Source organism: Bordetella tumulicola (assembly GCF_054779135.1).
On sequence record NZ_BAAGYU010000011.1, the window covers coordinates 57,672 to 113,153 of the forward strand.

56 protein-coding genes (2 of these 56 running past the window's edge) are annotated in these 55,482 nt (G+C 59.8%); 33 read left to right on the plus strand and 23 right to left on the minus strand.

The annotated features are described in order from the left end of the window. Together ychF and ACYVDM_RS22445 are read left to right on the plus strand one after the other, a co-directional pair. Positions 1-128 carry the 3' portion of a redox-regulated ATPase YchF gene (gene ychF, locus ACYVDM_RS22440; RefSeq protein ID WP_415789761.1) on the plus strand. The gene continues 964 nt to the left of window position 1, outside the view, so only the last 128 of its 1,092 coding nucleotides appear in the window; the start codon falls outside the window, past its left edge; the stop codon is at positions 126-128. A 631-nt stretch (positions 129-759) separates the two neighbouring features. Then, positions 760-1,752: an Abi family protein gene (locus ACYVDM_RS22445; protein WP_415789763.1), complete on the plus strand. Its 993-nt coding sequence runs from the start codon at positions 760-762 to the stop codon at positions 1,750-1,752. Between the two features lie 151 nt (positions 1,753-1,903). Here ACYVDM_RS22445 and ACYVDM_RS22450 read toward each other — a convergent pair whose 3' ends face one another. Further along, complete coding sequence (locus ACYVDM_RS22450) at positions 1,904-2,587, minus strand: GntR family transcriptional regulator (RefSeq protein WP_415789765.1); 684 nt, start codon at positions 2,585-2,587, stop codon at positions 1,904-1,906. Then, positions 2,569-4,224: an HAL/PAL/TAL family ammonia-lyase gene (locus tag ACYVDM_RS22455; RefSeq protein WP_415789767.1), complete on the minus strand. Its 1,656-nt coding sequence runs from the start codon at positions 4,222-4,224 to the stop codon at positions 2,569-2,571. Before ACYVDM_RS22455 ends, ACYVDM_RS22450 begins: the two co-directional genes overlap by 19 nt. 217 nt (positions 4,225-4,441) lie before the next feature. Here ACYVDM_RS22455 and ACYVDM_RS22460 point away from each other — a divergent pair, with 217 nt between their 5' ends. From ACYVDM_RS22460 to ACYVDM_RS22495, 8 genes are all read left to right on the plus strand, one after another. Beyond that, positions 4,442-5,191 (plus strand): FadR/GntR family transcriptional regulator, encoded by a 750-nt coding sequence (locus ACYVDM_RS22460; RefSeq protein WP_415789769.1) that lies wholly within the window; start codon positions 4,442-4,444, stop codon positions 5,189-5,191. A 63-nt stretch (positions 5,192-5,254) separates the two neighbouring features. Further along, positions 5,255-6,160 carry a 5-dehydro-4-deoxyglucarate dehydratase gene (kdgD, locus tag ACYVDM_RS22465; protein WP_415789771.1) on the plus strand — a complete coding sequence of 302 codons (906 nt, stop codon included), beginning with the start codon at positions 5,255-5,257 and terminating at the stop codon, positions 6,158-6,160. 106 nt (positions 6,161-6,266) lie between these two features. Beyond that, positions 6,267-7,778, plus strand: a complete 1,512-nt coding sequence (locus ACYVDM_RS22470) for an ABC transporter substrate-binding protein (protein ID WP_415789773.1) — start codon at positions 6,267-6,269, stop codon at positions 7,776-7,778. Between the two features lie 81 nt (positions 7,779-7,859). Further along, a complete protein-coding gene (locus tag ACYVDM_RS22475) occupies positions 7,860-8,774 on the plus strand; it encodes an ABC transporter permease (RefSeq protein WP_460475475.1) in 915 nt (304 codons plus the stop codon). A gap of 2 nt (positions 8,775-8,776) precedes the next feature. Beyond that, positions 8,777-9,706: an ABC transporter permease gene (locus ACYVDM_RS22480; protein WP_415789778.1), complete on the plus strand. Its 930-nt coding sequence runs from the start codon at positions 8,777-8,779 to the stop codon at positions 9,704-9,706. After that, positions 9,703-11,385, plus strand: a complete 1,683-nt coding sequence (locus ACYVDM_RS22485; RefSeq protein ID WP_415789780.1) for an ABC transporter ATP-binding protein — start codon at positions 9,703-9,705, stop codon at positions 11,383-11,385. Before ACYVDM_RS22480 ends, ACYVDM_RS22485 begins: the two co-directional genes overlap by 4 nt. After that, entirely contained in the window at positions 11,382-12,461 is a 1,080-nt protein-coding gene (locus ACYVDM_RS22490; RefSeq protein ID WP_415789782.1) for an Ldh family oxidoreductase, read from the plus strand. The genes ACYVDM_RS22485 and ACYVDM_RS22490 overlap by 4 nt, the downstream gene beginning before the upstream one ends. A gap of 43 nt (positions 12,462-12,504) precedes the next feature. Next, entirely contained in the window at positions 12,505-13,491 is a 987-nt protein-coding gene (locus tag ACYVDM_RS22495) for a 2-hydroxyacid dehydrogenase (RefSeq protein ID WP_415789784.1), read from the plus strand. 65 nt (positions 13,492-13,556) lie between these two features. On the opposite strand, the gene ACYVDM_RS22500 is transcribed toward ACYVDM_RS22495, so the two are convergent. Next, on the minus strand, positions 13,557-13,925 hold the full coding sequence (locus tag ACYVDM_RS22500; RefSeq protein WP_415789786.1) for a hypothetical protein: 369 nt from the start codon (positions 13,923-13,925) through the stop codon (positions 13,557-13,559). Positions 13,926-14,391: 466 nt separating this feature from the next. Here ACYVDM_RS22500 and loiP point away from each other — a divergent pair, with 466 nt between their 5' ends. From loiP to ACYVDM_RS22540, 8 genes are all read left to right on the plus strand, one after another. Further along, positions 14,392-15,132 carry a metalloprotease LoiP gene (gene loiP, locus ACYVDM_RS22505; RefSeq protein ID WP_415790318.1) on the plus strand — a complete coding sequence of 247 codons (741 nt, stop codon included), beginning with the start codon at positions 14,392-14,394 and terminating at the stop codon, positions 15,130-15,132. Between the two features lie 291 nt (positions 15,133-15,423). Then, positions 15,424-16,101: an RraA family protein gene (locus ACYVDM_RS22510; RefSeq protein ID WP_415789788.1), complete on the plus strand. Its 678-nt coding sequence runs from the start codon at positions 15,424-15,426 to the stop codon at positions 16,099-16,101. Then, a complete protein-coding gene (locus ACYVDM_RS22515; RefSeq protein WP_415789790.1) occupies positions 16,101-17,303 on the plus strand; it encodes an aminotransferase class I/II-fold pyridoxal phosphate-dependent enzyme in 1,203 nt (400 codons plus the stop codon). The genes ACYVDM_RS22510 and ACYVDM_RS22515 overlap by 1 nt, the downstream gene beginning before the upstream one ends. A 90-nt stretch (positions 17,304-17,393) precedes the next feature. Next, positions 17,394-18,212, plus strand: a complete 819-nt coding sequence (locus ACYVDM_RS22520; protein ID WP_415789792.1) for an ABC transporter substrate-binding protein — start codon at positions 17,394-17,396, stop codon at positions 18,210-18,212. A 129-nt stretch (positions 18,213-18,341) separates the two neighbouring features. Next, positions 18,342-19,031, plus strand: a complete 690-nt coding sequence (locus ACYVDM_RS22525; protein ID WP_415789793.1) for an amino acid ABC transporter permease — start codon at positions 18,342-18,344, stop codon at positions 19,029-19,031. Then, a complete protein-coding gene (locus ACYVDM_RS22530; protein WP_415789794.1) occupies positions 19,024-19,713 on the plus strand; it encodes an amino acid ABC transporter permease in 690 nt (229 codons plus the stop codon). The genes ACYVDM_RS22525 and ACYVDM_RS22530 overlap by 8 nt, the downstream gene beginning before the upstream one ends. Before the next feature lie 18 nt (positions 19,714-19,731). Next, positions 19,732-20,466, plus strand: coding sequence for an amino acid ABC transporter ATP-binding protein (locus ACYVDM_RS22535; protein WP_415789798.1), 735 nt, complete (start codon positions 19,732-19,734; stop codon positions 20,464-20,466). Between the two features lie 59 nt (positions 20,467-20,525). Next, positions 20,526-21,455 carry a LysR family transcriptional regulator gene (locus tag ACYVDM_RS22540; RefSeq protein ID WP_415790320.1) on the plus strand — a complete coding sequence of 310 codons (930 nt, stop codon included), beginning with the start codon at positions 20,526-20,528 and terminating at the stop codon, positions 21,453-21,455. Between the two features lie 37 nt (positions 21,456-21,492). Here ACYVDM_RS22540 and ACYVDM_RS22545 read toward each other — a convergent pair whose 3' ends face one another. Next, a complete protein-coding gene (locus ACYVDM_RS22545) occupies positions 21,493-22,557 on the minus strand; it encodes a LacI family DNA-binding transcriptional regulator (protein WP_415789800.1) in 1,065 nt (354 codons plus the stop codon). A gap of 253 nt (positions 22,558-22,810) precedes the next feature. Between ACYVDM_RS22545 and ACYVDM_RS22550 the strand changes: the two genes are divergently transcribed. From ACYVDM_RS22550 to ACYVDM_RS22570, 5 genes are read left to right on the plus strand one after another with little or no spacing between them, the layout of a single operon-like run. Then, entirely contained in the window at positions 22,811-23,842 is a 1,032-nt protein-coding gene (locus ACYVDM_RS22550) for a TRAP transporter substrate-binding protein (RefSeq protein WP_415789802.1), read from the plus strand. Continuing rightward, positions 23,842-25,773: a TRAP transporter large permease gene (locus tag ACYVDM_RS22555; protein ID WP_415789804.1), complete on the plus strand. Its 1,932-nt coding sequence runs from the start codon at positions 23,842-23,844 to the stop codon at positions 25,771-25,773. The genes ACYVDM_RS22550 and ACYVDM_RS22555 overlap by 1 nt, the downstream gene beginning before the upstream one ends. A 42-nt stretch (positions 25,774-25,815) precedes the next feature. Next, positions 25,816-26,355, plus strand: coding sequence for a VOC family protein (locus tag ACYVDM_RS22560; protein ID WP_415789806.1), 540 nt, complete (start codon positions 25,816-25,818; stop codon positions 26,353-26,355). Next, the gene (locus tag ACYVDM_RS22565; protein ID WP_415789808.1) at positions 26,352-27,626 is read left to right on the plus strand and encodes a ribulose-bisphosphate carboxylase large subunit family protein; all 1,275 of its coding nucleotides are present in this window, start codon (positions 26,352-26,354) and stop codon (positions 27,624-27,626) included. The genes ACYVDM_RS22560 and ACYVDM_RS22565 overlap by 4 nt, the downstream gene beginning before the upstream one ends. Continuing rightward, positions 27,623-28,930 (plus strand): four-carbon acid sugar kinase family protein, encoded by a 1,308-nt coding sequence (locus ACYVDM_RS22570; protein ID WP_415789810.1) that lies wholly within the window; start codon positions 27,623-27,625, stop codon positions 28,928-28,930. The genes ACYVDM_RS22565 and ACYVDM_RS22570 overlap by 4 nt, the downstream gene beginning before the upstream one ends. Before the next feature lie 198 nt (positions 28,931-29,128). On the opposite strand, the gene hpaI is transcribed toward ACYVDM_RS22570, so the two are convergent. The 3 genes from hpaI to ACYVDM_RS22585 are packed head-to-tail and all read right to left on the minus strand — an operon-like array spanning position 29,129 to position 31,780. Beyond that, entirely contained in the window at positions 29,129-29,890 is a 762-nt protein-coding gene (gene hpaI, locus ACYVDM_RS22575; RefSeq protein WP_415789812.1) for a 4-hydroxy-2-oxoheptanedioate aldolase, read from the minus strand. A gap of 2 nt (positions 29,891-29,892) precedes the next feature. After that, positions 29,893-30,873: a Bug family tripartite tricarboxylate transporter substrate binding protein gene (locus tag ACYVDM_RS22580; protein WP_415789814.1), complete on the minus strand. Its 981-nt coding sequence runs from the start codon at positions 30,871-30,873 to the stop codon at positions 29,893-29,895. 19 nt (positions 30,874-30,892) lie between these two features. Next, positions 30,893-31,780, minus strand: a complete 888-nt coding sequence (locus ACYVDM_RS22585; protein WP_415789816.1) for a TauD/TfdA dioxygenase family protein — start codon at positions 31,778-31,780, stop codon at positions 30,893-30,895. Between the two features lie 95 nt (positions 31,781-31,875). Here ACYVDM_RS22585 and ACYVDM_RS22590 point away from each other — a divergent pair, with 95 nt between their 5' ends. Then, positions 31,876-32,655, plus strand: a complete 780-nt coding sequence (locus tag ACYVDM_RS22590) for an IclR family transcriptional regulator domain-containing protein (protein ID WP_415789818.1) — start codon at positions 31,876-31,878, stop codon at positions 32,653-32,655. A 54-nt stretch (positions 32,656-32,709) separates the two neighbouring features. Here ACYVDM_RS22590 and ACYVDM_RS22595 read toward each other — a convergent pair whose 3' ends face one another. From ACYVDM_RS22595 to ACYVDM_RS22610, 4 genes are all read right to left on the minus strand, one after another. Next, complete coding sequence (locus ACYVDM_RS22595; protein ID WP_460475476.1) at positions 32,710-33,552, minus strand: siderophore-interacting protein; 843 nt, start codon at positions 33,550-33,552, stop codon at positions 32,710-32,712. 21 nt (positions 33,553-33,573) lie between these two features. Then, complete coding sequence (locus ACYVDM_RS22600) at positions 33,574-34,122, minus strand: PadR family transcriptional regulator (protein WP_415790322.1); 549 nt, start codon at positions 34,120-34,122, stop codon at positions 33,574-33,576. Positions 34,123-34,280: 158 nt separating this feature from the next. Then, positions 34,281-34,733: a MarR family winged helix-turn-helix transcriptional regulator gene (locus tag ACYVDM_RS22605; protein WP_415789820.1), complete on the minus strand. Its 453-nt coding sequence runs from the start codon at positions 34,731-34,733 to the stop codon at positions 34,281-34,283. Between the two features lie 82 nt (positions 34,734-34,815). After that, entirely contained in the window at positions 34,816-35,874 is a 1,059-nt protein-coding gene (locus tag ACYVDM_RS22610; RefSeq protein WP_415789822.1) for an adenosine deaminase, read from the minus strand. A gap of 162 nt (positions 35,875-36,036) precedes the next feature. Here ACYVDM_RS22610 and ACYVDM_RS22615 point away from each other — a divergent pair, with 162 nt between their 5' ends. Beyond that, on the plus strand, positions 36,037-38,547 hold the full coding sequence (locus tag ACYVDM_RS22615; RefSeq protein ID WP_415789824.1) for an AsmA family protein: 2,511 nt from the start codon (positions 36,037-36,039) through the stop codon (positions 38,545-38,547). Beyond that, positions 38,544-38,930 carry an MOSC N-terminal beta barrel domain-containing protein gene (locus tag ACYVDM_RS22620; RefSeq protein ID WP_415789826.1) on the plus strand — a complete coding sequence of 129 codons (387 nt, stop codon included), beginning with the start codon at positions 38,544-38,546 and terminating at the stop codon, positions 38,928-38,930. The genes ACYVDM_RS22615 and ACYVDM_RS22620 overlap by 4 nt, the downstream gene beginning before the upstream one ends. 127 nt (positions 38,931-39,057) lie before the next feature. Here the strand turns inward: ACYVDM_RS22620 and ACYVDM_RS22625 are convergent, their stop codons facing one another. The 4 genes from ACYVDM_RS22625 to rsmD all read right to left on the minus strand — a co-directional run bounded on the left by ACYVDM_RS22625 (position 39,058) and on the right by rsmD (position 41,764). Further along, positions 39,058-40,242, minus strand: a complete 1,185-nt coding sequence (locus ACYVDM_RS22625) for a benzoate/H(+) symporter BenE family transporter (RefSeq protein WP_415790324.1) — start codon at positions 40,240-40,242, stop codon at positions 39,058-39,060. A 17-nt stretch (positions 40,243-40,259) separates the two neighbouring features. Then, positions 40,260-40,514, minus strand: a complete 255-nt coding sequence (locus ACYVDM_RS22630) for a YfhL family 4Fe-4S dicluster ferredoxin (RefSeq protein ID WP_415789828.1) — start codon at positions 40,512-40,514, stop codon at positions 40,260-40,262. An 86-nt stretch (positions 40,515-40,600) separates the two neighbouring features. Continuing rightward, positions 40,601-41,125, minus strand: coding sequence for a pantetheine-phosphate adenylyltransferase (gene coaD / locus ACYVDM_RS22635; RefSeq protein ID WP_415789830.1), 525 nt, complete (start codon positions 41,123-41,125; stop codon positions 40,601-40,603). Positions 41,126-41,182: 57 nt separating this feature from the next. After that, positions 41,183-41,764: a 16S rRNA (guanine(966)-N(2))-methyltransferase RsmD gene (rsmD, locus tag ACYVDM_RS22640; RefSeq protein ID WP_415789832.1), complete on the minus strand. Its 582-nt coding sequence runs from the start codon at positions 41,762-41,764 to the stop codon at positions 41,183-41,185. A gap of 420 nt (positions 41,765-42,184) precedes the next feature. On the opposite strand from rsmD, the gene ftsY reads away from it, so the two are divergent. Further along, positions 42,185-43,309, plus strand: coding sequence for a signal recognition particle-docking protein FtsY (gene ftsY / locus ACYVDM_RS22645; protein ID WP_460475489.1), 1,125 nt, complete (start codon positions 42,185-42,187; stop codon positions 43,307-43,309). 27 nt (positions 43,310-43,336) lie between these two features. Here ftsY and ACYVDM_RS22650 read toward each other — a convergent pair whose 3' ends face one another. The 7 genes from ACYVDM_RS22650 to ACYVDM_RS22680 form a co-directional block, all read right to left on the minus strand. Next, complete coding sequence (locus tag ACYVDM_RS22650; RefSeq protein WP_415789834.1) at positions 43,337-44,989, minus strand: CYTH and CHAD domain-containing protein; 1,653 nt, start codon at positions 44,987-44,989, stop codon at positions 43,337-43,339. 118 nt (positions 44,990-45,107) lie between these two features. Next, positions 45,108-45,932, minus strand: a complete 825-nt coding sequence (phnE, locus tag ACYVDM_RS22655; RefSeq protein ID WP_415789836.1) for a phosphonate ABC transporter, permease protein PhnE — start codon at positions 45,930-45,932, stop codon at positions 45,108-45,110. Next, positions 45,929-46,801 (minus strand): phosphonate ABC transporter, permease protein PhnE, encoded by an 873-nt coding sequence (phnE, locus tag ACYVDM_RS22660; RefSeq protein WP_415789838.1) that lies wholly within the window; start codon positions 46,799-46,801, stop codon positions 45,929-45,931. Before phnE (ACYVDM_RS22660) ends, phnE (ACYVDM_RS22655) begins: the two co-directional genes overlap by 4 nt. Further along, entirely contained in the window at positions 46,789-47,559 is a 771-nt protein-coding gene (gene phnC / locus ACYVDM_RS22665; protein ID WP_415789840.1) for a phosphonate ABC transporter ATP-binding protein, read from the minus strand. The genes phnE (ACYVDM_RS22660) and phnC overlap by 13 nt, the downstream gene beginning before the upstream one ends. A gap of 3 nt (positions 47,560-47,562) precedes the next feature. Beyond that, positions 47,563-48,573, minus strand: a complete 1,011-nt coding sequence (gene phnD / locus ACYVDM_RS22670; protein WP_415789843.1) for a phosphate/phosphite/phosphonate ABC transporter substrate-binding protein — start codon at positions 48,571-48,573, stop codon at positions 47,563-47,565. 153 nt (positions 48,574-48,726) lie between these two features. Continuing rightward, positions 48,727-49,542: an IclR family transcriptional regulator gene (locus ACYVDM_RS22675; RefSeq protein WP_415789845.1), complete on the minus strand. Its 816-nt coding sequence runs from the start codon at positions 49,540-49,542 to the stop codon at positions 48,727-48,729. Beyond that, positions 49,539-50,354 (minus strand): HAD-IIB family hydrolase, encoded by an 816-nt coding sequence (locus ACYVDM_RS22680; protein WP_415789848.1) that lies wholly within the window; start codon positions 50,352-50,354, stop codon positions 49,539-49,541. The genes ACYVDM_RS22675 and ACYVDM_RS22680 overlap by 4 nt, the downstream gene beginning before the upstream one ends. A gap of 155 nt (positions 50,355-50,509) precedes the next feature. On the opposite strand from ACYVDM_RS22680, the gene ribBA reads away from it, so the two are divergent. From ribBA to ACYVDM_RS22710, 6 genes are read left to right on the plus strand one after another with little or no spacing between them, the layout of a single operon-like run. Beyond that, entirely contained in the window at positions 50,510-51,691 is a 1,182-nt protein-coding gene (ribBA, locus tag ACYVDM_RS22685; protein WP_415789851.1) for a bifunctional 3,4-dihydroxy-2-butanone-4-phosphate synthase/GTP cyclohydrolase II, read from the plus strand. 3 nt (positions 51,692-51,694) lie between these two features. Further along, positions 51,695-52,210 carry a 6,7-dimethyl-8-ribityllumazine synthase gene (gene ribH, locus ACYVDM_RS22690; protein ID WP_415789854.1) on the plus strand — a complete coding sequence of 172 codons (516 nt, stop codon included), beginning with the start codon at positions 51,695-51,697 and terminating at the stop codon, positions 52,208-52,210. Positions 52,211-52,214: 4 nt separating this feature from the next. Then, complete coding sequence (gene nusB, locus ACYVDM_RS22695) at positions 52,215-52,703, plus strand: transcription antitermination factor NusB (RefSeq protein ID WP_415790326.1); 489 nt, start codon at positions 52,215-52,217, stop codon at positions 52,701-52,703. Between the two features lie 32 nt (positions 52,704-52,735). After that, positions 52,736-53,713, plus strand: a complete 978-nt coding sequence (gene thiL, locus ACYVDM_RS22700; protein ID WP_415789856.1) for a thiamine-phosphate kinase — start codon at positions 52,736-52,738, stop codon at positions 53,711-53,713. Between the two features lie 51 nt (positions 53,714-53,764). Then, on the plus strand, positions 53,765-54,268 hold the full coding sequence (locus ACYVDM_RS22705) for a phosphatidylglycerophosphatase A family protein (protein WP_415790328.1): 504 nt from the start codon (positions 53,765-53,767) through the stop codon (positions 54,266-54,268). Next, complete coding sequence (locus ACYVDM_RS22710) at positions 54,268-54,837, plus strand: CinA family protein (protein WP_415789858.1); 570 nt, start codon at positions 54,268-54,270, stop codon at positions 54,835-54,837. The genes ACYVDM_RS22705 and ACYVDM_RS22710 overlap by 1 nt, the downstream gene beginning before the upstream one ends. A 47-nt stretch (positions 54,838-54,884) precedes the next feature. Here ACYVDM_RS22710 and pyrF read toward each other — a convergent pair whose 3' ends face one another. Further along, positions 54,885-55,482, minus strand: partial view of an orotidine-5'-phosphate decarboxylase gene (gene pyrF, locus ACYVDM_RS22715; protein WP_415789860.1) — the 3' portion only. It continues 221 nt past the right edge of the window; 598 of the gene's 819 nt are visible here — the last part of the coding sequence; the start codon falls outside the window, past its right edge — the gene reads right to left on this strand; the stop codon is at positions 54,885-54,887.

Consider the following 55,482-nt stretch of genomic DNA (forward strand, 5'->3'; position numbering starts at 1 on the left):
TCTCATTCGACGACTTCATTACCTACAAGGGTGAAGCCGGCGCCAAAGAAGCCGGCAAGATGCGCGCGGAAGGCAAGGAATATGTCGTGCAGGATGGCGATGTGTTGAATTTCTTGTTTAACGTTTAAACGTGTGATCAACGTCTGACAGTTTTTTCTTATTTCGAAAGTCTCCGATGCCAAGCCAAAGTCGGTCAAACCTGCTGGTCGAGATTGGAAATTTCCAGACAGCGAGGAGCTTGTTCCTGCATATTTGCAAGTAATAGAAGTCTAGAAATGGGGCAGTCCAATAATTAGATGGGGTAATTTATGCTTCCAATACCCCTTTTCTGGGCCGGACTCCCGTTAGGTAGATTGTCACACTGGATTAGCACTTGGCCGCCCCCCTGGTGCTGATCCCTCAGGCGATGCTTGACTTCCTGCGCATTCACCCCCTTCCGGCTAGCAACGGCCGCATGTCGCGCGTGCTGACCCTGCTGCTGCCCGAACTATCGCTACCTGAACGATGGATCGACACTGTGTCTCGCTTGCCGCATGACACTAGGATTAGTCTGATAGCGGAGCTATACAGATTACATGATGGTGATTGCGTGAAATCCGGATATTGAGACGTTTGCCGCGCTAATCGAATCAGCGAGCCTGGGCGATCATGCAGGATGATGACCCATATATGCCCGTGCCAGCGGGGGATATGCCATTGCCAGGTTTCGCGAAACAACGCTAAAGTGGCCGCCCATTCGTGCGTTAAAAGATGATCTAAGTGAGCGACCCCAAGCCTTGGAAAAGCTATGCCGACCAACTGGACCAATTGATAGCAAGGGGACTGGCTGTCAGTGACCGGGATCGCGCTCTCGATTACCTGGAACGTATTGGCTACTACCGGCTGAGTGGTTACTGGTTTGCATTTCGTGAGCGCAGCGAACCGTTATGTCTGTTAGATGAGGGTGGCAAAAAGCCGAAAAAAGTGCGAGAAGAACGGATCGCGCTGGACACCTTCCGTGCTGGGGCGACGTTCCAAAATGCGGTGGACTTGTACGTGTTCGACAAGCAGTTGCGGATGCTGGTAATGGACGCACTGGAACGCATCGAGGTCGCTTTGCGGGTAGATGTGTCCTATACGTTGGGGAGGCTTGATCAGTTCGCGTACCTCAAGGCCGAACTGCTCCACGACGAGTTCAGCACCAAGCTGAATAAAGACACCGGTGTTACTCGGCACCACGACTGGTTGAGCAAGCATGCTCAGCTGATCGGCCGCTCTAAGGAGGAGTTTGTACGCCATAACCGCAGCAAATACGGACTCCCGCTTGCCATCTGGGTAGCCTGTGAGGTGTGGGACTTTGGCACGCTCTCAACTTTGTTCAATGGCATGCGAGAGAGTGAGCAGGACGTGATTGCCAACGGGTACGGCGTGAGCAACGGTCGCGTGTTCGCAACATGGTTGCGCAGTCTAAATTATCTGCGCAACGTCTGTGCGCATCATGGCCGCCTGTGGAATCGCAATATAGTCTCGCAACCCAAGTTACCCTCGGTGGCTGAATTGAAGTGGGTCGCTCTATTTGAGGGCGATACGCACGCGCAGGCGCGCTGCTTCTTGCTATTGACGATCATCCGACACTTGCTGAGTGTGGTCAACCATCGTTCGAGTTGGCCCGAACGAATGAAGATGCAACTGCAGGCCTTTCCCGATCTGAACGACCTTGGCCTGAACCTGGTAGGTATGGGCGCGCCAAGCGGCTGGGAGGCTGCTTGGTGATAGCAGGCATGAAAAAACCCCTCAGCAATTTCTCTGCCGAAGCAGGGTTATCGAGAGGGGCCGTGTTGAAAAGAATGGTAGGTGTTGCAGCGTAATTTGTCAATATAAAGCCGCCTTCCTATGGCTACGAGGGTTGTCCGGAAACCGTGCGCTACGCTGACAACGCCCCCGACGCAGCCAATAAAACATCTCCCGCTTCAACGATATGTTTTTCCAACAGTGAGCAAGCACGGGCTATATCGCGGGCTTTCACCGCAGCGATGATTTCCCTATGCTCGTCTTGTGAAGTCGGATTCCAATCAATAATCGTCGCGGTGGCATACATATAGCGAAGCCTTGCCTCATGGAGCGTCTCAATGCCATGAAGCACGCGAGGCATCTCGCAAGGGCGATATAAGCACAAATGAAAGCGTCGGTTTGCGTCCTCCCATGTGCTCATGTCTTTGGAAGAATCTGCTTGCTTTGAGAGTTTCTCTGCGAGAGCGATATCTTCGTTACTCAGATTGGGGATGGCGTACCGTAGCGCAAGGACTTCGAGCGCCGCTCGCATACGCGTGATTTCCACGAGCGATGCCTGATCCAGAGGCGAGACGTAGACCCCTTTTCTGACGCGGGAAACCAGAAGCCCTCGCGATTCCAATTGCCGAAAGGCCTCCCGCACGGGAACATGGCTCGCGTTAAAGTCGCTTGCGACTTCGTCTTGCCGTACACGATCGCCAGGTTTGAGCGCCCCGCGAATAATCCGCTCCGCCAAGGAGGCTGCGATACGCGTCGGGAGCGAGTCTAACGCCTTGCTGTTTACGTTGGCTTTCTCGGTCATTCCGGTGTCGTCCATATGTCACCGCAAACGGCCTCTACGGCATCTATCAGCTTTCCCTCGACGACCAGACGCTTTATCGTTTCGATGTCGTCATGGACCCAACGATCATTACCCAGCATGGCTGGGATCTCCGACCTGACCCGCTCAATAGCGGCGCGTGTTCCACGCGCAATGGGCCAGTTCAAGAGCGCCTCATGAGCGAGGTCAAGGGCTTGTGCCGCGATGAGAATCTCCGCACTGATGACAGCCTGCGCATTTTCTACGATGGTTCGTGTGCGCCGCGCAGCGAAGCAAGAGTTACTGATATGGTCTTCTTGGTTTCCCTTGGCAGGCAAACTGATAACGCTGGCAGGGCTGCAAAGTCCCATGTTTTCCAGAACCAGGCCTGTACCCATGCTTTGGACTACGGCAAAACCGGTGTTTATTCCCGGCTCGGACGCGATCAAGTTTCGGGGCAGCCCAAAATTACCGGCGGGATCGATGAGCATGTTATTGCGACGATCAGATATCGCGCTCAGGTCGGTCACCGCCAATGCCAGTAAATCCATCGCTTGAGCCACGTACTGACCGTGGAAATGGCCGCACGAGACAATGTCATACCCTTCGTTGGTCGCGAATATCAAAGGGTTGTCTGTCGCGCTGTTCATCTCGGTCGATAGAATCCCATCGATATAGTCGAGAGCGTCGAGAACCGGCCCATAGACTTGGGGCGCACAACGAAATGAATAAACATCCTGTATGCGTGGTTGTGCCGTGGTCGATGGCGCATCGCCTCTGCTGACTTTGCCCGAGGACTCCGAAAGCACTGCCGCACGCGCTTCATCCGTGCATCGAGACGTGCCATTGAGCAGTCGCCTGATGGCCAGTGCAACCCTGCGTTGTCCGGGGTGGGGGCGAGCCATCATCACGCGATCTTCAAAGCACGAGCGTTCCGCCCTGATAGCCTCCAAAGAAAGTGTCAGCGAGATCGTCGCATTCGACAATAAGCGCCTCGCGTCAAACGCCGCGATGACGGCGTAGGCGAGCGACGCCGTGGAGCCATTAATCAAGGCTGTAGCGTCTTTTGCCTCTACGTCGAATGTCGCAGGCAACCCGACTTGTTCGAATGCAGATCTAGCGCTAACGACAGCGCCCTGGAATTCGACCTTTGACTGTTCGAGCCCCAGTAGTGCTCCGCTCATGATGGCCAGCGGTGCTAAGTCACCGCTGGCGCCAACGCTGCCCTTTGCTGCAATGAGAGGGGTGATCCCCTCGTTGAGCATGGCAATGAGTCGGTCAACGACTTCAATACGAATACCGGAATGGTTACGCGCAAAGGTATTGACTCTAATGGCCATCATTGCCCGTACGACTTCATTCGGCATCACTTCCCCTGTGCTTGCCGAATGAGAGTGAATGAGATTTCGTTGGAACCTCGCAATGTCTTGTGCACTGATGCGTTGGTTCTTTAGCGCACCGACCCCGGTGTTGAACGCGTACATAAGCGGCGCGTCATCCACAAGCCAGTGATCGGTAATAAACGCGCGAGTCGCTACGAGGTTATCTCGTGCCGTTTCTCCTAGTTTGACGGAGGCGTGGTGCCGCGCGATATCGACGATCTGCCGTATGGTCAGGTCTTCACCAGTCAAGGTAATGGGGTTGCCGCCGGTCATGATTTCTTCCTGGGACGATAGTTTTATCTATTATCTATAAAAATAATGAGTCGAACAAGGATTTGAGGGACAAGGTCAATATCAAGCCGTCTTCCCCCTTTTTTTGTGGCAAAAAGCGGAACAACCGCAGCAGGCGCACCCTTTCGCTTTTGGTCATATGACTGATAAGTCAAAATGATATGATGTGTCACTACGCGCCGTGCCGCAGGAGAACACCATGAAAGCACCTCCCCCCGCCCAGGCAAGAAAGAAGACACTTTCATCGCAGGTGGCGGACGAACTTCGGTCCCGGATCGAGGGTGGGATGTATGCCGCGGGCGACAAGCTGCCTACTGAACAAGTGCTGGTAGAGAAGTTCGGATTCAGCCGCACCGTCATTCGCGAAGCGGTGGCCACCCTGCGCGCCGACGGCCTCCTGGAATCCCGTCAGGGGGCGGGCGTGTTCGTGCTGGGGCCGCAGCAATCGGACGAGACCTTGACGTTGTTCTCGCACGCCACCGACAAGATATCGGACATTATCGAAGAGCTTGAGCTGCGTATCGGCATCGAGGTCGAGGCCGCGGGACTGGCGGCCGCCCGCAGCTCGCCTGCCCAGGAAGCCGCTATCCAGGCCGAGCTCGATCAGTTCGCCCAACTCATCGCCGACGGCCAGTCTACCGACGATTCAGACTTCCGGTTCCATATGGCGATCGCGGCGGCTACCAACAACGGCCGTTTCAAGACGTTTTTGGAACACATCGGCCGGCGCATCATCCCGCGGGTGAAGTTCCGCACGGTGATGGGCGGGTACGATCCGCTGCCCAACCGCGACCACACTATTTTGGACGAGCACGTCGAGATCGCCGAGGCCATTTTCGCCAGCGATGTAGACCGCGCGCGTGATGCGATGCGGCGCCACCTGTTGACCGGTATCCAGCGCTACCGCTCGTTGACCCGGCGGCGCCCGACCGCGGCACAAAGTGATTGACGTGCTTTCAGAAGTCATAATATGATTTGCTGGAAATACATCCTATGACACTGAGAGGCACGCATGTCCCCCCAAGAACTCAAGACTCGTATCGCATCCGGGCTATTGTCGTTTCCGGTCACGCATTTCAACGCTGACTTCAGCTTGAATCTGCCCAGCTACCAGAAGCATGTTTCCTGGTTGTCGGGCTACGAGGCGGCGGCGTTGTTTGCCGCTGGTGGCACCGGCGAGCTTTTCTCGCTGACGCCGCAGGAAATCGGCGATGTGACGCGCGCCGCCAAGGAAGCGGCGGGCAGCATGCCCATTATTTCTGGCTGCGGCTACGGTACCGAACTGGCCAAGGACATTGCGCGCCGCGCCGAAGAGGCGGGCGCCGACGGCCTGCTGTTGCTGCCCCACTATCTGATGGAAGTGCCGCAGGAAGGCATCTACCAGCACATCAAGGCCGTATGCGATTCGACCGGCCTGGGCGTCATCATCTATAACCGCGCGAACTCGGTGGCCACAGCCGACACCGTGGCGCGCCTGGCTGATGCCTGCCCCAATCTGGTCGGCTTCAAGGACGGCACCGGCAAAACCGAGCTGGTGCGTCACATTACCGCCAAGCTGGGCGACCGGCTGAGCTATATCGGCGGTATGCCCACCCACGAACTGTTTGCCCAGGGCTTCAAGGGTCTGGGCCTGAGCACTTATTCGTCGGCCGTTTTCAATTTCGTGCCCGAGCTGGCGCTGCGCTTCTACAAGGCGCTGAACGCCAATGACGAGGCCACCATGGCGCAGATATTGGACAGCTTCTTCTTTCCGTTCGCCGACATTCGCGATCGCGAGAAGGGCTACGCCGTGTCCATCATCAAGGCGGGCGTGGAACTGATTGGCCATACGCCGGGCCCGGTGCGCGCGCCGCTGACCGACTTGAAGCCACAAGAGAAAGACATGCTGAAGGCACTTATCGCCCGTGCCGGCAGCTGATCTGCAGTAGCCACTGGTACGAGCCGCGCACGGGCGCGGCCCGTACCAGGTAACCGTCCGAGAAAAACAAAGCAGGACTGTTGCATAACCCCCAACGGAGGAAGACATGAATCCAGTAGGCATCGTTTCACTTGTCTCGGCGGCCATTCTGGCCGGCGCGGCAAGCCCAGTGCTGGCGCAAGGCGCCAGCCACGACATCCGCATCGTATTGCCCGAACAGCCCGCCAACCTGGAGCCCTGCGGCAGCATCATGACCAACGTCGGTCAGGTGCTGAACCAGAACATCACCGAGTCGCTGACGGTCATCGACGCCAAGACCGGCAAGGCCATGCCCAAACTGTTCACAGAATGGAAGCAGGTCGATCCCACGACATGGCACTTCAAGGTGCGCGAGGGTGTCAAGTTCCATGATGGCTCCGACCTGAATGCCAAGGCAGTGGCGTTTTCCATCGAACGGATGACTGGCGGCAAGCTGACCTGCAACAACATGGCCAAGTTCGGCAACGCCAAGCTGACGGTCAAGCCGCTGGACGACTACACGGTTGAAATCAAGTCTGACCGGCCCCAACCCATCTTGCCTACGCTGTTGAGCGTGGTGATGGCGGTTTCGCCCAAGACGCCGGTCGACAAGGCGGTAAACGACCCGGTGGGTACCGGCCCGTACAAGCTCACGACCTTTTCGCCGCAGACAGTGGTGCTGGATCCGTTCGACGGCTACTGGGGCAAGAAGCCCGTGGTGACCAAGGCCACTTATGTCTGGCGCCAGGAATCGTCGATACGCGCTGCGATGGTAGAAACCGGCGAAGCCGATCTGACACCGTCCATTGCCATCCAGGATGCGACGAATCCCAAGACTGATTTCGCCTACCTGAACTCGGAAACGACTGCCATCCGCATCGACATGGATCAGCCTCCGTTAAACGATGTGCGCATCCGCAAGGCGCTGAACCTGGCGATCGATTGGGAGGGCCTTGCCCAACTATTCGGCGACGACATCCAGCGCGCCTCGCAGATGGTGGTGCCCGGCATCATCGGGCACGACGACGGGCTGGAACCCTGGAAATACGATGAGGCCGAAGCCAAAAAGTTGATCGCAGCTGCCAAGGCCGATGGCGTCAAGGTCGACGCCGAGATCAAGCTGATCGGCCGCAATGGCATCTACCCTAATGGCGCCGAGGCCATGGAAGCCATGATGACCATGTGGCAGGCAGCGGGCCTGAACGTCAAGCTGGTGATGCTGGACGTGGCGGACTGGACGCGCTATTTGCAGAAGCCTTTCCCGGCCGAACGCGGGGCCACCCTGGTGCAGATGATGCATGACAACAACAAGGGTGATGCGGCATTCTCCATCCCGATTTTCTATCGTTCCAGCGGCCAGTATTCGTCGATAACCGACCCGGCCGTGGACAAGGAAATCGATGCTGCGATGGCCGCCACCGGCACGGCGCGTGAAGATGGATTCAAGAAAATCTTCCGCCAGATGCGCACCGAAATCGTGCCGGATATTCCGATGTTCCACATGCTCGGCTACACCCGCGTGGGCGACCGCCTCAACTGGAAGCCGGATATCACCACGAACAGCGAAATCCCACTCGCGAACATTCAGTTCAAGAACTGATGCTTCCTTCCGGAAACGCTACCTGCATGGTTGCGGCGGCGTTTCCGGTTGCTGTCTTTCAAGCAAGCCAAGGACCCGACTATGCTGCATTATCTTGGACGACGGGCGTCCTATAGCGTTATCTCAATGCTGGGTCTGCTGACCCTGGTGTTCTTCCTGACCCGCCTGACCGGCGATCCCTCGGCGCTGTACCTGCCGCTGGATTCCACTCCCGAGGCGCGTGCCGCCTTCGCTCACTTGAACGGGCTGGACCAGCCCATTTACATCCAGTTCTGGAATTACCTGGCCGACCTGCTGCGGCTGGATTTTGGCGAATCGATGCGGCAGCACCGTTCGGCACTGGATGTGGCGCTGGAAGCCTTTCCGCAGACCTTGAAACTGGCCTCCGTGGCCATGCTGTTGTCGCTGACCCTGGCCATTGTGGTGGGGTCGATGGCCGCGGCCCGACCGCGTGGCCTGTTCGATCGCATTGCCACCGTGGTGTCGCTGGCGGGCGCCAGCGCGCCCGATTTCTGGGTGGCCATCGTGGGGATCCTGGTGTTCGCGGTAGGTATGGGGATATTGCCGACGTCGGGCACCGGCGGCTGGGAATTCTGGGTGATGCCGATTTTTGTGCTGATGCTGCGCCCCTTCGGCCTGCTGGTGCAGGTGGTGCGCGGCACCATGCTGTCGTCGCTGGCCTCGCCCTATATCAAGACGGCGCGTGCCAAGGGTCTGGCCCGCCACTCTGTGGTGTTCGGCCACGCTCTGCGCAATTCGCTGCTGCCGGTCATTACCGTGGCGGGTGATCTGGCCACGGGCCTGATCAACGGCGCGGTGATCGTCGAGTCGGTGTTCGGCTGGCCCGGCATCGGCAAACTGATGATTGATTCGATCATCCAGCGCGACTTCGCTGTCGTGCAGTCCACGATCCTGGTCACCGCGACCGCGATCTTCATTCTGAATATTCTGATCGACCTGCTGTATGCGGTGCTCGATCCTCGCGTTCGGTATTGATCATGTCCGCTATTTCATCCGTTGTTCCATCGACGTCCGTGCCCAAGCCGCCGCAGGCCCGGGTGCTGTTCAATTATCTCAAGCGCGACAAGTTGGCATTGGTCGCCGCCGTGTTCCTGGCTATGCTGGTGCTGGCCGCGCTGCTGGGCCCCTGGCTGATGAGCGACGCCGCCACCAAGCTGGGACTGCGCCATCGCAACATGGCGCCGTTCAATATCGATGCCGGTTGGCTGTATATGCTGGGCGCCGATACGCTGGGTCGACCCATTCTGCCCCGCTTGGTGGTGGGGGCCAGCAATACGCTGGGCATTGCTGCCGCCGCTGTGTTCACGTCGATGCTGGTGGGCGGCCTGCTGGGACTGGTGGCCGGTTATAGCGAAAGCTGGTACAGCCATGTCATCCAGCGCGGCGCCGACATCATCATGAGCTTTCCGTCGCTGCTGCTGGCGCTGATCGTGCTGTATACGCTGGGGCCCAGCATCACCAATCTGGTGATCGTGCTGGCCATTACGCGCATGCCTGTCTATTTGCGCACGGCGCGTGCCGAAGTGCTTGAGCTGCGCGAGCGCATGTTTGTCAGCGCGGCGCGTGCCATGGGGGCGAATTCGGCGCGCATCATACTGCGGCACATTGCGCCGCTGGTGTTGCCCACGCTGATCACCATCTCGGCCATCGATTTCGCCACAGTGATCCTGGCCGAGTCGGCCCTGAGCTTCCTGGGCCTGGGTATTCAGCCTCCCGAGTTCACCTGGGGGGCGATGGTCGCCAATGGGCGTGGCTATCTGTCCAGCGCCTGGTGGATCGCTTTCTGGCCGGGGCTGGCCATCATGCTGACCACGCTGTCGCTCAATATCCTGTCGAGCTGGGCTCGGACCGTGGCCGACCCGCAGCAACGCTGGCGGCTGCAGACACTGAAGAAGGCCGCGCGATGAATACCGAAACAATCAAACAGCCTATCTTGCGTATCGACGGGCTGACGGTGGACTTCCTGTCGGACGATGAACCAGTGCGCGCGGTGGACAACGTGTCTTTCCACGTGCATCCGGGCGAGACCTTGGTGATACTGGGCGAAAGCGGCTCGGGCAAGAGCGTCAGCACCAGTACGGTGATGGGGCTGGTGGACTGCCCACCGGGCGATATCGTCCAAGGTAGCATCCTGTTTCAGGGGCAAGACCTGGCTCACCTTAGCGAAGACGCGCGCCGGCACATCAACGGCTGCAAGATCGCCATGATCTTTCAGGACCCGCTGGCTTACCTGAACCCTGTGTATACGGTGGGCAGGCAGATCGCTGAGGTCTTTCAAAGTCATGGCGCCGCTAGCGGTAAAGCCGCGCGCGAGCAGACTATCGAACTGCTGCGCCGTGTCGGGATCCGCGAACCGGAATTGCGTGTCGATTTCTACCCGCACCAATTCTCGGGTGGCCAGCGTCAGCGCGTGATGATTGCCATGGCCATTGCGCTCAAGCCCGACGTGCTGATCGCCGACGAGCCCACTACCGCGTTGGATGTCAGCGTGCAGGCACAGATCCTGGATCTGCTGCGTGACCTGCAGCGCGAGCACCACATGGCGCTGATCATGATCACGCACGATCTGGAAGTGGCGGCCTCGATGGCCGACCGGGTCATCGTGATGAAGGCGGGCAAGATCGTCGAGGCTGGCGTCGCGCGCGAGGTATTCACTAACCCGCAGCACGACTACACGCGCACGTTGACGGCGGCGCTGCCGCACGGCGACGAGGCCGACGTATCGAACCGTCGTTCGGGCATTGTGGCTCAGGAAGTCGTGCTGCGCGTAGAGCACCTGGTCAAGGAATACCAGCTGTCGTCCGGCGCATTCGCGGGCAAGCGAGTACTGCGCGCGGTGGACGATGTCAGTTTCGAGGTATGCCGAGGCGAAACGGTGGGTATCGTGGGCGAATCGGGCTCGGGTAAGTCCAGTGTCGCCCGTATGCTGCTCAGGCTGTTCGAAGCGACCTCGGGTGCCGCCTATTACAACGGCGTGGATATCTTCCGGATGGACGAGCGGCAGATGCGTAAGTTCCGTCGCAAGGTACAGATGGTGTTCCAGGACCCGTTCGGCTCGATGAACCCGCGCATGACCGTGCACGACATTATTTCGGAGCCCTGGGCCATCCATGGCGACATTCTGGCCAAGTCCCGTTGGCACGGCCGGGTGGCCGAGTTGCTGGAATTGGTGGGCATGAAGCCCGATCACGCGCCGCGCTATCCGCACCAGTTTTCCGGCGGCCAGCGCCAGCGCATTGCCATCGCCCGTGCGCTGGCCAGCGAACCTGAATTGATCGTGTGCGACGAGGCGGTGTCGGCGCTGGACGTGTCGATCCAGGCGCAGGTGATCGACCTGCTGGCCGATTTGCGCACGCGGTTGGGCCTGTCTTATGTGTTCATCACGCATGACCTGCCCATCGTGCGCCAGTTCGCCGACCGGATCATGGTGATGCAGCAAGGCAAGATCGTCGAGCAAGGGCCGACCTCGGCTATTTTTACGCAACCCGGCCACGAATACACCCGCAGTCTGCTGGCGGCCACTCCGCAGCCCAAATGGCTGCGCGCGGATGTCAGCGCACAGGCCGGTGGTATTGCGCTGGTATGACACTCCCTACCAATTCCCCCATGCCCCAGACACGTTACGCCTATGAGGCGTTGATTGAATTCACCCGACGTTGCCTGCTGGCCATTGAGGTCGATGCGGCTATCGCGGCCGTCGTGGCGCGGCGTGTGGTCGACGCCGACCTGTACGGCCACGACACGCACGGGTTGGCGCTGTTACCGCGTTACCTGAAAGAGATTGTCGAGGGTGCCACACGGCGCCACGGCGAGATCGAGCGCGTGTCGGAAAAGGGCGGCTGCCTGCTGTGGGATGCCGGCATGTTGCCGGGTCACTGGGTGCTGGACCAAGCCATTCAGACGGCGCTGCAACGCGTGCCCGAGCAAGGTATGGTCAGCATTGCGGTGCGCCATAGCCAGCATATCGGCGCCCTGCAGGTCTACCTGCCCGACCTGACCGATGCCGGCTACTTGTGCCTCTTGTGGGCCACCGATACCAAGGTGCGTTCCGTGGCGCCGTTCGGCGGGCTGGACCCCGTGGTAACCAGTGAGCCCATTGCTGCCGGCATTCCTACGCGGGGGACGCCCATTCTGATCGATACCACCACCTCGTTGACCAGCAACAGCTTCGTCAAGCAGGTACAGGCGCGCGGCGAGCGGTTGCCGTGGCTGGCACTGCTGGGTGCGGACGGGCAGGTGACCGATGATCCTGGTGCCTTGGCAACCGATCCACCCGGCACCATCTTGCCGCTGGGCGGGTTGGATCATGGGTACAAGGGCTATGCCATCGCGATGCTGGTGGGCGCCATGTCGTTGGGTCTGCCGGGGCTGGGGCGCCTGTCTGGCGAGAAGGCCCAAGGGTTCTTGTTGCAGGTGATCGATCCGGATGCTTTTGCGGGCCGCGAGATATTCCTGGATGAAATGCAAGCCCTGGCCGATACCACGCGTGCCGCCCGTCCCATCGACCCGGCGCGGCCGGTACGGGTGCCGGGCGACGCGGCGCTGGCCCGCGCCGCGCGACAGCGCCGCGACGGTGTGAGCGTCAGCGCGGATATCCGTACGGGCCTCGAGACCTGGACCCGGCAACTGGGCGTACCATTTCCGCCCGCCTTGCAAGATTGACCGGCCGGCCGCGGACCGCGGCCGCGATGCGAATGAGACGGCGATGATCAATATTGTTTTCCACGGCCAGAACGCCACCACGTACCTGCGGGATTTTCAGTCGGCGCTGACGTGCGAGGCCCGTATTCGGGTCGTACCTGAGAAACTTGTCGAGCCGGCCGATATCCAGGCGTTCGAGCAGGCCGACATGATAGTCGGCAACCGGCTGGATGCTTCGATGCCCACGCCGCGGCGCCTGCGCCTGTACCAGGTCTGCGCGGCGGGCTACGACCGTATCGACCTAGGCGTGCTGCCCGCACAGGTGGCGGTGTGCAACTGCTATGGCCATGAGCCGGCGATCGCCGAATATGTCATGGCCACGATCTTGAATCAGCGCGTGCCGCTGGCCGATGCGCATGCCCGCCTCGCCCAAGGCGACTGGCGGTACCGTTCGGGCATGCCGGATGCGTTGCATGGCGAGATTGGTACGGCCACGCTGGGGCTGCTGGGCTATGGCCATATCGGGCAGGCAATCAGCCGGCGCGCCAAGGCCTTTGGCATGCGGGTGCTGGCGGCCAACCGCAGTCCCGTGGCGGTGTCTGATGAGGTCGATGGCTGGTCTGGCCTGGATGCGCTGGAATCGTTCTATCGCGCGTGCGACTTTGTCGTCGTGTCCTTGCCCTTGTTGCCGGCCACCGAAGGGTTGGTCGATGCCACGGCTTTTTCGCAGATGCGTGCGCATGCGATGTTGATCAACGTGGGGCGCGGACCGGTCGTGGACGAGCAGGCGCTGTACGACGCTTTGGCGCAAAAACGCATTGGCGCAGCGGCCATCGATACCTGGTATCAGTACCCCGCCCGGCCCAACGAGGCAGCCGCTCCGTCGCGACTGCCGTTTGCGCAGCTGGACAATGTGGTCATGACGCCGCATATGTCGGCCTGGACCGACGGCACCATCAACCGGCGTGCCCGTTTAATGGCGGCCAATGTGGATGCCTGCGTGGCCGGCGGCCCGCTGGCGCACCAGATCCATGGGCCGGCAATTTCGTAGAAAATGCCGCCAGTCAGCTGACTTGATTGTCTGATCGCCTTGTACCGCTAGCGATGATGCCTAGTTCATAAGGCTGCCAGATCGTCGGCAGCGTCAACGTGTGTCTCTCGCGCGATGAATAATCCCCGAGGCGGTGGTGGAACCGTTGCCCACCAAAAAGCCAGCAAGAAGTACAAGGTCAGTTTCCATCGACGTCCGCGAGGCGCGGGTTCGAAGCTGCCTAGCACCTCGCGCGCCGCTTGCGCGTGACCCGCTGGCACGAGCAATCTGACCCCGTCCAGCGCGAGGGAATAATGCCATGCGGTGGTCGCTGTGTGCCAGCTTTCGACCGTCGTAGGGATGCCGTTACCGGCCAGCATGCTTAATACCAGAGCGGTTTCCGATACACCATAAAGCTGTGCAACGGTTACCAGGTGCTCGTGAGGACCTTGCAACGGTGGTCTCCTTATCTGATCGTGAGCACTATAAGACCATCGATTTTCGCCACGCAACCTCAAGTCCCTGCGGATTTTTGCCCAAGCGTGGCCGGCTGTCGAAATTATGCAGCAGGTTGCTGCCTAATTGCCGCGGGGCCACAATCCGGTGCAGCGTAATTACTTGAAAGACGCCATCGTTTCGACTTTGTCGGTCTGACCGATTCCGCCTAGGAATGGGGCATTGAAAGTGCGTTGGTCCGACACGTGACTGATGTTCTTAAAATTGGTTAGTTAAAAAGTTTAGTTGCAATTTGAAAATGTATAACACCTAACGATCAGTCACTTGTCATTACAGTCTAGCCTGCCATTTATCGGCCCATTGGGACGAGCCGATGGGGTCATCGGGCACGCGTAGCCCACTCAAATAATGTACAAGCAGGCTGAAGAAGAGGATCTCAAACAAATGAAACATAAAGCGAAATTGATGTGCACGGCACTGGCTGCCAGCGTGTTTTTGGCAGGTTGCAGCGGTATGAATGCCGACAGCCTGCTCTCCGCTGGCTCGAACTTGGCATCGGCCGTCAGCCTGTCGGACACCGAGATTGTTCAGTTGTCGGATGCGGCATGCAAGGATAGTGATAAGTCGTCAAAGATCGCACCAGCCGGTAACAAATACTCCAAGCGCCTGACCAAGATCATGAAGGGCTTTGGCAACATGGACCTTAACGGCCAGAAGATCAACTACAAGGTTTACCTGACCGAGGACGTCAACGCCTGGGCCATGGGCAACGGCTGCGTGCGCGTTTATAGCGGCCTGATGGACTTGATGAATGACAACGAATTGCGTGGCGTGATCGGTCACGAAATGGGTCACGTGGCCCTGGGTCACACCAAGAAAGCCATGCAAACCGCTTACGCGGTGGCCGCTGCACGCGATGCCGCAAATGCCTCGGGCAACAACATTGCGACCGCTCTGAACTCGTCGCAACTGGGTGATATGACCGAAGCGTTCATTAACGCGCAGTTCTCGCAATCGCAGGAAACCTCGGCGGATGATTATTCGTTTGATCTGCTGACCGAGAAGAAAATGAACCGCGAAGGCCTGGTGACGGCTTTCCAGAAACTGGCCGAGCTTGATGGCGGCGAGAGCAGCATGTTCAGCTCGCACCCGTCCTCGCCCGACCGTGCGGCACATATGCAGGAACGTATCGACGCCAGCAAGTAAACCGCTGAGTTGGACTCGCACGCGTTAATCGCGCGGGGCGGATGTTTGGGTTCGGATGACCCAAACTCCGCCCCGTTTTTCGTGGTGGTTCAGGGTCAAGGTGTTGGCTATAGCGGTAGATCGTCGGCGGCCTTCGTTTGCCGATCTGCGAACGTATCGATAACCCTTTTATCTATGCACGAATTTTTTTCGTGAATTTCGTAGAATTTATATCGTTTTGAGGATTGATGGCCCAGGCTTTGTAATGCGTGCTGGTTTTTATCTTTACTCACACATTCATTGCCCAAGCTCATGAGTCTTATCGGATACCGTGTTCTTCCCCAGCCTGAACCGGCTGTTTCCTCTGACGTCCTGGCCAATTTCGCGGCGGTTGGTTCGGCGCAGATCAGCGATTGTATGAATCGCCTGTATGGCGTGATCGGATTGCGTCCCTTGCATGCGCAGGCGCGCCGTATGGTGGGCCGCGCGCTGACGGTCAAGGCCCGTCCCGGGGACAATCTGATGATTCACAAAGCGATCTCGCTTGCCAAGGCAGGTGATGTGATCGTTGTCGACGGTGGTGGTGATACCAACAATGCGTTGGTCGGCGAGTTGATGATGATGGACGCTCGCGCGCGTGGAGTAGTGGGGTTTGTCATTGATGGGGCGGTCAGGGACGCTGACGTTTTCGCGCAAGAAGATTTCGGTTGTTTTGCGCGTGGCGTGACACACCGCGGCCCCTACAAAGAAGGTCCAGGCGAGATCAATGTACCGGTGTCGGTGGGCGGTCAGGTTGTGTTTCCTGGCGACGTGGTGGTAGGTGATGCCGATGGTGTCGTCGTGATTCCGGCCGCACATGCCGAGGCCGTTTTGGCCTTGGCGCTGAAGAAAGAGGCCGACGAAACCTCGATCAAGGAAAAACTGAATACCGGTACCTATACCAAGCCCTGGATAGACCGGATCATTGCGCAGAAGTCGGGGGCTGTGTAATGAGCATCATCGCTGACAAAATCAAACGCATCAAACTGTCGCCCAGTGTCGCTGCCCGAGCCATTATTGCCGAGCTGCGCGAGCAAGGCCGCCGCATCATTGATCTGACCGTGGGCGAGCCGGATTTCATGACGCCTGAGCATATTCGTCTGGCTGCGACGGCGGCGATGAACCGTGGCGAGACCAAGTATCCACCGGCCCAGGGGACGGTGGCCCTGCGCAAGGCCGCCGGTGTACGGTTGCTGGAAGAAACGGGCGTGGCGTATCCGGCGTCCCGTATCATCGTCAGCACGGGAGCCAAGCAGGTGATTTTCAATGGCCTGGCGGCGACCTTGAATGAGGGCGATGAGGTGATCATCCCGGCGCCGTTCTGGGTTTCGTACCCGGATATGGTGCTTGTCAATGGCGGTGTGCCGGTGATCGCGGAAACAGCACCGGAAACTGATTACAAGCTGACGCCCGAGGCGCTGGAGCGTGTCATTACACCGCGCACCAAGTGGCTGATGCTCAATGCACCCAGTAATCCGACGGGCGCGGTCTATCGCCGCGAGGAACTGCGTGCTTTGGCCGATGTGCTGGTGCGTCATCCTCATGTCTGGTTGATGACCGACGATATCTATGCTCGGCTGAATTTCTCGGGCAGTGCCACGATACATCCGCTGCAGGCTGCGCCGGAGTTGACCGATCGCGCCTTGGTTGTCAACGGCGTGTCGAAGGCTTATGCCATGACGGGCTGGCGTATCGGTTATGGTGCCGGACCTGACGAGTTGATCAAGGCGATGGCGATTTTGCAGTCGCAAAGCACGTCGGGTGCATCGTCCGTCAGTCAGGCGGCGGCATTGGAGGCATTGGCGGGTCCGCAGGATTGCGTCGCCGAGTTTGCCCAGGTGTTCCGCGAGCGCCGCGATACGGCATTGGCAGTCCTGACGGGCACGTCGGGTTTGCGAATTGTCGAGCCGCAAGGGGCGTTCTACGTGTTCCCGGATTGTCGAGGCTTGCTCGGCAAGCGAGCCCCGACAGGCGAAGTTATCAACACGGATACCGAATTGACGCACTACTTGTTGCGTGAGGCGGGCGTTGCCGTGATTGATGGCCATGCCTACGGCGCACCGGGTACATTCCGCTTGTCCTTCGCGGCATCGCTGGACGATATCCGCCAGGGTTGTTCGGCGATTCGTGCCGCTTGCGAAAAGCTTGTTTAAGCCAGATTGATGGCGGCTGGGCGCTGCGCGCAGTTCTCCCATCAGTATTGGATTTTTTTCACCACAACTAATTATCAAAAGGGGCAATCAATGATACGTAGAACCGTTTTGGCCGCATTCCTGGCGTGCGCTACCCTGGCCGGCGTGTCGGCACAGGCAGATCAGCTTGACGAGGTCAAAGCAAAGGGCGAACTCTTGTGCGGTACGTTGGGTACGTCTCAGCCGTTTAGCTTTCAAGACGCGTCGACGCGCCAGCTAGTGGGCTACGACGTTGATATTTGCAAGCTAGTCGCTGACAAGCTGGGCGTGAAGGTGCAATACAAGTTGTTGTCGGTGGCCGCGCGTGTCCCTGAGTTGAGCGAAGGCCGCGTCGATATTCTGGCAGCCAACCTGGGTTATTCGTCCGAACGTGCAGAGCAGATTGCATTTAGCAATGCCTACTATGTCAGTCCGCAAAAGTTGCTGGTGCGCGCGGACTCGGGTTTTAACACGATCGAGTCGTTGAACGGACGTCGTATTGCCGCGACCAAGGGTTCTAGCTCCGAGCGCGAAATCAAGCGCATCCTGGACAAATCCAAAGTCCTGGGATTCAGTGATAGTTCGGCGGCGTATTTGGCCTTGCAACAAAAGAAAGTTGACGCACAGTTCGCGTCGGAATTGGTGCTCGTTCGCCTGGTCCTGCAAAGCCCGCCCACCGCGCCGGTCAGTGTGGTGGAAAAGCCGGTGTTCAGCGAATCATGGGGCCTGGGCATCAAGAAATCTGAAACCCGCTTCCTGGAGGCTGTGAATCAGGTGCTGGACGAAGCCGAAACCTCGGGCGAAGCCGCCAAACTGTTCGAGAAATGGTTCGGCGCGGAAACGCCCTATAAGCTCAAGCGCGATTTCAAAATCGGTCCGATCGCAGGCTGATCCGCCGTTGTGCAATGCGCGGGTCGCAGTGACGTGCGGCCCGCATCTGTGTGAGCACTGCGTTCGGCGTGCGTTGTCTCCCGGTTAAAACGGTTGGCCGCGGTACGCCACTAGAGAGAGTGTCGTTTTATGGGTTTTCTCGAACCAATTTATCTATATCAACTGCTCGATGGCATGCTCACCACCGTGCAACTGTTCCTGGTTGCCTGGGTGATGGCATTCACGATTGCCGTCCTGTTGGTGGTGGTGCGTACGACCGATTTTGCTCCGTGTCGCTGGTTCGTCGACGCTTACGTCGAATACCACCGTAATGTGCCGCTTCTGGTGCAGGTCCTGTTCTGGTATTTCGGTATGCCTGAACTGCTGCCCGAAGGCGTGCGGGATTGGCTCTATGAACACAATGCTGAGTTGTCGCTGGCCGCGATTGCGTTGGCATTAGGGTCTGCCGCGTACATTGCGGAAGACATCCGTAGCGGGTTGCGTTCCATTCCCGGGACACAGTTCGAGTCGGCGCGCGCGCTGGGCTGCAGCTATCTGCAATGCATGCGATTTGTGATTGTGCCGCAAGCGCTGCGCGCGGCGATTCCACCGTTGATCGGCCGGGCGTTGCTGCTGTTCAAGAACACGAGCGTGGCGATGGCCATCGGTGTGGTCGAACTGACCTATCAGGCCAGAGAAATCGAAAACGAAACTTATCGGACCTTTGCGACGTTTGGCGCCGCCACGGTGATGTATCTGTTGGGCTCGTTCTGCATCATGTTTATCGGTTCGCACATTTATTCGCGCTACGTGCCCACTCGTAGGAGCCATCATGCTTGAGGTGATTGCTCAATACTGGCCGACGTTTCTGGTCGGACAATATCCGAATGGGCCGCTTGGTGGTCTGGCCTTGACCTTGATTTTGGCGATGTGCGGCCTGGCCCTGTCTTTGCCGTTGGCCTTGTTGATCGCGTTGGCGCGTGTAAGTCCGATTTCCTGGTTGCGTCGCGCGAGCGCCGTGCTGGTGAATGTCGTGCGCGGAATGCCTTTGCTGATGCTGATTTTCTGGGCCTATTTCGTCATTCCCAAACTGACCGGCGAGGTCGTTAGTGGCTTTTGGACGCTGCTGTGCGCACTGGTGCTGTATGAAAGTGCCTATCTCTCTGAGGTGATTCGTTCAGGGATTGAGGCGATCCCACGCGGACAAACCGAGGCATCGCGGTCTTTGGGGGTGGGTTATTGGACGACGATGCGCAAGGTCGTGTTGCCTCAAGCGTTGGTGAATGTGCTGCCCAGCATGACGAGCCAGTTTGTTTCCACCATTAAGGAAACCTCATTGGGTTACGTCATCAGTGTGAACGAACTCACGTTTGCCGCCAACCAGGTCAATAACCTGGTTTTGACCAAGCCGCTACAGGTATTCGGCATTCTGGCGATTATGTACTTTCTGCTGTGCTTCAGCCTGAGTCGTGGGATGAATTGGGTGGATCGAAGAGTGCGTCGCGCGCGTGCGATGGCCTAACGTATTGAAGGCATGTTCATGATAAAGCTCGAAAAAGTTAACAAGTGGTACGGTGCAAACCATGTGCTGAAAGATGTCGATCTGGACGTTGCACGCGGCGAGGTTGTCGTCGTTTGCGGGCCCTCCGGGTCTGGCAAGTCGACCCTGATCCGGACGATCAACCGATTGGAGCCCATTGAAAAAGGCACCATCCTGGTCGACGGCCAGGATGTCTATGCCAAGGGAGCCAATCTCAATCAGCTGCGCCAAAAGATTGGCTTCGTGTTCCAGCAGTTCAATCTGTTTCCGCACATGAGCGTTCTGGACAACGTCGTGTTTGCGCCCGTGAATATCCAGAAGCGTCCTCGCAAGCAAGCAGCGGAGCTCGCTCATGCATTGCTGGAGCGTGTCGGTCTCGCGCACAAAATCGATGCCTATCCGGGAGCGCTTTCCGGCGGACAACAGCAACGGGTGGCGATCGCACGGGCCTTGGCTTTGCAGCCGCCGGTGATGTTGTTCGATGAGCCCACCAGCGCACTCGATCCGGAAATGGTTGGCGAAGTCTTGCAGGTGATGAAGTCTCTGGCCAAAGACGGCATGACGATGGTGTGTGTGACGCACGAAATGGGGTTTGCCCGTGACGTCTGCGATCGGGTGATTTTTATGGATGCCGGGGAAATCCTCGAGAGCGGCTCACCGGCGGACTTTTTTAGCGCGCCGGCACATCCGCGTGCTCAGCGCTTTCTCAGCGATATTCTGCACCCGAGAGGATGAGTAATCCATCTGGGGGGGATGGTATGGTGGTGGTTCCCAGATATTTGGCGCCCACCGCGATGTATACCCTGAAGCAACTTGAGGCGTTCTACTGGAGCGCGCAGCTTGGCAGTTTCAGCGCGTCGTCCAAAAAACTGCACACCACTCAATCAGCCGTGGCCAAACGGGTGGGTGAACTCGAGTCGTTTACCGGTGCGCCACTGTTTGAACGGCGAGCCAAACGGCTTTCGCTGACGCAGCACGGCCGTCGATTGTTCGATCTGGCCAACGAGATGTTGGAGTTGAACAGTCGCATCGTGCGAAGCATGGCCGACGCCGCCAGCGTCGAAGGCGTCGTGCGTCTGGGGGTCACAGAACTGGTGGGTATGACATGGCTGGCCCGGTTGATCAGTCAGATCAGCCAAGACTATCCGCGTGTGCAGCTCATGCCAGAGATCGATGGCGGCATCACACTGTACGAGCGTCTGGAGCAAGGCCAGCTGGATCTCGCCATCATGCCCGGGCCGTTTTGGAGCTATCAGTACGATTGTGTTCATCTGGGGGCAGTAACGAATGTCTGGATGGCCAGCCCACGACTGGACATCGCGGCGTCGACGCCGCTAACGCCGCATGATTTAGCCCCGTACCCGGTGATTTCCCAGCCCACCAATTCAGCCTTGTCGCATTTGTACGATGCGTGGTTTGTCGAACAGGGCCTATCCGTTAAACGGGTGCTGACGTGCAATAGCTTGGGCATGATGGCTCAGTTAACAATGCTTGGGCTCGGAATCAGTTACTTGCCGGGGGCGTATTTCGCGCCGCTGGTTGAGCGTGGCCTATTGCGACAGCTTGATGTGCAGCCTGATCTGCCGACCATCAATTACTACGCGGTGTACAAAAAACATCTCGTGAATCCTGTCGCTGCGACCGTGATCGACATTGCTCGCCAGGAATGCGCGTTCGAGGTGGCGGGTGCATTCTTGCCACATGTGCCTTTGCACGATGGCTAGGATTGTCCCCGGCGGTCTACGGCGTGAGCCGGTTCGTTTACGGCAGGTTTTCCCTGAAAATCACATCCGTGCGCGTCGCCTCTACGCCCGAGAGCATGCTGCGATGATCGCGTAGGTTCGCAAAAATCCGGATGCTGTTCAGGATGGTGGTCAATGGGCTTTGATTGATGACCGCATCCATGCTGCCGTCAATCAGCAGCGCACGGGTCTCGGGCGTCAAGCCATGTCCGATGAACGCGATATCGTGCTGGCGTCCACATTCTTTCAATGCCTGTCCGATGCCTTCGGAGCCGCTGCCTATGTTGTAAATGGCCGCCAGGTCGGGGTGCTCTTTCAGCAGAGCCTGGGTTTGTCGATAGTTGGTCTGCGGGTCGTCATAACCCTCGCGCAGTCCCACGACACGCATGTCGGGGTATTGCTCGGTAAACAGGTGTAGAAATCCCGCTTCGCGCTCTTCGTGGGCGCGGTAGTCAAGCGAGCCGGCCAATAGGGCGACTTTGGCACGCCGCTGAGGATCGTGGTGGGGGCCACCACCCTGGGCGGGGCGCAGAAAACGACCGATCAAATGCGCCGCCGTGCGTCCGGCGGCACGATTATCCAGACCCACATACGCGTTGCGTTGAGAGTGGGACAGATCGGAGACCAGCGTGACGGTGGGAATCCCGTGATTGGCGAGGTCCGCGACCGCTTCGCGGACTTTGGGGTGCTCCAGCGCCATGAACGCGACCCCGTCGCATTGTTTGCCGCGCCGCAACATCAATCGTGTGAGTGCATCGGGGTCGAAGCTTTCGACCGCTGCGACCCGACAGCTGACGTTATAGGGCGCCCAATGTTCTTGGGAATGCTTGACCCATTCACCCAGCATCCATAAAAAGCGGCTGCTGCGGCTGGGCAAGATGAAGAGCAGGCGCATGGGCGGCGGCGCCATGGCGGCATACAGCTCGGCCTGAGGCAGGTATTGCAGCTCCGCCGCGGCTTTCAGGACACGTTGCAACGTCGCCTGACGGACGCCAGATCGATGGTGCAGTGCACGATCCACTGTCGCGGCGGACACACCAGCGAGCCGCGCAATATCAATCACGGTGGGTAAGGCCTTAGGCATGTTCTCCCTGTGCTCCTGCCTAAATACAAGGCCTATACGTTACACGTACTATTGAGGGTTACCTCAAAACCCATCAAAAAACTTGCTTGAAGAATTGCCGCGCGCGCTTCTATCCTACGCCCCTCTGCAACTGCGCCGTCGTGCGCGCAGATCAATAACAAGTCAGGTGGAGCCGGCGCCTTCAAGGCGGGCCGGTCGGAGATTCTCAATATCGTCGGTAACGCCGACTAGCTTGTACACAGGAGACAGTGTCATGACGAACAATAAAGCCTTCACGCGCCGTAGCGCGTTGCGCACTTTGGCAGGCCTGCCGCTGGCGGCCATGGTCAGCATGCCTCGTTTGGCCAGTAGTGCGCAGGCCGAGTATGTATTCAAGTACGGCAACAACCTGCCAGTCAGTCACCCGCTGAACATTCGCTCGCAAGAAGCCGCCGCCCGTATCGCCAAGGAAAGCAATGGCCGTATGGAAGTGCGCTTGTTTCCGAACAACCAGTTGGGCGGCGACACCGACATGCTGGCGCAAGTGCGCAGCGGCGGTCTCGAAATGTTCAACGCCGGGACCATGGTGATTGCTACCTTGACACCGATTAGCGCGATTACCGCGGTCGGTTTTGCATTCGAGAACGATCAGGAAGTCTGGAAGGCCGTCGACGGCGAACTGGGCAACCGTGTCCGTGCAGCCTTTGCCAAGGTGGGTCTGCATACGCTGGACAAGATGTGGGATAACGGCTTTCGCCAAGTGACGAGTAGCGCGGGTCCGATCAAGACCGCGGCGGACCTGGACGGAATCAAGATCCGCGTGCCGGTCAGCCCGATGGCGATCTCGTTGTTCAAGGCCTTGCAGGCCGCGCCGACCAGCTTGCAGTTCAGCGAGGTGTACTCCGCCTTGCAGACCAAGGTGGTGGATGCACAGGAAAACCCGTTGGTGATCTTGCAGACCGCGAAGCTGTTCGAGGTACAGAAGTATTGTTCACTGACCAACCATAGCTGGGACGGTTACCACTTGGTGATCAATGGTCGTGCCTGGCGTGGTCTGCCGGATGACTTGAAGGCGATTTACACCAACGCGTTTAACGACGCTGGCCTGCAGCAGCGTGCCGATTTGGCCGAGCTCAATAAGACCTTGCAAGCGGACCTTACCGAAAAAGGTATGGTCTTCAATGCCACTGAAACCGCCAGCTTCCGCGAGCAATTGCGCAAGGCGGGTTTCTATGCCGAATGGAAGAAGAAGTTTGGCGACGAAGCCTGGGCCTTGTTGGAAGCGTCTGTCGGTAAGGTGTCCTAATGAATTCGGGCCACGATAGTCAGGCCGCGGTCGGGGTCGCGCCGCCCGCGGAAAGTCTGGTTTCGGCAGCGACAGCGGCCACTGCACCCATCTCGGTTCGGCCAGGTGGAGGTCTGTTGGCCTGGCTCGACCGCGCGTTGGGCGTCGTGTCGGAATGGCCTGCCGCCCTGCTGGTGTTGGCGGAGGTCGCTGTGTTGTTGTCGGGCGTCGTGGCCCGTTATGTGTTGCATGAGCCCATCATCTGGACGGATGAGCTCGCATCGATCATGTTCCTGTGGTTGTCGATGCTGGGGGCGGTGATCGCGCTGCGTCGCGGCGCGCATATGCGCATGACGGCATTTGTCAGCAAGAGCAAACCCGAGACGAGGGCGTTTCTGGAGACCTTTGCACTGGCGGCCGCATTGGTGTTTCTGGTCTTGTTGATGCCGCATGCCTGGGAATACGCGATCGAGGAAATGATCATCGTCACGCCGGCGATGGAGGTCAGTAATGCGTGGCGTGCGTTCGCATTGCCGACGGGAACGTTGCTGATGCTGTTCGTGTGCGTGGTGCGCTTGCTGCGCACCGAGCACACGCGTCAAGTGGTTCCCGCCTTGCTGACGGCCGCGGCGATCGCGATCGTGTTCTGGCTGGCCGGGCCGTGGTTGATGTCACTGGGCAAACTGAATCTATTGATTTTCTTTGCGGGTGTGGTGGGTGCGTGCGTGTTTGCCGGTGTGCCCATTGCGTTTTCTTTTGCGCTGGCGACGTTTGGCTTCCTTGCCCTGACGACGCGTACTCCCATGGTGGTGATGGTAGGGCGTTTGGACGAGGGCATGTCGCACTTGATGTTGTTGGCGGTGCCGTTGTTTGTGCTGTTGGGCATGCTGATCGAAATGACCGGCATGGCGCGCGCCATGGTGCAGTTCCTCGCCAGCCTGCTGGGTCATGTGCGTGGCGGGCTGAACTATGTGTTGATTGGCGGTATGTACCTGGTGTCGGGAATCTCTGGCTCTAAAACCGCGGATATGGCCGCGATTGCCCCGGTGTTGCTGCCCGAAATGAAAAAGCGCGGCGCGAAACCGGGTGACCTGATCGCACTGCTGTCGACCACGGGTGCACAAACCGAAACGATTCCACCGTCTATTGTGCTGATCACCATTGGTTCGGTGACGGGTGTGTCCATCGCCGCGTTGTTTACGGGCGGCCTGCTGCCGGGCCTGGTGCTGGGCCTGGCACTGTGCGTGATCGTGTGGTGGCGCTATCGCCACGAAGATCTGAGCGCGGTGCCGCGTGTGTCGCGCAAGCTGATAGGTAAAACATTCGTGGTCGCGTTGCCGGCGCTGGCCTTGCCGTTTGTGATTCGTGCCGCCGTGGTCGAAGGCGTCGCGACGGCGACAGAGGTCTCGACGATCGGTATTGCGTACGCCGTGCTGGCGGGGCTGTTGATGTATCGCCAGTTCGATTGGCCGCGCTTGCCGGGCATCCTGATTGAAACCGCGACCTTGTCCGGCGCCATCTTGTTCATCATCGGCTGCGCGACGGCGATGGCCTGGGCACTCACGCAATCGGGCTTTGCCCATGATCTGGCGGAGACCATGGCCAATTTGCCTGGCGGAAAATTCACCTTTATGGCGGTGTCGCTGGTCGCATTCATTGTGCTGGGCAGCGTGCTCGAAGGCATTCCCGCGATCGTGTTGTTCGGACCGCTGATGTTTCCCATCGCGCGCGAGGTAGGTATCCACGAGGTGCAGTACGCCATGGTGGTCATTCTGGCCATGGGCGTGGGCCTGTTCGCACCACCGTTCGGCGTGGGCTACTACGGCGCTTGTGCAGTGGGCAAGGTCGATCCCAACGAAGGTATCGGTCCAATCTGGGGATATATGGCCGCCCTGATCGTGGGCTTGATTCTAGTGGCCGCGATCCCCTGGATCTCCATCGGTTTCCTGTAAGTCTCATCTTCTTTTTTCGTACTTTTGCACGGGAGCATTGTCATGAGCCGTTTCCTCGGCCAGATCCGCCAGTTGGGCTATGTGGTGCCTGACATCGAGGCCGCTATGGACTACTGGGGCAAGACGCTGGGCGTCGGTCCGTGGTTCTATAACCCGCGCGTACCCATCGTGAATTACCAATACGACGACCAGTCGTATGAACCGCATAATTCGGTTGCCCTGGCGAACTCGGGTTTTGTGCAGGTCGAGTTGATTCAGACACGTAATGACGTGCCGTCGATGTATCGCGATTTCTTGCAAGCGGGCCGCACGGGGTTGCAGCACGTGGCCTATTGGACCGAGGACTACGATGCGGATCTGGAACGCCTGTTGAAACAGGGTTTCAAGCCGAAAATGAGCGGCGAGGTCGGTGAGCGCGGTCGCTTTATCTATTTCAATACTGAATACCATCCCGGTACGGTGATCGAGTTGTCGGAAGTGGCGGGCGCGAAAGGCCGCATGTTCCAGCAGATCCGCGAAGCGTCCGAAGGTTGGGACGGCAGCGATCTGATTCGTCCGTTTCCCGATCTGGGGGCGCAATGAGCAGTGAGCGCATCCTCGCCAGTTACGTCATCGAGACGCCGCTGGACCCCGCCAAAGTCGCTGAAGTCATGGCGGGCGAGCAGTCTTGCGGCACGTTTACGCGTGTCGCGGGCGAGACGGATGATCTGCGCGCCCGTGCGCGCGCAACGGTAACGTCGGTTCAGTTGCTGGATGAGGTGGACACCCCCAGCCTGCCTAACGCGCTGCTCGAGCGTCGCCAGCAGCGCGGTCCGTGGCGTCGTGCGCGTATCGACATCGCCTTTCCACCGGCAAATATCGGGGCGAATCTGCCGACGTTGGCCAGCACGGTAGCGGGTAATTTGTACGATCTGGGCGAGGTTACGGGCCTGCGTCTGGAAACGTTGCAGGTACCGGCATCGTATCGTTCACGTTTTGATTTTCCGCGTGTCGGGATCGACGGCACGCGTCGCGCCACCGGCGTCGCGACAGGCGTGCTGGTCGGGACGATCATCAAGCCCAATGTCGGGTTTTCGGCTGAACAGACGGCCGAATTGGTTGCGCAGCTATGCGCCGCTGGCGTGGATTTCATCAAGGACGATGAGGTCTGCGCGGATCCGGAGCATGCCCCGTTAGCGCAGCGTGTGCCGGCTGTGATGCGTGTAGTGCGCGAGCACGCGGAACGCACTGGCAAGAAGGTCATGGTGGCTTTCAATATCACCGACGAAACGGATGCCATGCGACGCCACGCCGACCTGGTCGAGCGCGAGGAGGGTACGTGTGTGATGGCGAGCATGAATGCCTGCGGGTATTCCGCGATTCAAACCTTGCGTCGCCATACGTCGCTGGCGCTGCACGGCCATCGCAACGGCTTCGGCGCCTTGTCGCGCCATCCGTTGCTGGGCATGGGTTATCAGGCCTACCAGACGCTGTGGCGACTGGCGGGTGTGGATCATATGCATGTACACGGGTTGCAAGGGAAGTTTTCGCAGTCTGATGAAGAGGTGATCTCGGGCGCCCGAGATTGCTATACACCGCTGGCGGCGGGGCTGGATCGTGCCGATACCGTGATGCCGGCGTTTTCGTCGGGACAGTGGGCGGGTACGGTGCCTGCCACCTGGAATGCCATTGCTCGCGACGACTTGTTGTTCATGGCGGGCGGCGGCATTCTGGCTCATCCCGATGGTCCGGCCGCGGGGGTGACTAGCATCCGTCAGGCATGGCAGGCCGTGAGTCGTGGTACGGATCTGGCGGACGCCGCGCGGCAAGCGCCTGAGTTGGCGCGGGCGTTGGCATTTTTCGGATCAAAATGAGTGTGGCTTCGCCTCGCCTGGCGTATTACGGCGACGATTTCACGGGTGCGACGGATGCACTCGCGACGGCAACGCGGGCGGGTTTGCGTAGCCTGCTGTTTTTCGGTGTGCCGACGGCAGCGCAGTTGGCGCAAGTCGGTCCGCTGGATTGCCTGGGCATTGCGGGGGCGACGCGTGCCATGGCGCCTGACGCGATGCGCACAACCCTGAAACCCGTGGCCGAGTTCTTTCGGACACTCGCTCCCCGCGTGGTGCACTACAAGGTGTGCTCCACCTTTGATAGTGCGCTGCACGTCGGCAATATTGCCGTCGCCATGGAGATGCTAGGGCGTGCGGTCGATCAGGATAAGCCGTTCATCATCGGTGGCCAGCCTAGCCTGGGTCGGTTCTGTGTGTTCGGGCAATTGTTCGCGGCGGCGGATGGCGAAGTGCGTCGCATCGACCGACACCCCACGATGAGCAAGCATCCCGTCACGCCGATGAACGAGGCGGATCTGCGTTGTCATTTTGCCAACTTGGGGGCAGGGCACGTTGAGAGCATCGACATACGGTCGTGTGCTCAAGGCGCGCAAGCGATGGCGGCACGTATGTTGGCCGTGTGGAATAGTGGGGCGGATGCGGTGCTATTCGACGTCGCGGCGTCTGAGCATTTAGAAGCGATTGGTGCGGTGTTGGCTCGCGCATCGTCGACGGAGTCTTTACTGGCAGTGGGCGCGAGCAGCGTGACGGAAGCGCTAGGCGCGCAGTGGGGCGATGCGGCATCTCGGGCTTTGACTGCATTTGATACGTTTGAGGCGGCGCAGGGGCCGGTGTTGTTGCTGGCGGGTAGTTTGTCGCCGATGACGGCACGGCAAATACAGGCCGCGACGTCGTATCGCAAGATTTGTCTGGATCCCGTGCGTTTGGCTGGCAACGATGCGGCTTATCAAGAAGCGATCACGGCGGAGTTGGCCGGGTTGTTACGCGAGGGACATCACGTGCTGGCCTGGATGGATAACGCCCAAGGCGAGCGCACGGGGGGGGTCCAAAGTCAGGCGCTGGCGAGCGCGGGCGGACGTTTGCTGGATGCGGTGTTGCGTCGTGCGCCCGTTAAGCGTTTTGGCGTTGCGGGCGGGGATAGCTCCAGTTTGGCGATGCAGGCGTTGGATGCGTGGGGGTTGTCGCATGTGGCGCGGATGCAGCCTGGGGTTGCATTGTGTCGATTGCATAGCGATGTGCCTGCGTTCGATGGCATGGAGGTCATGCTCAAGGGGGGGCAGATGGGGGCTGAGGATTTGTTTGAGCGGCTTTTGTTTGGCGCGTGAGGGTTATCGCTGTTGACACGTCTCGGCGGGTCTCGCGGGCTATCGGCCCGGACCTGGTCGTTCGGCTCAGGCGCAAACCATGCGCCTGATGTCCCCTGCGGGGACTTCCCTCTCTCCAACAGGTCCGGGCCGATAGCCCGCGAGACCCGCCGAGACTGCAGCAGGGAGTTGCCTTTGGTGCTGTTCTTGCCCGGAGGACTACTTAAATCGTTTGGCTAGGGCTCTGGCGCCATCGGTCAGGATGGCGATGTCGCCGCCGACGGCGACAAAGGTGATGCCCATTTCTACGTGGCGTCGGGATTCCTCTTCGTCCAGGCTGAGGATGCCCGAGGGTTTGCCGGCGGCGGCTAGCCGTTTGACGGCATCGGCGATGGCGGCTTGGACTTCGGGGTGGCCGGGTTGACCGAGGAATCCCATTGAGGCGGACAGGTCGGATGGGCCGATGAAGATGCCATCAATGCCCTCGACGGCGGCGATTTCATCGAGGTTGTCGAGGGCCTGTTGGGATTCGATTTGAACGAGCAGGCAAATCCGGTCGTTGGCCTTTTGTAGATAGTCGGGTTGCGCGCCGAATTGCGATACGCGGGCTAAGCGTGCGCCGACGCCGCGCACGCCATGCGGCGGGTAGCGCACGGCTTGTACGAGCTCGCGTGCTTGGTCGGCCGTCTCCACCATGGGGATCAGCAGGTTGGTGGCGCCCATGTCCAGCAATTGTTTGATCATCCACGTTTCGCCGATGGGTGGGCGGACCACGGCATGGCTGGGGTAGGGGGCGACGGCCTGTAATTGACCCAGGATGGCGGTGAGGTCGTTGGGCGAGTGTTCGCCATCGATGAGTAGCCAGTCGAAACCGCAGGCGGCGCACATTTCTGCGGTGTAGGGGTTGGCCATGGACACCCACAGGCCGATTTGGCGCTGGCGGTTTTGTAATGCTTGTTTAAATGCGTTGTCAGTTGCCATGATTAGTCCAGTTTGACGCCAGTGAGTTCGACCAGATGCTGCCACTTGGTGACTTCCTTTTGTTGGAATTCTTTGAATTCGCTGGGCGTTACGTTGGTGAGTTCCAGTCCGACGTCGTCCGCCATTTTTTTCATGGCGGGGCCTTGGATGTACGCGTTGATGGTTTGATTGAGTTTGGCCACGACGTCAGGTGGGGTGTTTTTGGGGGCGAAGACGGCATACCACGTTACCAGACCATGGTCGTCGAAGTCATCTTCGCTGGTGGCGGCGGTGTCGGGGGCAAACCCGGCACGCTTTTTGTCCGCGACGGCTACCAGGTTGACGCGGTCGGCCTTGATTTGGGTGAGCGATGGCCCGGCATCTTCAAAGGCGTACGACACGCGACCGCTGATCAAGTCGGTCATCAGGCTGCTTACGTCCTTGTACAGCACGGTTTCCACCTGGATGTCCTTGCTCTTCTTGAGCAGTTCGACGAATACGCGCGAGGTAGTGTTGCTGGAGCCAAAGTTCACTTTGCCGGGGTTGGCTTTCGCTTCGGCGACGATCTCGTTCAGTGTTTTGCCCTTGGCCTCTTTGCTGGCGAGGACGACCATCGGGCGCTTGGCGACGATGGCGATGGGTTCGAAGTCGGCGAGTGGGTCGTAGGGCAACTTGCTGTACAGGCTGGCGTTGGCGGCCATGGGGCCGCTGGTGGCGACCAGCAGTGTGTGGCCATCGGGTTCGCTGTTGGCGACGAACGATGCGCCGATGATGCCGCCTGCACCGGGCTTGTTGGCGACTGCCGCCGGTTGGCCCAATTCCTCGCTCAGGCCTTGAGCGACCATGCGCGCGATCGCGTCGGTGCCCGAGCCCGCGCCGAATGGCACGACGATGGTGATCGGCTGGTCTGGATAGGCGGCGTGTGCTGCAGGGTTCGCCAATGCGCCTATCAGAATGCCCAGGCTCAGTCTGGCGCAGCGGGTCAAATGTGTGGATAGTTTCATGGTTGTCTCTCCTGTGTTGTTATTGCGTTGAAATCGTGGGGCCCGCATCTTGTGCGGTCGCGCGACGCATGGCGCGGCGGTATTTCTGGTTGTAGTTGGTGCCGCGATGCATGGTGCAGCGGTTGTCCCAGATAACAAGATCATTGGCACGCCAACGATGGCGATAGATGAATTGCGGCTGTGTGGCAAAGGCCATCAGTTTGTGCAGCAGCGCGCGACTGGCTTGGTCGTCCATGTTCTCGATCGCTTTGATATGAGAGGCCAGGTAGAGCGACCGACGACCGTTGTAAGCGTTGTTGCGCACCAGTACCTGTCGGACGGGGGGTTGGCGTGCCCGCCACTCATCGGGGATGACTTGCGCCTCCATGCCCAGCAGGCTGCGCGAGTGGAAATAGTCGTGAATGGCAATCAGGTCCTGGATCTGGACCTGTGTATCAGCGTCCAGCGCATCCCAGGCCGCGCGCATGTCGGCGAATTCGGTGGCGCCTCCTACTGGGGGCACTTCTTGTGCGCTCAGTAACGAGGCGCTGGCCGGGGTGGATTTGAACGAACTGTCGGTGTGCCATAGCTGGTTGCCCAGCAATACCAATCGGCGAATGTCGGTGTCATTCATCAACTCGCCGGTCTCGTCCAGGTTGGAAATGTCGGATAACTGCGCATGCCCCAGGCGTCGTTGTTTTTTGTCGCTGGCGGTATAGGTACCGACCGAGGTTTCCAGCGGGCCGTAGATTTGCGCGACGCGTAGTTGCTGCTCCTCGTTGAGCGGTTGGTCCGGAAGAACTAATACCGCGTATTGATCGAGGGCGGCCCGCAGGGCCTGCTCCTGTTCGGGTGCAAGGGGTTGGGTCAGATCGATCCCGACGATCTCTGCCACGAAGTCGTCGGCCACCGGCGCGATGTCCAGCATTAGGGAATCTCCTTAGGTTTTCTGGTCAGAAAGTGATTTATTATTTCGACTGTAGAAAATAATTTCTTCTATAGAAAATCGTAAGGGATATCGCCGTGTCTCAACATCAGGGATTACCCAAGGGCAGCGACTTGTTCGTTGAGGCTTTCGCTCGCGGGCTGGCGGTGATTCGCGCCTTTGGCCCCAACAGCCAGGCGTTGACGCTGTCCGAGGTGGCTGAGCGAGCGGGGGTCACGCCCGCCGGGGCACGGCGTCTGCTGCATACCCTGGTGACGCTGGGTTATGCGCGGATTGACGGACGCACGTTTTCACTGACTCCCGCCGTGCTGGATATCGGCTATTCCTATTTGAATTCGTTGTCGCTGCGCGAAGTGGCGCTGCCCTATCTGGAGCAGTTTGCGCGCGATCACGGCGAGATATGTTCGTTGTCCGTGCTGGACAAGGACGACATTATTTATGTGGCCCGTGCCGAGATCCGCAGCCCCTCGGCACGACGACTGATCACGGGTGAGCGCTTGCCGGCACATGCGACATCCACGGGGCATGTGCTGTTGGCCCAGCTCCAGGCAGACGAGCTGAATGCTTTCCTTGCCCGGGCGCCTTTTGATCGCTTGACGCCGCACACGTTGGTCGACGCCGATGATTTGCGCGCGGCGATACGCACCGCGCAGGAGTGCGGTTATGCGTTGGCCAGTCAGCATTTTGAATTAGGTGTCTGCGCGCTGGCAGTGCCTGTCCACAATCGCGAAGGCCAACTCGTGGCGGCATTGACGACCAGCCTTAATCAAGCCAAGCATCCGCCGGAAGGGGTTGTCCCTCACTTTTTGCCGAGTTTGCAGCGATTGGCCCGGGACATCAGTGCGGGGCTGACATGACTAAGATTCCGGCGCCGTCTGTGAATCGCATTCTGCAAACGACTGTGCGTCTACTTAATCTTCGATGACTTCGTGCGTGCCGGCATTGCCGGCACGCCAGTAGCTGGCGGCCCGAATGCGGGATTTGTCGATGCCGCGTTCTTGTACGAGATATTGCCGTATGTCGCGGATGGCGGTGGACTCGCCTGCGGCCCAGATATAGCCGTTACCGTCGGGTAATGTCAGTTGGCGAACGGCACGTTCCAGCGCTGACATGACACCCGTTGAGGTCGATATTGGCGGGGCTGAATCGGCAGCGTCGTCTACCCATTGAATCGTGGCGTCGGTTCGTGTGGGTAACTCGATGCGAGCGTCGGAGGTGTGGGTCTGGATGATGGCGAGCACGCGCTTGCCGGCCGGCAGTTCTTCGAGGCGGCGAGAGATGGCGGGCAGGGCAGTTTCGTCGCCGATCAGCAGATGCCAATCGAAGTCATGCGGAATGATGAATGACCCGCGCGGGCCCGCGATGCCCAGGTGTTGGCCAGGCTGGGCTTGGGCCGCCCATCGGCCGGCCGGGCCGTGGTCGTGCAGGACGAAATCGATGTCGAGTTCGTTGGTGCCGACGTTGTAGCAGCGCGGGGTGTAGTCGCGAGCTGCGGGACGTGGCATGTCTTGGGGAAATTCAGGGCCTTTGGGGCCGATGATGGGGATGACAGGCAGGGCGTCGCCTTCGGGCAGGAAGATTTTGACGTGGTCATCAAACGATGCAGAGAGAAAGTCTGCCAGGTCGTCGCCCGTGAGGGTGATGCGCACCATATGCGGGCTCAAGGGACGTACGCGGCGGACTTGCAGCAAGCGGGCTTTCAAGGGGTGTCGGACTTTTTGTACGGCGTAGCGGTCGGTGGTGGAGTGATCCATGAATATCCTTGTGGTGGGGCGTCAGGCGGAGGTCGCGCGGGGTGTGTCACAGGCCTCGGGCGTCTTGCCCAGAATCTCGGCGGTGGCGCGTTGCAGGATGGCGACGATGCGGCGTTGTTCAGCCTCGTCGGCGCCAGAGCGGCGCAGGAGGGCTTCGCGCAGGGCGTGGCGGGCCTGGACATATTCGCGTAGCCAGCCGCTGGCGTTGACGGCATCGGTGTCGTTCGCGTCGCCTTGCCAAGCCTGCTTCATCCAGGCCATTTTGCGGGCGGCGTGCTGCAGGCTGGCGAGCAGTAGCTCGGCATGGTCGCGCTGGGTATCCAAATGAGCGCGACCAGTGCGGGCCAGGTGATAGCACTTGCGGTTGCCCTGGGCCTGGACGGTGGTGTAGTCGAGCTCCTCTAGATACGTGAGCGCGGGGTAGATGACACCGGGGCTGGGGCTGTAATAGCCGTTGGAGCGAGTTTCGAATTCCTTGATCAGCTCGTAGCCGTGGCGGGCCTGCTCCTCCAGCAGGGCCAGCAACATGAGTTGCAGGTCGCCGGCACTGAACTTGCGGCCGCGCATCATGCCGGCGCCATCACTGCCCGCGCGATGGCGATCGTCCAAGCTATCTGGAGATGGGAGGCGAGAACGCGGATGCTCTGGGTGCATAAGGCCTTCTTTGTATCTTAAGATATATCGTACGATACAAAGAAGGTCGACAGCCTGTCAAGCCGCGCGCAGGATCAGTGGTCGGGGTCGGTGCGCGGTGAGCCGGCGTGGGCGAAGTTGCGCTCCAGGACATCGAGGGCATGGGTTAAGGCCTGGATGTCCTGGCTGGACAGGTCTTGCAAGGCATCTTCAAAGAATGCCGCCCGGCGTGGCAGTGCCTCGTCGACGACGGCCTGGCCCGTCGGGGTCAGGGAGACGTTGGTGACGCGGTTATCGTTTTGGTCGGCGCTGCGGGTGATCCAGCCTTGTTGTTGCATGGCTTGCAGCAAGCGAGTCAATGAGGCGGGGTCCAGGCGGCAATTCTCCGCCAGCATTTTTTGTGAGCACTGGCCGTATTCATGTAACGTGAACAAAATACGCCAGCGTGGCATGGCGTGCCCTACACGGCCGCTGAATGCGGCCAGCATGGTTCGGTAGACTTGGCCTAGCTGTTGAACGACTTGCAGGCCTTGTTGTTGTTTGGGCAAAGCGGTGTCTCCTACTGCGGCGTCAGCGACCGGTGGGTTGGGGCGGATGGTGCCAGGGATGGCAGTGAGGTCTTGAGGGTCGTCAGCTAACCGGTCCTTGTTTTAATTGTGCCACCGTGTCCGCCAGGGCGGCGTGCCAACGTGTTTTCTGGTCATCGGAAACAAAGCTGGCATCGAAGCTGTTTTTCGCCAATTCAACGGCATGGCGGGCATCCAGCGTCGGTAGGGCGCCGAACATTTCCAGGAAATTCTGATTCAGGTATCCGCCGAAATAGGCCGGATCATCGGAATTCACTGTCACGCAAAGACCCGCTTCGAGCAGGGTCATGACGTTGTGGTCGGCCATCGTATCAAATACACGTAGCTTGATATTTGACAGTGGGCAGACAGTGAGTGGGATGCGTTCACGCACGAGTCGTTCGACCAATTGCGGGTCTTCGACGCAGCGCACGCCGTGATCGATACGTTCTACGCCTAGCAGATCAAGCGCGTCGCGGATGTAGCTGGCGGGGCCTTCTTCGCCGGCGTGGGCTACGATGCGCAAGCCCAACTCTCGGCACCGGGCAAAGACGCGTGCGAATTTTTCGGGGGGATTGCCTCGTTCACTGCTATCCAGGCCAATACCAATGAAGTGCTCGCGATGCGGCAAGGCTTGTTCCAGCGTCTGAAAGGCATCGACTTCGCTCAGGTGGCGCAGAAAACAGAGGATCAGCGCGCTGCTGATACCGAGTTCGTCGCGTGCCGTATCACAGCCACGTTTTAGGCCATGAATGACGGTTTCGATTGAAATGCCTCGGGCGGTATGCGTCTGGGGGTCGAAGAACAGCTCGGCGTGCACGATATGGTCAGCTGCCGCACGGTGAAAGTACGCCATGGCCATGTCATGGAAGTCTTGTTCGTGCAGCAGCACGCTGGCCCCGGCGTAATAAATATCCAGAAAGCTTTGCAGATCGGTAAACGCGTAGGCGGTGCGTAGAGCTTGGACGCTATCATAGGGCAGCGTGACACCATTGCGCTGGGCCAGGGCAAAGATCAGTTCGGGCTCTAATGTGCCCTCGATATGCACGTGCAACTCGGCTTTAGGCATGGTGCGCAGCAATTCCGGGAGTCGCTGGCGAGGGAATTCAGTAAGTGTATGCATATTAAGAGCCGTATTTATCAGTAAGTTAGCGCGGTTTCCGGTCTCTGGTTTGTTACCATATTGCCACGCCGCGGACTCGAGGCGGCTAGCGTCACGCCATTACCTTACCGGATGGCGGGCGGTTACTCTTATTTTCCCAGTCGAGGTACCCTCGGGGCGGCAATGAAAACGTGGTTCAAGCGCATAGTGATAGGCCTGGTGGTGTTGGTTCTTGTGGCCGTCGTCGGCCTGGCCATCTTTTTGCTCACGTTCGACCCCAACGCCTATAAATACAAGTTGGAAGAACTCGTCCAAGAGCGTTATCACCGCACGTTGGCGATTGATGGCGAGATTGAGCTGTCGTTGTTCCCGCGTATCGGGTTGGCTGTGCAGGGGGTGTCATTGTCCGAGGCCAATAGCGCGGATCCCTTTGCCTCTATCGAAAGCATGCGGTTGGCGGTGGCTGTCTGGCCGCTGCTGTCGAGCAATCTGGTGGTGGACCATGTCGCGATCAACGGATTCAAAGTCCGGGTGGCGCGCAATAAATCCGGCCGCCTGAATTTCGAAGACCTGGTGGGCACCGGTGTGGTTACCACTGACAAGCCTGCTGGCGCCGGCGAGACGGCGGCAGGGGCAATGGCCGGCGCGGCCAGAGCGTTGGCCACGGGTGGTGCGTCGGCCCCTGCCACCATGCAGATTGATATCGCCGGGCTGGATCTGCAGTCGGGCGAAGTGCAGATCCAGGACGAAATCTCGGGCATGGCCGTCGCCGTCACCAATCTGACGGCCAATACGGGCCGCGTCACGTACAAACAGCCGTTCGATGTGACCCTGTCCGCGCATGTCGAGGGTGGCAATCCTCGCATGGATGCCAATCTGACGGGACAGGGCTTGCTGATGCTGGATCCGTTGGCCCAGCGGTTTTCCGCACAAAAGCTCGATATGCGCATGGACGGCAATGTGTTGGGCACCGAAGCCAAGAGTCTGAGCGCGCGCGGCAATCTGGCCTTCAACGGCGCGACCTCGTCCCTGGACGTCAATGGCCTGGAAATCCTGTTCCAGGGCGATGTGCCGGATCCGGCCACCCCGATGAAAAACGTCGAGGCGAGTCTGACGGTGCCCAAGCTGGCGCTGGACCCGCACAAGCTGCAATTGCAAACCGACAAGCTTGCCTTGCGCGCCAAGGGCTCCTTGCCGGGCGGACCATTTGAGCTGGCGGCCGATGCGCCAGCGCTGAATATTTCTCCGAGCGAAGCCACGGGTCAGGCGTTGACGGGCCGGGTGCGTTTGCAAGGCCTGGATGCCAGTTTTGGGTTAAATGGCATTAGCGGTAATGCCAGCGAGCTGGATATCAAGGAAGTGAAATTCGACAGTACGTTGACGCAGGGTGACAGGGTGGTCAAGGCGGTCTTCAGCTCGCCCGCCACATTTAACCTTTGGCAGCGTGCCATCAGCTTGTCGGCGCTGCGCGGCGAATTCAATATCACCGACCCGGGCCTGCCCAAGGGCAGCTTGCAGATTCCGGTGATCGGCAGCATGAACGCCAACCTGCAAAACGACCAGGCCGGCGCCAAGATCAACGCGGTGCTCGAGGGCGGCAAGTTCGACCTGACGGCCGACGTCAAGCAATTAACCAAGGTGCCTGATATCACGTTCGCCTTGGCGGTCGACACGCTGGATCTGGACAAGCTCGCACCGCCCATCGTGACGCCCGCCAAGGCCCCTGCTGGCGATGGCAAACAAGACGATCCCAACAAGTCGCCGGAGACTGGCCAGACTGCCGACGCCACGACCGATAGTTCGTTCGATTTGTCGGCACTGGTGGGGCCGACGGCCAATGGCACGATCAAGATCGGCCAACTGGTGGTGCGCGGCCTGAAAGCCAGCGACCTGTCGGCCAAAATCAAGCTCGACAAAGGTAAGCTCGATGTGTCGGCACTGACGGCCGCGCTGTACAACGGCAAGCTGGGCGGCACTCTGTCTGTCGACGCAGCCAAGGGGAACGCAATCGCGACCAAAATGAGCCTGGCCGGGATATCGATTGGTCCCTTGTTGACCGATCTGTTGAAAAAATCGGTTTTGACCGGCACGGGCAGCGTTGCGCTGGATTTGAAAACTGCGGGCTCGAATTCGTATGCGTTGACCACAGGTTTGAATGGCGGCATGCAACTGCGGTTACGTGACGGCGCCGTGAGCGGCATCAATGTGGCACAGACGTTGCGCGAACTCAAGGCTGCCTTCAAAGGTGAGGCACAAGATCCTGCGCTGGCCGCCGATCAGACTCGCCATACCGACTTTACCTCGCTTGAGGCTGATCTGGTCTTTACCAAGGGCATTGCGACGGCCAAACGCCTGGACATGGCATCGCCCTTGTTGCGCGTCTCTCAGGGCGATCCGGCAGCGATCGATTTTGTGAGAAGCGCGCTGAATTTCGTGGCCAAAGTACGGGTAGTCAACACCAGCACTGGCCAGGATGGCAAACACCTGGAGGAACTGAAAGGCATCACCATTCCGGTGCTGATCAGCGGCTCATTCGACAAACCCGTCTACACCATACAGTGGCGCGGCGCGGCGACAGAGGCGCTTAAAAAAGGCCTGGAAAAGAAAATCGAGGACGCTGTCATCGAAAAGCTGCACGATGAAAAATTCGTCCCCAAGATTAACGATGCCCTGAAAGGGATTTTGAGAAAATGAGCACGTCCGCCTATCAGCCTATCGCCCAGTGCGGTGAAACGCGGCAACAGCAGGCCCAGGATTACCATCAGCGCTGGTTGGTCAGCAACGATGCCGGGACATGGCTAGATCGTTCATTGTGCCCGCGATTGGCAGAGATTTCGGTCGAACTGCGTTTGGGCTATCTCGTGATGAAGGCACCGGGTATGCTGCGCTTGGATATCCCGCTGGACGTCATCGAAGACGATGACAGCGTGCGCTATCAGATCCGCATTGGCGAACAGGTGGTCGATGTCGTCGATGAGGGCGACCTGGCGGCAGCCTGGGTGTCTAATTTTTTGCAGATTCCGTGTCGTTTGCTCAAGGTGCATCCGGACATGGCGTCCGTGAACTGGCCTGCATGACTCGCCCACGGGCGTGACGCTAGCCTGATCCTTTGCATGTATCCTGCGGTCCCTGTGCGGGTCTTTGTACGAGGACCTCTGCTTTTCGTCTCGCGTTTGGCGCTGTACTTGGCCCTACGCTTGAGTCTTAGCGTCGCTTATATTCAAGCACCCAATGCGCAACAAGGCCGGCCGCTAGCCCCCAGAACGCGGAGCCAATTCCCCAGGCAGTAAATCCCGATGCCGTGGCCAGCAGCGTGATGAGCGCCGCCTCTCGGCGTGCCGGGTTGGACATGGCGCCAGCAAGACCGCCCAGGATAGCGCCCAACAGCGCTAGCCCTGTCAGGGCGGCGATCAGAGCCGGGGGAAGGGCCTGAAAGAACACCGCCACCGCGCCCGCCACTACACTGAGCAAGATATAGGTGGCGCCCGAGACGGCGCCCGCAATATATCGGCGAGCGGGGTCTGGATGGGCCTCGGGGCCTGTACAAATGGCGGCGGTAATAGCGGCCAGCGTGACGCTGTGCGCCCCAAAGGGCGCCGCCAGCAGCCCTAGGAAACCCGTGGCGCCGACCAATCGGGAGGCCGCGACGGGATAGCCGGCAGCCTGCAAAATGGCCAGGCCAGGCAGGTTTTGCGAGGCCAGGGCCACCATGAAAATGGGCACGGCCAAGCTGATCGCAGCCTGCCATGTAAAGACCGGTGTGGTCCAGACAAATTGCGTGAGTTGCCAGTCGACGTTGCCCAATTGCAATTGGCCCATTGCGGCCACAAAACCGAGCCCGGTGACCAGTACCGCGAGTACCGCGTAGCGCGGCGCCCAGCGTTTGCCGATCAGGTAGGCGGCGCACATGGCCAGTACCAGGGCGGGCTGTTCGCCGATGCGGGTAAAAATACCCAGCCCGAAATTCAACAGCACGCCGGCCAGCATCGCGCTGGCGATTTCGATGGGCACGCGACGCATGATGGGGTCGATCCAGCCAAACAGGCCGCAGGCCAGGGTCAAGGCCGACGCCAACACAAAAGCGCCGACGGCCTGATCGAATGGAACGCCAGCCAGCGCGGTGACGAGCAGGGCCGCGCCGGGGGTAGACCAGGCCAATACGACAGGGATGCGGCTGCGCAGACTGAGGATCAATCCGCCCAAGCCCACCACCAGGCAAATAGAGCCCAGCCAGGAACCAATGTGAGCGGCGTCCAGACCGGCGGTGTGGCCAGCCTGGACCATCAGGACCGCTGTGCCGCTGAAGCCCACCAGGACGGAAACCAGGCCCGCCACGATCGCGGAGAGCGAAACGTCGCGTGCCGGCGGATTGCGCAGCGATGCGGGAATCGTGGTGCCGGAGACGTTCACGCGACGGAGTTCGTCAGGCGATAGTATTTGGCCATCAGTGCGTCTTGCCCTTCGTACCATTGGGGATGAAGTTCGATGCACTCGACGGGGCAGACGACCATGCATTGGGGCTCGTCATGATGCCCCACACATTCCGTGCAGCGATCGGGATCGATGATGTAATACTCATCGCCCATCGAGATGGCCTCGTTGGGGCATTGCGGCTCACATACGTCGCAATTAATGCATTCTTCGGTGATCTTTAGTGCCATGACAAGGGACGAACCTGCGCGAATGGGCAGAATGTACCCATTGTACGCCGCTCACTCGCAGGGGAGGACTTGCCTGTCCATGCCGTTTACTTGATCTGCGGTTCGCCTGCGGCCGGCCAGGATTGTTCGCGGTGTTCTTTGGCCTTGGCCTGTAACCAGCGCTCGACCGACGGGAACACAAACTTGCTGACGTCACCGCCCAGTTGGGCGATTTCGCGCACGATAGTGCCCGAGATGAACTGGTATTGATCCGAGGGCGTCATGAACATCGTTTCGACTTCGGGCAACAGATGGCGGTTCATGCCAGCCATTTGAAACTCGTATTCGAAATCAGAGACCGCGCGCAGGCCACGCACGATGACGCGGCCATTTTGTTCGCGTACAAAATCTTTCAGTAACCCGGCGAAGCTCTTGACCTCGACGTTGGGATAGTGGCCCAGGACTTCCTGGGCGATTTCTACGCGTTCATCAATACCGAAAAATGGTTTTTTGTTGCGGCTGTGGGCGATACCCACCACCACCTTGTCGAACAGGGACGCCGCGCGGCGCACCAAGTCCTCATGGCCGCGGGTCAGTGGGTCAAACGTGCCGGGGTAGACAGCGGTAATCATGTGGGCTCCGATCCTTTTAACTGGCTTACACCTTCCTCCGAATTGAGGATTATTGACTTATTTCCGCATTGCAGCAAATTGCAGGAGTCCGTAGTGGACCGCACCGGCTTGATCCTGGCGCAAAATTTCGAATTCCGGGGGTGGGGCCAGCGGGGCTTCCGACTCGGCGTAAATCAGGGCTTCGTCCGCCAAAATCGCGGGTAACAAGGGCCACAGACGGGTCAGCCAGTCCTGATTAAAAGGGGGGTCTAACAAAATGAGATCAAAACGTGATGCATCCATGCGCTGGACGACTGCAAGCGCCTCGCCGGCATGGATGCGCACGGCATCGGCCTTTAATTTGTCGCGCAGCGTACGTAGCGAGGCGATGGCCGAGCGGTCGTTTTCGACCATTTGTACCTGCGTGGCACCGCGCGAGGCGGCTTCGAATCCCAGTGCACCACTGCCGGCAAACAGATCCAGTACGCGTTTGTCGGTGTAGTTTCCATCCCACAAATGGGTCAACCAGTTGAACAGCGTTTCACGCACGCGATCGGGCGTGGGACGCAGGCCGGGCACGTCGGGCACGGCAATGGGCGTACGTCGATATTGGCCGGCAACGATACGGATGGGTTTGTTGCCCGTGTTGGTTTTTTTCAAGAAAGCGAACCTCCTGCGCGAATATAGCAGTCGGGCCGGCCGGTCGGGCTGCTGCACTGCGGGGAACCGAATATACTTCGATCCATGTTCCGCTTCTTCAAGAAAAAAACTCCGCCGCCTGCGGCGCCGGTACAGCCTGATGCTGCTCCGCCCGTAGACGACCCGCGCTCGGCCGATGCGCCACCGCCGCAACAGGCCCCGGCCACGCCGGCCTCTGTTGCGCCTCCTGTTCCTGCCGCCCCAGAGGGCGACGACGTGTCTCGGCGAAGCCCCTTCGGGGCCGCGATTACGCGGCCGGCACCGACTCCCGCGCCGACACCTGAACTAGCACCGTCACCTGAGCCAGTTTCGGCTCAGGAGCCCACTTCGGCAACTGCGCCTGCGCCGGTAGCGGCACCACCGGTACCTACACCCGAGCCGATACCCGAGCATTCGCAGTCGTCCGCAGTCGCCTCTACACCCGTATCCAGGTCGCCGGCCGTCCCTGCGCCCACGCCAGCGCCCGTCGTGCCGGTTTCAGACACGCCGCCTGTTGCGGCACCTGAACCTGAGCCCAGGCCTGAGCTGGCGCCGACGCCGGCACCCACTTCCCAGGCCGTCGCCGAGCCCGCCCCGGCACCCGTTGCGAAAAAGTCGTCCTGGTTGGGCCGACTCAAGCAGGGTTTGGCGCGTACCGGACAAAACCTGGGCGGCTTGTTCGTGGGCGTCAAGGTTGACGAGAGCTTGTTCGAAGAGCTTGAATCGGCGCTGATCATGGCCGACGCGGGTATCGAGGCCACCGAAAAAATGCTGACCGCGCTGCGTGCGCGCGTGCGTAAAGAGCGTCTCGACGATCCCGAAAAAGTGAAGATCGCGTTGCGTCAGTTGCTGGCCGATCATTTGCGCCCGCTGGAGCGCGCGTTTCCTTTAAACAAGGCCAAGCCACTGGTGGTGATGATTGCCGGTGTCAACGGCGCGGGTAAAACCACCTCGATCGGCAAACTGGCGCACACCTTCCAGCAGCAAGGCGCGAGCGTGTTGTTGGCCGCGGGGGATACGTTTCGAGCCGCCGCGCGAGAGCAATTGATCGAATGGGGCGCTCGCAATAACGTGAGCGTCATCGCCCAGGATGGCGGTGATCCGGCCGCGGTGGCCTTTGATGCCGTCAATGCGGGGCGCGCGCGCGACACGGGCGTCGTCATGGTGGACACGGCGGGCCGTTTGCCGACGCAGTTGCACCTGATGGAAGAATTGAAAAAAATCCGCCGCGTGATTGGCAAGGCTGACAGCGCCGCGCCACACGAAGTCTTGCTGGTGGTTGACGGCAATACCGGTCAGAACGTGCTCGCGCAGATCCGCGCCTTTGATGCGGCGATCAATCTGACGGGCCTGGTGGTGACCAAGCTCGACGGTACCGCCAAGGGCGGTACGCTGGCTGCTGTCGCGGCGGGCAGCAATGGCGTGCGTCCTATTCCGGTGTACTGGATTGGCGTGGGCGAGGGCATGGAAGACCTGCAGCCCTTTGTGGCCGATGAGTTTGCCGCTGCGCTGCTGTCGGACGATTGAGCCGGATCGGCCGGCTCAATCTGGTGCTTATTTCCAGAACGGCTTGCTGGCCGCCAACTGATCGAATTCCTTCTGGGCTTCTCCCGTCAGCTTTTCGAGTCTGGCGGTGATCCATCCCAAGGCGAACCAGGCCTGGGGATGCGTGCCGACACACGCGTGGTAGTACTCCTTGGCCATTGCCAGGTCGTTGATTTCCCCCAACACATCCTGCACTTTCGCCAACTGCTTTTGATAGGTGCGCAGCTGTGTTTGGGGGAGCAGCGATTGCGCGAAGGCCAGGCCATAGCGCAGGCGTTTGCCACGCTTGCGCAAATCATGGCGCGCAGGAATATCCAGTGCCGCAAAATCCTTGCTTTGCTCGACGACTTTGCTATGCCAGCGGTGCAGACGCTTAGTCAGAAGCTTGCGCAGCGACGGCGGTTTGACATGCGTATTCATCGGAATGATCAGGGTGGGCGTCGCCGCGAGCGCAGGTGCAGTGCCATCCAGGCTGAAAGAGGGCTCGGGCGCGATATCGGAGGGCTCGGGCATCGCTGGCAGGGTAGCCGGCTGGGGGGGCTCCACGCTGAGGCTCCATTCCAGGGTGTCCAGTAACCATCCTTGAAAGGCCTTGCTGGCTGCAATGCTTTGCGAGTCCACGTCAGGCGGCGTCACTTCAAAGCTGATCGCCGGCATGCCGGCACGCTCCAGTATCGGTGTGACCGTCTCGTTCAACACGTCTTGATCACGGTTTTCTCCAAATGCGGAAAAATGCGTGCGCACACCTTCCAGGACCGAGTCGGGGGGCGGTGTAATCCAGCCGTCAAACAAGCGCCATGCGGACCGCAGCCGTCGCATGCCTACTCGCAGTTGGTGGACGTGTTCGGAGTTGCCCGCCGGGTATACGCCTAGCGTATCGACTTCGGCCAGCACAGCCGCATTGCGTGCAACCTGATTCAAGCACTCCTCGGCGACGCGGCCCATGGCCTCGGCCGGTGTCATGTCCTCATGCAGTTTCGCGGGCGAAGTGCCACAGGGCGCCCAAAACCGGGCAATCGCTTTGCTGCGGTGCGCTTGGACGGTATCTGGGTCGCCGCTCGCGTCCTGTTCGCTCAGTTGGCTCGCCAAGCTGGCCAGCGCATCGCCGCGTTCGGATTTGCTGCGCGTATCCAGTACCAGGGCATGACGTTGCTGCCAGCGGCGTGCAACGGTAAAGATGGCGGCCGGCCGGCCGGAGACCAATTCGAATTCCAGTTCGGAAATCGGCAGTTCTAACGAGCCCGCGCGCAGTATGCCGGTGTCGTATGCCAGCTCAATCGAGCCGTAACGGCTGCGAACCTTGCGCAACAGACGCTGCACATCGGTCTCGTAGCGCACGCCCAGTTCGCCTTTCAGCGCGGAGAGCGGGCCTTCGAATTCGGAGCCGGCATAGACGGACAGATCGAGCACTGGGCCCGGTCGCGGGTGATTGATTTCGACACGCGTAATCGCATCGGCCCCCGGCATTTTCAGGGTCTGCACCCAGTTGCTGCCCTCTTTGCGCAGCCGCAAGGCAATGCGCGCGTTGGCAAGTTCACGAGCGGGTGTATCGAAATACAGCGCATGTAGCCGCACGCGTGTTGCGTCGCGCTGGCGAACTTCTTGTAAAACTGCCCGGCGTGCAGACGCCGGGACGTGCAACTTCAATTCTTGTTCTGACATGGCAACGATCGATACTGGAGGAGCAGCGATGTTACCCAATATGTCGCGGATTTTGATGACTTGTCATAAAATCTTCATCAAATGGCGGCAGTTAGCCGCCATTTGATGTGACCACAGATTACAGAATCCGCTTGCGTGCCTGCGTGATGATGACTTCCGCGACGATGACCACCGCGAAAATCGCGGCCAGCACGAGCGCAACGCGATCCCATTGGAACAGGTTCAGGGCGGTATCGAGCGCCATCCCGATCCCGCCAGCGCCGACCAAGCCCAGCACGGCGGATTCGCGTACGTTGATGTCCCAGCGCAGCAAGACGATCGACCAGAAGGCCGGTCGAATCTGGGGCCAGTAGCCGTACCACAGCACGGCGCTGGAACTGGCGCCGGTTGCGGTCAGGGCTTCGACCGGGCCGCGGTGAGCCTCTTCGATGGCTTCGCCTACCAGCTTGCCTACAAAGCCAATAGACCGAAACCCAATGGCTAGTGTACCGGCCAAGGCGCCTGGCCCAAATATCGCGATAAACAGCAAGGCCCAGACCAGCGAGTTAACCGAACGGCTTGAGACGAGAATCAATCGGGCGAGCTGATTGATCAGCCGATTGGGCGTCAAGTTGTTTGCAGCCAGCAATCCGACGGGCACGGCCAGTATCACCGACAGAATCGTACCCAGCGTGGCAATGTGCAGGGTTTCCATCAGGGCTGCATGCACCCCTTCGGGGTAGTAGGCCCAATCGATAGGCCACATGCGGCCAAGCAGGTCCGCCATTTGCTCCGGAGCGTCATACAGAAACTCGGGGATGACCTCGACGTGGCGGATGGCTTGCACAATGGCCAGCACCACGAGCAGATACAGCGCAAAGCGCAGTAACCGTTGTCCGGATGTATAGCGTTGCCAGGTGCGAGGGTAGCCGCTGGCTCCCAGCGTTGTCGTGGGGGCGCTCATTCGTCGGCCTCCGGCTTTGCCAGTGGTTTGCTTCCCAGTCCGCGCGCGGCATTAAAACGACGCGAGAAGAGGGTGTCGAATCCCAGGTTGTCCAAGAATACCGAACGTACGAAGCGAGCCAGAACTTCGCCCAGCATAATGATGATGATCAGTGTGATCAGGATCGCCGCCACGAAATCGTAGTCAAAGCGTTGAAACGCCGAGAACAGCGTGCCTCCGATCCCCCCGGCGCCCACGATGCCGACCATCGTGGAGTTTCGCAGGTTCGAATCGAACTGATACGTTGCAAAGCCGATAAAGCGTGCAAAAACCTGTGGCAATACACCGAACAAAATCACGTTGGCGAACGAGGCGCCCGTGGCGCGCACGGCCTCGACTTGCTTGAGCGAGATTTCTTCGATGGACTCGGTGAAGAGTTTTCCAATAAAGCCGATCGAGGCCACCGCCAGGGCTAGAATCCCCGCCAGCGCACCAAAGCCGACGGCCTTGACGAACAGGATGGCAACGATCACCGGGTGCAGCGAACGGCACAGCGCCACAATGGCGCGAGCGGGCCACGATGCCCAGACGGGCATCAGATTGCGTGCGCCCAGCAAGCCCACCGGCAACGCGATCAGGATGCCCAGGACCGACGCCAGGACGGCGATTTCGAGGCTTTCCACCAACCCCTGCCACAGCGTCTCGGGTTGTTGGATATGCGGCGGAAACATGCGGCCCAGCAGCGTGGCGGCGTGACCCAGGCCACGTTGAAAGCGGTCCAGACTGAAGTCCAGTTGGCCCGCAGCATAGAGCGCGTATACGAATATCAACAGGGCAATCAGCTTGGCCTGCCACGACAGCGCAAACGGACGGCGTTTTACGTCAGCCAAGATTCGCCTCCGTAGATGGCTTTGAGCATGTCGGGGTCCAGACCCTGGCCATCGCCGTCATACACCACGTGTCCACCGGACATGCCGATAATGCGGTTGGCATAACGGCGTGCCAATTCGACATCGTGAATATTGATCAGCACGGGAATGCCATTGGCAGAGCCCTGTTCCGCCAGGAGTTCCATGATCTCGACCGAGGTTTTCGGATCGAGCGAGGAGGTCGGTTCGTCAGCCAGCAGCAATTGCGGGCGCTGCATCAAGGCGCGTGCAATACCGACACGTTGGCGTTGTCCGCCAGACAGGGCATCGGCGCGCTGGTCGCCAAAACCACTCAAACCCACGACGTCCAGCAACTGATACGCACGCTCGATGTCGTCAGCCTCAAAACGGCGCATCCAGGCTTTGAATGCACCGCTATAGCCCAGGCGACCGGTCAACAGGTTTTCCATGACGGTCAGGCGTTCGACCAAGTTGTATTCCTGGAACACCATGCCGATGCGACGCCGCGCCTGGCGCAACGCCGTACCGCGGACATCGGCCAGATCGACCGTGCCGTCAGCGGTTTGCAGCACGATCTCGCCACGCGTCGGATCGATCAGTCGGTTAACGCAACGTAATAGTGTGCTCTTGCCTGTACCCGACGGCCCAATAATGGCCGTGACGCCCTGACCCTGCACATGCAGATTGATGTCTTTGAGTACAGGGTTGCCGGCCCGGTATTCCTTGACCAGGCCGGAAATGCGTAAAGATGTGGTCATGACTTACTGCTTGCCCTTGTTCTTCGCGGTTTCGCGCTCATACGCGTCGCGGTTAAAGCGTTCGCCACCCTGTTCGGCGACTTGGCGCACGATGGCCCAGTCTTTTTGGTAGGTGACGGGATAAAAGCGATCCGCGTTGTCGAACGCTTTTTTCATCTCTTCGGGGAAGCGATAGTCGTAGAAGCACTTCAGCATCTTGTCGCGGAAAGCCGGTTCCAGGTCATGTGCGTACGAGAACGACGAGGTCGGGAATTTTTCGCTGCGGTAGATGATGCGGAAGTCTTCTTCCTTGACCTGACCACGTTCGACCATGCGGCCAAATACGTCGGATGCCACGGCGGCGGCATCGTAGTCACCGGAGTTCACGCCCATCACGGATTGGTCGTGCTTGCCCGAGAAGATGATCTTGTAGTCTTTGTCGGGGGTCAGGCCTTCTTTGGGAAAGAGAGCAACCGGCGCCATATGGCCCGAGTTTGACGACGGCGAGGTGTGAGCGAGCTTTTTGCCTTTCAGGTCGACCAGGTTTTTATAGGGGCTGTCTTTCTTGACGATGACGATCAGGTTGTAGCCCTGGAAACCATCGGCGTATCCCTTGACCGCAAAAGGTACCGCGCCGGCAATATTCACGGCATAGGCGGTGGGGCCCGTCGAGAATCCGCCTACGTGCAGACGGCCCGAGCGCATGGCTTCGATCTCGGCGGCGTTGCTTTGCACTTGGTAGAACACCACGCGTTTACCGGTGCATTCACCCAGGTACTCGGTGAAGGGCTTGAAAATGTTCGCATATACAGCCGGGTCTTCGACCGGGGTGTAGGTAAATACCAACGTCGAAGGCGTTTTTTGCTGGGAAGCGTCGGTGGGGGTATCCGCGACCAGATCGTTATTGGCGTCGCAATACATCTTGTCGAGGTCCCCGCGATTGGTGCAGGTGTCGGCATCGGCAGCGTGGGCGGCCGGGATACCAAAAATCAAAGTTGCGGCAGCAGTCGCGCGCAGCAGGCGTAAGGCTTGCATGATCGAGTCTCCTCTTGTGCGTTTGAATATGACAAACAAATGACATGTTTTGGGTATTCAAACACAAACAAACGAAACTACTCAAGCGGAAACTGGCCGAGCTTTGTTTTCGGAATTTGTTCGTATTTTTTCTTTTGTTCGTTTTTCGCGCTTTTATGCACGATAGCCGAGCTTGCGCGAAATTTCACGAGCACAGGCCAGTAAGGGTCGGGCAATCGCACCATCCCAGGTGACATCAAACAGGCCCGAGGGGCCCAGGCAGGTCAGGGCCAGGGTGACATTGCCGGTATTGTCAAAGACCGGCACCGACAGGGCGTCGACACCGGGCAGCGGGTTGCCGATCGCGCGCGCCATACCGTGCACGCGGACGTCGGCCAACCGCGCCTCGACGTCGGCATAGGTCACGTTGCGAGGCGGTTGTTGGCCCGCAATGACCGCCGTGTCGCCGGCCTCGCGCTGAATATAGTGCTCGGCAATCTTGGGCGGCAGCCAGGCCGCAAACACCAGGCCGGTGGCTGTATGCAGCATGGACATGACCGTGCCTTTGCGCATATTGACGTGAACAGGATAGCTGGCTTCGGTCATGTGAATCATGGTGGGGCCGTGCGAGCCCAGTACGGCGATGCCCAAGGTGTGCCCAATGCTGGACTGCAACTCGGCAATCTCGGGTAACGCCACGCGCACGGGGTCCAGCCGTTGCAGGCTGACCAGCCCCATTTGCAGGGCAAAGGGTCCCAACTCATATTGGCCGGTGATGCCGTCTTGCTGCACCAGGCCGACCCGGATAAAACTCACCAGATAGGGGTGGGCCTTCGCCGATGTCATGCCAGCAGCGTTGGCCAGATCACGCAGGGTCAACGGCTTGCCGGCTTCTACCAGGGCGGCAAGCAAAGGAAAGCCGACCTCGACGGATTGAATGCTGCGGCGTCCGTCACCGGGCCGGGCCGCCGTGGTGCCTGGGCTTGTCATGCGAGTCGTCCAGCAGCGTTGCGCGCCGCGAGCAGGTGGCTGGCCATCTCGACAAAGCCGCCGCCGCCGTGTCGAGCCGCGACGTAGGCAGGGCGATGCGTCAGGCGATGTAACAGTGCCTGAATGTTGGCCACGCCCACCGACACCGGAAAAAAGGCAAACATGGGTTCATCATTGGGCGAGTCGCCGATGAACACGCATTCGGAGAGCACGTGGTCGATGTCCAATCCCAGCTCCCGTTCAAATAGCGTGCGGGTCATGCTGAGCTTGTCATAGTCGCCGAACCAGCCATTCACGTGAATCGAACTGACTTTGGCCTGCGCGCCGGCCGCCTGAAAAATATCCACGATGCGGCTGACTTCGGTGTCGGGCAGCGGCGGCACGTCTTCACAAAAGTCGATGGCGAGGTCGGCAACGCGGTAATCCTGGTCGCTGGCCACCGCCGTACCGGGTACGTCGCGCAACACCTGGTCGCGAATGGCGTTTAACTGGGCACGGTTTTTCGCACGGGTTTGGGCATCGGCCCAATAGTGGGTTTTCATGCGGCGCGCCACGCGATCGTAGGCGTAATAGAACGCGCCGTTTTCGCCTACGACGGCGCGTACCGGCCACATGCGGGCAATATGGTCACACCAGCCCGCCGGGCGACCCGTGATGGGAATCACTTGAATCCCGGCGGTGTCCAACTGTTCGAGTGCGGCATACGCGTCGGCGGGTAACCGGCCCTCGGTGGTCAGGGTGTCGTCGATATCGGTGAGAACGATGTTGATGCCTGCGGCCACAACGGCGGGTAGAGAGGCAAGATTCTGCATGGTTTTTCTGTCTGATTTTTGATGTGCTGCGTGCGTGCAGTGTACCGTTCGAGGCGCAGGGCAGGGCGCGTGGCGAGGTGCGCCGGACGCTGTCGCCCCGGTTAACGCGAAGGGCGGGTAAAATTATCATTTTTACGCCCGGCTTTCCTGACTTTATGTCCGCTCCGCTTGCTTCCGTCGCCCCCGACGCCGCGCCCGAATCCTTTGATATCGCTTCTGTTGCCGAGATCATCGCCGAGCTGCGCGCCGGTCGTATCGTTATCCTGGTCGACGAAGAAGACCGCGAAAATGAGGGCGACCTCGTCATGGCCGCCGAGTTTGTCACGCCCGAGGCCATTAACTTCATGGTTACGTACGGACGCGGCCTGGTTTGCCTGACGCTCACCGAAGAGCGTTGCCGACAGCTCGAGCTGCCCCTGATGGCCAGCCGCAACGGCACACGCTACGGCACCAACTTTACCCAGTCCATCGAGGCCGCGGTCGGTGTAGAGACCGGTATTTCCGCCTCCGACCGTGCCCGCACCATTCAGGTCGCTGTGGCACGCGACGCCAAGCCCAGCGACCTGGTGCAACCGGGCCATATTTTCCCGGTCCGGGCGGTGCCTGGCGGGGTGCTCGTGCGCGCTGGCCATACCGAGGCGGGTTGCGACTTGACTGCGATGGCGGGTCTGACGCCGGCCGCCGTCATCTGCGAGATCCTCAATCCCGACGGTACGATGGCCCGCCTGCCCAATCTGGTCGAGTTCGCGCGCGAGCACAACCTGAAAATCGGCACTATTGCCGATCTGATCCAATATCGCAGCGAGCACGAGTCCGTCGTCAAGCGTGTCGGTGATCGCGCCATGCAAACCGCGTGGGGCGAGTTCCGCGCCGTGGCGTACCAAGACACCGCCAACGGCTCTGCCCATCTGGCACTGGTGCACGGTGATATTGATCCGCAACGCGAAACCCTGGTGCGGGTGCACGAGCCCGCCTCCATTCTGGACGCGCTGGATACAGGCGAGACCGACCATAGCTGGGGTGTTGGACGCGCATTGCAAGCCATCACCAAGACGCCCGCGGGTGTCGTGGTGCTGATGAATTGCCAGTCGTCCACCGAGCACCTGTTCGAGCAGATCGCCGGTTGGACAGGTGCCGACGAGCACCCCCGTACCGATGGCGATCGCTACGGACTGCGCACCTACGGTATTGGCGCCCAGATTTTGCGTGATTTGAATGTCGGCCAGATGCGTTTGCTGGCCCGTCCACGCAAAATGCCCAGCATGGCCGGTTTTTCCCTGACCGTTACGGGTTACGATTGCGACCCTGCTACCTCCGCCACCTCTCATTTAGGCTGAAACATGAATCCTTACATCCTCACTCCTGATTTGAATGGCGAAGGGCTGCACATCGGCATCGTGCGCGCTCGCTTTAACGAAGAAATCGGTCAAGCCGAGCTTGACGCCTGCCTGCAGCAACTGGCTGAGCAGGGCGTCGACGAGCGCGATGTCATGGTGGTCACGGTACCCGGCGCGCTCGAGATGGGCGTGACGCTGTCCCACATGGCCGAAACATTCGAGTTCGACGCTCTGATCGCCCTGGGTGCGGTCATCCGCGGCGAAACGTACCATTTTGAAGTCGTCAGCAACGAAATGGCCCGTTCCATTTCGCGCATCTCTCTGGAAACTGGCATCCCCGTGGCCAATGGCGTCCTGACCGTCGACACCGACGAGCAGGCACAGGCCCGTGCGGCCGGCAAGGGCCGCGATTGCGCCCTGGTCGCCGTCGAAATGGCCAACCTGGTCGCGGCGCTTGAGCCCGAAGAGGGCGACGACGACGAGGACGAAGACGAGGACGAAGATTTTGACGACAAATAAACCGATCGCCGCGGATAGCGCTGCCCAGGCACGTGCCAGCGCCCGCAGCGCCCGCCGCCGTGCCCGCGAATTCGCCCTGCAGGGCGTATACGCGTGGCTGCTGCGTGGTGGCGAAGGCACGCAAGAGGCCGGTGAGATTGATGCTCACCTGCGCGATGCCGAAGACTTTTCCGAAGCCGACGCGCAGTGGTTTCGGACGCTCTTGCACGGCGTGTTTCGCGAAGCTCCCGGCTTGCGCGAACGCTTTACCCCTTATGTCGACCGTCCGCTTAATGAATTGTCACCCGTCGAGCACGGCATTCTGCTGATTGGCAGCTACGAGCTAGTGCATCACGTCGAGGTCCCTTATAAGGTTGCCATCAACGAGGCGGTCGAGCTGGCCAAGTCGTTTGGCGGCACCGACGGATTCAAGTTCGTCAATGGCGTGCTCGACAAGCTGGCTGCCGACGTACGGGCTACCGAAGTCCGCAGCGCGGCCTCTCAACGCCGTTAAGCGCAGGCCGGGGCTTTGCGGCAGGGCCCAGCATGGAGGCCTCTGTGGCGTCTGAGTTCGATCTGATTTCGCGCTATTTCAAGCGGCCCGCGCCTGCCGGCCTGCTGGGCGTGGGCGACGATTGCGCGCTGTTTCCGGTGCCCGCCGGCATGCGGGTCGCGACCAGCACGGATCTGCTTATCGAAGGGCGGCACTTCTTTCCTGACGTCGATCCCAAGGCGCTCGGCCATAAGTCTCTGGCCGTTAATCTGTCCGATTTAGCCGCCATGGGCGCGCAGCCGATCGGTTGCGTGCTCGGGTTGGCGCTGCCGCGGGCCAGCGAACCCTGGCTGGCCGCCTTTGCACAGGGTTTTCATGACCTGGCCGACGCGCAGGGTTGTCCGCTGATCGGTGGCGACACGACGCGCAGCCCGCACGATCTCGTGATCAGTGTGACGGTCTTTGGTGCGGCACCTGCCGGTCGTGCACTGCATCGCGATGCGGCGCAAGTGGGTGACCAGATCTGGGTGTCCGGCGCATTGGGTGCCGCGGATGTGGCCTATCGTCTGCTCGCTGGCCAGTTACCCGCCGACGCCATGTTGCTGGCGGCGACGCGTCGGGCGCTCGAGTGGCCCGAGCCGCGTGTCGCGCTCGGACAGGCCTTGGTCGACGTCGCGCATGCTGCCATCGATGTCTCTGATGGCCTGTTACAGGATCTGGGGCATATATTGTCGGCCAGTCATGTGGGCGCGCAATTGCAATACGACGCGATGCCCATCGCACCCTCGCTACAGGGGTTACCGCCGACCGCTGTCAGGCAGGCGGTACTGGGCGGCGGTGATGTGTACGAGCTCTGCTTTACCGCTGCGCCCGACCAGCATGTTCGGGTTACCGAGGTTGCCGCGCATGCGGGCGTGTCCGTGACTGCTATTGGCCACATTACACAGGATCCCGGCCTGATCGTGGTCGGTGCAGACGGCCAACCTATGCGCAGCTTGCCGCGCGGTTTCGATCATTTTCCGGTGTCCTGATTCATGTCAAATTCTTCTCGCGATTCGTCCAGCGACTCGTCTGCCACCTCCATGCGCGATCGTGCGCGGGTCCGTTACCCCAAGCCGTCCTGGGTCATGAAAGACCCTGGACGGTTGATCGCCTTTGGCTTTGGTAGCGGCTTGCTTCGCCCCGCATCGGGCACCTGGGGGACCTTGCTGGCCTGGCTGATTTGGGCCGCCGCCGCGGGGGCGGCTCCCGATCCGGCCATCGGCGTATTTCTGGCCCTGGCATTTCTCTATGGTTGCTGGGCGTGCCATCGCGTGGCGCGCGAATTACAGGTGGAGGATCATGTCGGCATCGTGTGGGACGAGATGGTCGCTTTCTGGCTGGTCTTGTGGCTCACGCCCGACACCTTCTACGCACAGTTGCTCGCTTTTGGTTTGTTCCGCCTCTTCGATATTGCCAAGCCGCCGCCTATCAAATACTTTGATGCCAAGGTCAAGGGCGGCTTTGGCGTGATGTGGGATGACATCGTTGCGGCTGCCTATGCATTGCTGATCATGGCGATTCTTGTGCGCTTTGGAGTCTTCTAATGAGCATACCGTCCAAGCCCGTGCCCGGATTGGCGCCGGCCTCGCTCTCTCAGGCCCAGGCTTTAGGCCTGGCCGAACGTCTGGGTGTCGCGTTGCAGCGACGCGGATTGATCGTGGGCACGGCAGAGTCCTGCACAGGGGGCTTGGTGGCGGGGGCAATTACCGCCGTTGCCGGTTCCAGCGAGTGGTTCGACCGCGGTTTCGTGACCTACAGCAACGCTGCCAAAATGGCCGATCTCAGTGTGTCGGGCGATACCCTGGATCGCTATGGCGCCGTAAGCGAAGCCGTCGCGCTGGAAATGGCCAATGGCGTGTTGCTGGCCACTCCCCAGGCGCATATTGCCGCGTCGACGACCGGCATTGCGGGGCCAGGGGGTGCCACGCCCGGCAAGCCGGTGGGCATGGTGTGTTTCGGGTTCGCATTGCGCGGGCCGGATGGCATTACCTCGCGTGCTTTTACGGAGGTCTTTCCGGGCGACCGTACACAGGTCAGACAGGCCTCGGTGGTGTATGCCCTGCGCGGGCTGCTGGAATTGATTGGCGAGCCTGTCAGTCGCACCCGGTCGTGAGTTTCGCTCGCCGGGTTGATTATCGACCGAGCGTATTAACGAACTAACTAACGAACGGCGTTGATGGCGTCGCGCAGATCGCGCGCGGCGGTAGCGGCGGCCTCGCGCCAGTCGTCGGCGCCACTGGCATACAAAATTGCGCGTGACGAGTTGATCATCATGCCGGCGCCTGCCGCATTACGTCCCGCATTCACCGTGGCGGTGATGTCGCCACCTTGGGCGCCGATACCCGGCACCAGCAGGGGTAAGGTATCGCCAATGCGCTGGCGCACTGCCGCCAATTCCTTGGGAAATGTCGCGCCGACTACCAGGCCGCATTGACCTCCGGTATTCCATTTGTCCGCCACCAGGCCCGCCACGTGCAAATAGAGCGGTTCGCCGTTGTCCAGCGTCAAGAACTGCAGATCGGATCCGCCGGGGTTCGAGGTCCGGCACAGCACAATCACGCCGCGATCCTTCCATGCCAGATAAGGCTCGATTGAATCCAGCCCCATATACGGATTGACCGTCAGCGCATGCGCGCCATAACGCTCGTAGGCTTCGCGAGCATAGTGCTCCGCCGTCGATCCGATATCGCCGCGCTTGGCGTCCATCACAATCGGCAGGTCAGGATGCTGGGTGCGGATATGCGCGCACAGTGCTTCG

Excerpts from the sequence above, each read along its gene's own strand:
- ACYVDM_RS22450 (WP_415789765.1), bottom strand. The coding sequence starts at position 2,587 with ATGGACGACACCGGAATGACCGAGAAAGCCAACGTAAACAGCAAGGCG.
- ACYVDM_RS22455 (WP_415789767.1), bottom strand. The coding sequence starts at position 4,224 with ATGACCGGCGGCAACCCCATTACCTTGACTGGTGAAGACCTGACCATA.
- ACYVDM_RS22460 (WP_415789769.1), top strand. The coding sequence starts at position 4,442 with ATGAAAGCACCTCCCCCCGCCCAGGCAAGAAAGAAGACACTTTCATCG.
- kdgD (WP_415789771.1), top strand. The coding sequence starts at position 5,255 with ATGTCCCCCCAAGAACTCAAGACTCGTATCGCATCCGGGCTATTGTCG.
- ACYVDM_RS22470 (WP_415789773.1), top strand. The coding sequence starts at position 6,267 with ATGAATCCAGTAGGCATCGTTTCACTTGTCTCGGCGGCCATTCTGGCC.
- ACYVDM_RS22475 (WP_460475475.1), top strand. The coding sequence starts at position 7,860 with ATGCTGCATTATCTTGGACGACGGGCGTCCTATAGCGTTATCTCAATG.
- ACYVDM_RS22480 (WP_415789778.1), top strand. The coding sequence starts at position 8,777 with ATGTCCGCTATTTCATCCGTTGTTCCATCGACGTCCGTGCCCAAGCCG.
- ACYVDM_RS22485 (WP_415789780.1), top strand. The coding sequence starts at position 9,703 with ATGAATACCGAAACAATCAAACAGCCTATCTTGCGTATCGACGGGCTG.
- ACYVDM_RS22490 (WP_415789782.1), top strand. The coding sequence starts at position 11,382 with ATGACACTCCCTACCAATTCCCCCATGCCCCAGACACGTTACGCCTAT.
- ACYVDM_RS22495 (WP_415789784.1), top strand. The coding sequence starts at position 12,505 with ATGATCAATATTGTTTTCCACGGCCAGAACGCCACCACGTACCTGCGG.
- loiP (WP_415790318.1), top strand. The coding sequence starts at position 14,392 with ATGTGCACGGCACTGGCTGCCAGCGTGTTTTTGGCAGGTTGCAGCGGT.
- ACYVDM_RS22510 (WP_415789788.1), top strand. The coding sequence starts at position 15,424 with ATGAGTCTTATCGGATACCGTGTTCTTCCCCAGCCTGAACCGGCTGTT.
- ACYVDM_RS22515 (WP_415789790.1), top strand. The coding sequence starts at position 16,101 with ATGAGCATCATCGCTGACAAAATCAAACGCATCAAACTGTCGCCCAGT.
- ACYVDM_RS22520 (WP_415789792.1), top strand. The coding sequence starts at position 17,394 with ATGATACGTAGAACCGTTTTGGCCGCATTCCTGGCGTGCGCTACCCTG.
- ACYVDM_RS22525 (WP_415789793.1), top strand. The coding sequence starts at position 18,342 with ATGGGTTTTCTCGAACCAATTTATCTATATCAACTGCTCGATGGCATG.
- ACYVDM_RS22530 (WP_415789794.1), top strand. The coding sequence starts at position 19,024 with ATGCTTGAGGTGATTGCTCAATACTGGCCGACGTTTCTGGTCGGACAA.
- ACYVDM_RS22535 (WP_415789798.1), top strand. The coding sequence starts at position 19,732 with ATGATAAAGCTCGAAAAAGTTAACAAGTGGTACGGTGCAAACCATGTG.
- ACYVDM_RS22540 (WP_415790320.1), top strand. The coding sequence starts at position 20,526 with ATGTATACCCTGAAGCAACTTGAGGCGTTCTACTGGAGCGCGCAGCTT.
- ACYVDM_RS22545 (WP_415789800.1), bottom strand. The coding sequence starts at position 22,557 with ATGCCTAAGGCCTTACCCACCGTGATTGATATTGCGCGGCTCGCTGGT.
- ACYVDM_RS22550 (WP_415789802.1), top strand. The coding sequence starts at position 22,811 with ATGACGAACAATAAAGCCTTCACGCGCCGTAGCGCGTTGCGCACTTTG.
- ACYVDM_RS22555 (WP_415789804.1), top strand. The coding sequence starts at position 23,842 with ATGAATTCGGGCCACGATAGTCAGGCCGCGGTCGGGGTCGCGCCGCCC.
- ACYVDM_RS22560 (WP_415789806.1), top strand. The coding sequence starts at position 25,816 with ATGAGCCGTTTCCTCGGCCAGATCCGCCAGTTGGGCTATGTGGTGCCT.
- ACYVDM_RS22565 (WP_415789808.1), top strand. The coding sequence starts at position 26,352 with ATGAGCAGTGAGCGCATCCTCGCCAGTTACGTCATCGAGACGCCGCTG.
- ACYVDM_RS22570 (WP_415789810.1), top strand. The coding sequence starts at position 27,623 with ATGAGTGTGGCTTCGCCTCGCCTGGCGTATTACGGCGACGATTTCACG.
- hpaI (WP_415789812.1), bottom strand. The coding sequence starts at position 29,890 with ATGGCAACTGACAACGCATTTAAACAAGCATTACAAAACCGCCAGCGC.
- ACYVDM_RS22580 (WP_415789814.1), bottom strand. The coding sequence starts at position 30,873 with ATGAAACTATCCACACATTTGACCCGCTGCGCCAGACTGAGCCTGGGC.
- ACYVDM_RS22585 (WP_415789816.1), bottom strand. The coding sequence starts at position 31,780 with ATGCTGGACATCGCGCCGGTGGCCGACGACTTCGTGGCAGAGATCGTC.
- ACYVDM_RS22595 (WP_460475476.1), bottom strand. The coding sequence starts at position 33,552 with ATGGATCACTCCACCACCGACCGCTACGCCGTACAAAAAGTCCGACAC.
- ACYVDM_RS22600 (WP_415790322.1), bottom strand. The coding sequence starts at position 34,122 with ATGATGCGCGGCCGCAAGTTCAGTGCCGGCGACCTGCAACTCATGTTG.
- ACYVDM_RS22610 (WP_415789822.1), bottom strand. The coding sequence starts at position 35,874 with ATGCATACACTTACTGAATTCCCTCGCCAGCGACTCCCGGAATTGCTG.
- ACYVDM_RS22615 (WP_415789824.1), top strand. The coding sequence starts at position 36,037 with ATGAAAACGTGGTTCAAGCGCATAGTGATAGGCCTGGTGGTGTTGGTT.
- ACYVDM_RS22620 (WP_415789826.1), top strand. The coding sequence starts at position 38,544 with ATGAGCACGTCCGCCTATCAGCCTATCGCCCAGTGCGGTGAAACGCGG.
- ACYVDM_RS22630 (WP_415789828.1), bottom strand. The coding sequence starts at position 40,514 with ATGGCACTAAAGATCACCGAAGAATGCATTAATTGCGACGTATGTGAG.
- coaD (WP_415789830.1), bottom strand. The coding sequence starts at position 41,125 with ATGATTACCGCTGTCTACCCCGGCACGTTTGACCCACTGACCCGCGGC.
- ACYVDM_RS22650 (WP_415789834.1), bottom strand. The coding sequence starts at position 44,989 with ATGTCAGAACAAGAATTGAAGTTGCACGTCCCGGCGTCTGCACGCCGG.
- phnE (WP_415789836.1), bottom strand. The coding sequence starts at position 45,932 with ATGAGCGCCCCCACGACAACGCTGGGAGCCAGCGGCTACCCTCGCACC.
- phnC (WP_415789840.1), bottom strand. The coding sequence starts at position 47,559 with ATGACCACATCTTTACGCATTTCCGGCCTGGTCAAGGAATACCGGGCC.
- phnD (WP_415789843.1), bottom strand. The coding sequence starts at position 48,573 with ATGCAAGCCTTACGCCTGCTGCGCGCGACTGCTGCCGCAACTTTGATT.
- ACYVDM_RS22675 (WP_415789845.1), bottom strand. The coding sequence starts at position 49,542 with ATGACAAGCCCAGGCACCACGGCGGCCCGGCCCGGTGACGGACGCCGC.
- ACYVDM_RS22680 (WP_415789848.1), bottom strand. The coding sequence starts at position 50,354 with ATGCAGAATCTTGCCTCTCTACCCGCCGTTGTGGCCGCAGGCATCAAC.
- ribBA (WP_415789851.1), top strand. The coding sequence starts at position 50,510 with ATGTCCGCTCCGCTTGCTTCCGTCGCCCCCGACGCCGCGCCCGAATCC.
- ribH (WP_415789854.1), top strand. The coding sequence starts at position 51,695 with ATGAATCCTTACATCCTCACTCCTGATTTGAATGGCGAAGGGCTGCAC.
- thiL (WP_415789856.1), top strand. The coding sequence starts at position 52,736 with ATGGAGGCCTCTGTGGCGTCTGAGTTCGATCTGATTTCGCGCTATTTC.
- ACYVDM_RS22705 (WP_415790328.1), top strand. The coding sequence starts at position 53,765 with ATGCGCGATCGTGCGCGGGTCCGTTACCCCAAGCCGTCCTGGGTCATG.
- ACYVDM_RS22710 (WP_415789858.1), top strand. The coding sequence starts at position 54,268 with ATGAGCATACCGTCCAAGCCCGTGCCCGGATTGGCGCCGGCCTCGCTC.